Source organism: Flavobacterium sp. UGB4466, assembly GCF_903469665.1.
Taxonomy (GTDB): domain Bacteria; phylum Bacteroidota; class Bacteroidia; order Flavobacteriales; family Flavobacteriaceae; genus Flavobacterium; species Flavobacterium lipolyticum.
The window spans coordinates 1-41,263 of the sequence record NZ_CAGKLC010000038.1 but is presented as its reverse complement, the minus strand read 5'-3'; the positions used below and the strand labels follow the sequence as shown (position 1 = coordinate 41,263).

The 41,263-nt window shown below is 35.1% G+C and carries 23 protein-coding genes; 4 read left to right on the top strand and 19 right to left on the bottom strand.

What is annotated here, in order from left to right:
* Positions 1–29: 29 nt before the first annotated feature.
* Positions 30–299 carry a helix-turn-helix domain-containing protein gene (locus JO950_RS11325; RefSeq protein ID WP_202702743.1) on the bottom strand — a complete coding sequence of 90 codons (270 nt, stop codon included), beginning with the start codon at positions 297–299 and terminating at the stop codon, positions 30–32.
* Positions 300–342: 43 nt separating this feature from the next.
* Entirely contained in the window at positions 343–759 is a 417-nt protein-coding gene (locus tag JO950_RS11320) for a hypothetical protein (protein ID WP_202702742.1), read from the bottom strand.
* 379 nt (positions 760–1,138) lie between these two features.
* Here JO950_RS11320 and JO950_RS11315 point away from each other — a divergent pair, with 379 nt between their 5' ends.
* The 4 genes from JO950_RS11315 to JO950_RS11300 all read left to right on the top strand — a co-directional run bounded on the left by JO950_RS11315 (position 1,139) and on the right by JO950_RS11300 (position 6,812).
* A complete protein-coding gene (locus JO950_RS11315) occupies positions 1,139–1,426 on the top strand; it encodes a helix-turn-helix domain-containing protein (protein ID WP_202702741.1) in 288 nt (95 codons plus the stop codon).
* 452 nt (positions 1,427–1,878) lie between these two features.
* Positions 1,879–2,538 (top strand): HEPN domain-containing protein, encoded by a 660-nt coding sequence (locus tag JO950_RS11310; RefSeq protein WP_202702740.1) that lies wholly within the window; start codon positions 1,879–1,881, stop codon positions 2,536–2,538.
* A gap of 163 nt (positions 2,539–2,701) precedes the next feature.
* Positions 2,702–5,587 (top strand): AAA family ATPase, encoded by a 2,886-nt coding sequence (locus JO950_RS11305; RefSeq protein WP_202702739.1) that lies wholly within the window; start codon positions 2,702–2,704, stop codon positions 5,585–5,587.
* Between the two features lie 424 nt (positions 5,588–6,011).
* Positions 6,012–6,812, top strand: a complete 801-nt coding sequence (locus tag JO950_RS11300; protein ID WP_202702738.1) for a hypothetical protein — start codon at positions 6,012–6,014, stop codon at positions 6,810–6,812.
* 530 nt (positions 6,813–7,342) lie between these two features.
* On the opposite strand, the gene JO950_RS11295 is transcribed toward JO950_RS11300, so the two are convergent.
* The 17 genes from JO950_RS11295 to JO950_RS11215 form a co-directional block, all read right to left on the bottom strand.
* Entirely contained in the window at positions 7,343–8,002 is a 660-nt protein-coding gene (locus tag JO950_RS11295; RefSeq protein ID WP_202702737.1) for a GNAT family N-acetyltransferase, read from the bottom strand.
* 313 nt (positions 8,003–8,315) lie between these two features.
* Complete coding sequence (locus JO950_RS11290) at positions 8,316–8,462, bottom strand: hypothetical protein (RefSeq protein WP_202702736.1); 147 nt, start codon at positions 8,460–8,462, stop codon at positions 8,316–8,318.
* A 699-nt stretch (positions 8,463–9,161) separates the two neighbouring features.
* Positions 9,162–10,295, bottom strand: coding sequence for a nuclear transport factor 2 family protein (locus tag JO950_RS11285; RefSeq protein WP_202702735.1), 1,134 nt, complete (start codon positions 10,293–10,295; stop codon positions 9,162–9,164).
* A gap of 44 nt (positions 10,296–10,339) precedes the next feature.
* Positions 10,340–10,801, bottom strand: a complete 462-nt coding sequence (locus tag JO950_RS11280; protein WP_202702734.1) for a nuclear transport factor 2 family protein — start codon at positions 10,799–10,801, stop codon at positions 10,340–10,342.
* A gap of 104 nt (positions 10,802–10,905) precedes the next feature.
* A complete protein-coding gene (locus JO950_RS11275; protein ID WP_202702733.1) occupies positions 10,906–11,937 on the bottom strand; it encodes an AraC family transcriptional regulator in 1,032 nt (343 codons plus the stop codon).
* A 450-nt stretch (positions 11,938–12,387) separates the two neighbouring features.
* Positions 12,388–13,086: a 4'-phosphopantetheinyl transferase superfamily protein gene (locus JO950_RS11270; RefSeq protein ID WP_202702732.1), complete on the bottom strand. Its 699-nt coding sequence runs from the start codon at positions 13,084–13,086 to the stop codon at positions 12,388–12,390.
* Positions 13,087–13,389: 303 nt separating this feature from the next.
* Entirely contained in the window at positions 13,390–13,548 is a 159-nt protein-coding gene (locus JO950_RS11265; RefSeq protein ID WP_202702731.1) for a hypothetical protein, read from the bottom strand.
* A gap of 100 nt (positions 13,549–13,648) precedes the next feature.
* Positions 13,649–14,020 (bottom strand): hypothetical protein, encoded by a 372-nt coding sequence (locus tag JO950_RS11260; protein ID WP_202702730.1) that lies wholly within the window; start codon positions 14,018–14,020, stop codon positions 13,649–13,651.
* Positions 14,020–16,395 (bottom strand): penicillin acylase family protein, encoded by a 2,376-nt coding sequence (locus tag JO950_RS11255; protein WP_202702729.1) that lies wholly within the window; start codon positions 16,393–16,395, stop codon positions 14,020–14,022. Before JO950_RS11255 ends, JO950_RS11260 begins: the two co-directional genes overlap by 1 nt.
* Positions 16,396–16,559: 164 nt before the next feature.
* A complete protein-coding gene (locus JO950_RS11250; protein ID WP_202702728.1) occupies positions 16,560–18,212 on the bottom strand; it encodes a cyclic peptide export ABC transporter in 1,653 nt (550 codons plus the stop codon).
* A gap of 161 nt (positions 18,213–18,373) precedes the next feature.
* The gene (locus tag JO950_RS11245) at positions 18,374–19,096 is read right to left on the bottom strand and encodes a thioesterase II family protein (protein ID WP_202702727.1); all 723 of its coding nucleotides are present in this window, start codon (positions 19,094–19,096) and stop codon (positions 18,374–18,376) included.
* Between the two features lie 29 nt (positions 19,097–19,125).
* The gene (locus tag JO950_RS11240; RefSeq protein WP_202702726.1) at positions 19,126–21,459 is read right to left on the bottom strand and encodes a TonB-dependent receptor domain-containing protein; all 2,334 of its coding nucleotides are present in this window, start codon (positions 21,457–21,459) and stop codon (positions 19,126–19,128) included.
* A 123-nt stretch (positions 21,460–21,582) separates the two neighbouring features.
* Positions 21,583–23,208, bottom strand: coding sequence for an MBL fold metallo-hydrolase (locus JO950_RS11235; protein WP_202702725.1), 1,626 nt, complete (start codon positions 23,206–23,208; stop codon positions 21,583–21,585).
* Between the two features lie 186 nt (positions 23,209–23,394).
* Positions 23,395–29,367, bottom strand: a complete 5,973-nt coding sequence (locus JO950_RS11230) for a non-ribosomal peptide synthetase (protein ID WP_202702724.1) — start codon at positions 29,365–29,367, stop codon at positions 23,395–23,397.
* 100 nt (positions 29,368–29,467) lie between these two features.
* Positions 29,468–32,515 carry a type I polyketide synthase gene (locus tag JO950_RS11225; protein WP_202702723.1) on the bottom strand — a complete coding sequence of 1,016 codons (3,048 nt, stop codon included), beginning with the start codon at positions 32,513–32,515 and terminating at the stop codon, positions 29,468–29,470.
* Positions 32,516–32,535: 20 nt separating this feature from the next.
* Positions 32,536–39,105, bottom strand: a complete 6,570-nt coding sequence (locus JO950_RS11220; protein ID WP_202702722.1) for a non-ribosomal peptide synthetase — start codon at positions 39,103–39,105, stop codon at positions 32,536–32,538.
* A gap of 208 nt (positions 39,106–39,313) precedes the next feature.
* Positions 39,314–41,263, bottom strand: a 1,950-nt coding sequence (locus tag JO950_RS11215; RefSeq protein ID WP_237732339.1) for a condensation domain-containing protein, incomplete at its 5' end; no start/stop codon positions are given.

The window sequence follows — 41,263 nt, the reverse complement described above, 5'->3', positions numbered from 1 at the left end:
TTATTAAAAAGCCCCATTCAGACATTATTTTAATGAAGAATTTCTTCAATCTTTACACTGTCGTATAGAAATATATCTCCCAATTTTGTATACGGAAGAATCCCAGTCTGCCTGTATTTCATAATAGTATTATTAGATAATCCAAATATCTTTTTTAAATCCTCATTTCTGTAATAAGCAGGTCTCAAGGTTTTCCCTTTACTGATTTTTGAATCGATCACTTCCAGTTTTAACATTAAAGGATCTATATTGTTTTTAATCTCCATTATAAAAAACTGTCTCTTTTCTTTCTTTGTCATAATTGAATTGTTTGTTAATGTTATAATTTTTTTCATCCCCAGCTTACCAGTTCTCAAGTTTTCTTTTCCGCTCAATCAATATACTAATCAAGTCATCTAAAAATTTCATCTGTTTTTCTTTATAAGTATAACCTTTACACTCAGAAAACTGTCTGCTTATTCTAGTTATCCTTTTCTGAACTCCTTCATTATCTCTATATGTAAAATTTTCACTTATGAATTCCTGAAAATTGATTCGATTTTTTTTTATATCAGCCGAATCAAAAAATAACAGACCTTCATCCATCAGGATATAGAAAAGAATTGCAAGCTCACTTTTACTATAAGAGCTTTTGCATCTTTCAGACGATGATAGATTATTCTGAGATTCATTTAAAAGCAATAAGTTTTCTATCTTCTTTAATCTCTGATCGAGTTTAAAAAAATTATCGACAACCTTATATGTCTTAGCTTTTTTCATTAAAATAAGTTAGAATTTCGAATTGCTTACTTGATTGATGCCTTGTTCTAAAATCAAAAAAACCTTAGTGGTTAGCTTTTTAAAACCGATCTGATTTTAATATTGCTAAAATAGTTTTCGAATACGAAATTATATGTATCATTTGTCACAGTTCGCTCTTTTGGTTCTCTAATTTTTAAGTATTTATCCTAAAATTATATAAGTTCAAAAAAGAATAATGCTAACTGAGATGATCATTTCTGATGAGATTTGGTATCCCGAACAAGAACAACAAAAAAAGATAAAGGATAAATTGAATGTTATTTCAAACAAATAAGCCAATTTTGCATGAAATAACATTCATCAGCAACAGGAGTGATATTAATAATACATTGAAAACATGAACAGGAAGAAGCAAATCATTTATCCTAAATATAAGAAGGTGATGGAACAAATGGGTGAAAATATTAAACTAGCAAGAAAAAGACGTAAACTTACAACTACTCAATTAGCTGAACGTGCAGATATTGCAAGATCTACTTTATACCTTATAGAAAAAGGAAATGAAGGCGTAGCTATAGGTGCTTATTTTAATGTGCTTCGTGTCTTAGGTCTTCAGGAAGATTTTCTTAAACTTGCAGCTGATGATACTTTTGGACGAAAATTACAAGATTTAGAGTTGTTATAATTAGAAGAGATGGCACAGAACAAATTTGATATATGCTTACGCACATTGGATGGGTATGCAGAAACCTGAGTTAGAAGGCATACCGTTGGCAAATTTTGCCTTAAGCAAGAAATCTTCAGCTTTGAATATGACAAAAATTGGAATCTCAAGGTTAGAACAAAAATTAATGACCGGCACATTCATAATTTCTTAATAATAAAAAAGTAAATTTTCTATTTATATGCAAAAGCGTATAATTTACTGTATATAAAAAAAACAAAACTCATATACGGGAATCTATAAGAGCACTGTATCGAATCAATCTGATACAACTTAAGTATTTCTTTTTGCTCTAACACTAGCAGAAAATTGGCTGTATTAATTTATTACGCAAAATAACTGCGTACTTCTTAAGAACCTTTGAACGATTAATTAGTAAATACTTTTATACGATGGACAAATCAATTACATACATGGAAAAGCTGTTTGCTGGATCTTCGCTTATGGATCTTGGCTACCGTGATTATATAGCTGCCCGTTTTTTGCTTAAAAACCATTTTATAGTGCAGGGACTCACTCTTGCCAGCACCGCCGTAGAGAAATATTTGAAAGCGGTAATTGTTTATAATCTCCAGCAGAAAGAAAAATATCATTATCACCTGGACAAATTCAGGTTACTAAAAAATCTGCTCTCCAAAGTCCAAAATGATGTAACAGAGGATTTTGATCCGGTTTTTCTGGATATATTGGAAAACGCTTTTAAGATCAGGTACTACAATACAATTAAAAAACCAATTTTTATGGGTTTTTACATAAATCAATTTATCGGGGAACTGGACTGGACAATATACTATCTGGAAAAATTCATTTCTACTACTCAAACTGGCGGACAGTCAATATCTGCGTATAGTAAGGCAGTTAAAGAGAAGGGTTCACATCTTTATACAAATAACTTTATTGTAAGGAACGAGAATAAAAAAGAGTACATGGAAAAACCTGATGTTGGATTTTCAATATATATCAGTATAAATGCTCTAGTTCATCAGGAAAAAGTATTAAAAGGCGGAAGCATCAGAAATACTTATGAAGGTCAGATATCAGCCATTACAGAATTTACTGAAGACTACATGTAAGAAATTCAATCTGAGATAAAAAATTGAAAGCAGAATAGATAATGCACATATGAAATTAACAAAATGAACGACAGTTTTGTGTTTAAAATAAACTTTCAAATTCATGTCAGCTAGGCGCTGTAAACAAAGCAATTAATTAAGAATATTAAACAAAAAAAGCATAATGCCAAACTTAGAAGGATTAGGTCTGCAAAATTTTAGAACTTTTAAAAACAAGGAAGAATTGGAATTTGCACCAATTACATTACTTACTGGGGTAAACAACGCAGGGAAAAGCTCCGTTTTCAAAGCAATTCAATTCATGGTTGATAATTTTAAAGAAGGAATTGTTTCTGAAACCTTAGACTTTAAGAATATGAAACATGAACTTGGAAATCTTGAACGTATCTTTAACCGTCTGACATTTGAGGCCTTTAAAAGCTCAGGAGTCGAAAAAAAACAGCATATGTATTCGCGGCTTATGGATTTTCATAAAAAAGGAAATATGACCTCAAGCGACCTGCCAATTTTTGAGGACGATGAAGATTTAGTGTTTGCATTTCCTATAAAATTTGGATTTAGCAGGGAAATACACGCTACTTTGGAAATCAGATATGAGTTGAGACAAACTATAAATGGGACTACAAAAGATGTGGTTATTTCTCATGATATTAAAAGTATCGCCATTGTAAAGGATGGAGAATATCTGCATTGGTCAAATATATTCGGTCGCATCTATGATCGCGATGAAGGTATCTATTGGGAAATGTCAACAAGCATCAATCTGAAAAGAATCATAGAGCTAATTCTAGAAACACCTCTTGAAGAGACTATTGAAGGATTTGTACCAACTGAAAACACAGAAAAATATTCTACTATTGACCTTTTTAGTAGAATCGAAATTTATAAACACACTTCTTTTGACCTGCCTTTCTTTAGAAAGAAAAAAGACGGTTATGACAGTTTTACAGAAAAACTCGTCAAAGGAAAAAGCTTATTCTCTGATTATTCAGAATTAACAGAAGAAGAAAAAGCTCAGCTGCTGTCTATTCAACAAAATACTTTTACTGAACTTCTTAAAGGAAGAAACTATTATCAGCACAAAGTTTTAGACTGTTTCAATACTTCATTTTCAGGTTTTGAAGAGGGAATTGAAATAAAAGTTGCAAATGCTGAACTTGAAAAAGAAAGAGTCTGGCACGAGCAAGAAAGTGCCGAAGAAAAGGGTTTGCGTCCTTTTATACAGCCTATGTATCAAACAACCCCTAACAGCGAACTTCTTAAAAGTCTATTGAGCGCAATAGATTCAGATTTTTTTGATGCTGCCCAGAAAAAAATTGATAGTTTAAAAAAGGTTTATTTTCTGCCCACCTCAAGAGGCAAAAACAGGGAATGGTTTATTGACGAACAGAATGGTGAAGAAATTCAGATTATAAAAGATTTCTCGACAATCTATTTGGAAGGTAACCCGCAAATTGAAAATTTTGTAAACTTCTGGATTGGAAAAGGAGAGATTGAAGAGGTTGACCAGAATGGAAAAAAGAAACAGAAAGGTTTTAAAATTGGGAAAAAACTTTTCGTTTTTAGAGATGAAGACATTGGACTGACTAAAGTTTTTCTGGTCAATTTTGATGGAACAAAAACATCTCTGGCCGATTTGGGGTATGGAATATCACAATTGCTTCCAATCATTATGCAAATTGCTATAATTGCCCAAAAGCAAGAAATGAATCACGAATATAATCTTAATCCTGAAGATGGAGAGTATCATAGCCATGCTTTTTATTTTAGTCCCTCCACTTTGCTGATCGAAGAACCTGAAGCGAACCTGCATCCCTCCCTGCAGTCAAAAATGGCGGAGTTATTTATTGATGCAGCCTCAAGGTTCAATATTCAGTTCCTTATTGAAACCCATAGCGAATACCTTATCTATAAATTTCAGGAATATATAGGTCAAAATATAGTGAAGCTGAGTGATGTTAAAATGTATTACTTCAATGACCCCAATGATGTTAGAGATGGATTGAAAGAAAAATATATCAATGCTGTAGAAATAGAAAAAGACGGCAGTATTGATTACCAAAAATATTTTGGAGAAGGCTTTTTTGATGAGCAGACCAATCTTAAACTTAGCCTACTAAATATTCAGAGAAATCATTTTGTCGATGATTATGAAGTAATAAAAGCCAAACTGATAGCATCTGCTCAAAACATTAAAAACTATGATGATCAAATAGAGCAGCTCAATCAAGAACTAATAAACGCAGGTGAAGGAAAAACTACACTGGAGGAGCAGCTTGCACAAATTAAGCTGGATAAGGAAAATAAAGAATTAGAGCTACAGACCCTCCTTCAGGAACAGATGGATTTTATTGATGAATTTACATCTAAAACAGATTATTTGAACTACCTAGCTGATATCGGAACAATTATAGATATAACTAAAATTGACCGCACGAAAACGCTTCATTATTTAGCAACAGGTAAATATCTGCTGAAAAATTTAGATAATGGTGCTGATTTCGCTCCTGTTGTAATTCAATACGGCCGGGCTTTTGAATTTGAGCTGATAAAATGGGTAACTGATTTTGCAACTTTAATTACTCCTGTAGATAAAGCCTCATGGACAGCAGATGCTAATTATAATATTAAATTACTTGGTGTTTTGAGAACTTTAGGCATTGTCGTTCCAAGCTCAGGTACGATTGTTTTTCATCCGGGAACTGCTAATGAACGAAAAATTAATTTATATCATTTAAAAACTTTTACAGTCAATCCCGCTGCCCATAAAAAGTTGGGAGAACTGACTCAAATCCTTGAATTGCTTTACGAAATTTCTCCCGTCGGAGGTCTACCTGCCAGTTACAGCTCTGTTCCTTTAATAATGGAATTTGCAGATTATCTCAAAACTATTTTTGCAAATTATGTTGCGGCAGAAGCATTATTTACAAACTGTCGAAACATATTAGATATGAGAAATAATGCTGGGCATACTTACAGCTCAATCATTTCAAAGAGTGATGCTGAAGATTATGTTGCTAAAATAGAAGCTATTTTTAAACATTTGTAGAAGTATTATAAAAAAAACAGAGCAATAAAAGAGTTTCTAAGCATACCCTGTAATAGTTCCGCAAAGACCTTCTAGTAAAAAAGGTGTAAATATTTCTTACTTTACACCTTCTTTTATTTGCTCATCATAATCACTCCTACAATGAAATGGAAACCTTTTTGCCACATAAACTTGAAGCGTTTTTAACGATATTCCCCAGTCCAAAGTTTTGTGGCGTAATCGAGGCACAAGGCACTTTGAAGAATTAAAATTTCAGCAAAATAAACACCTAACAAGTTGAGGTTATAAACTGTATTTTGTTTTCTTTTTTAATTCTCTTGTTCCGAAGTTTTTAATTTAAAAACAGGTATTTATACTTAATAGTTTTAGTTTATAAAGATCTAATTTCAATTATTTTTCAATCCAATTTAAAAAATAACTAATTATGAAACAGTTAATTACCTTACTTCTCACTGTTGGTACAGCGTTCAGTTCTTTTGCTCAAACTCAAAAAGCTGAAGATGTTTTTAAGACAGCAAGCATGGTTACGTTTGATACAAACGTTAAACCGGAACAACTTATAGGAGCTCTTATATATTATAAGCCCGGGAAAAAAGATGAATTTGAGTATTTTCAAATATTATCTACCGAGCAGTTGAAAAAATATGAACCTGTTTATAATAATAGAATAATTTTTCAAAGCATGGTTACAAAAGAAACGGTAGCTTCCGCGAAATACCTTGCCTTTTTTTCAACCTCAGTGACTGTGACACATTTACTAGAAGTTGTTTTAGAGGATGTACTTGATTATCGTGTGCCTAATTTTGCAACAGAACCGAATGTAAAAACTCAAACTTTTATGTATGCCGAAAATTTAATAAGAAAAGGTTATCAGGTCGATTTTGTCGACAATGTTAATTATTGCTCGCTTACGACGAGATTATTCAATGAGGCAAAAATTTCAGCCAGCGGAAATTATTATATATCAGCTGATGCCAAAAATTATTCCAGTACCTCAGAATTCAGTACAAAGAGGCTAATTAGTCTTCATTCTATCAACCTTAATAATTTAATAACCATTGGAGGCGCTCTTGCTGGATCTACACTTGGAGGTAGTATTGCAAAACTTAATACAGCTGCACTTACCGAAAAATACACTAATAAACCTGCTACATCTGATAGTGGCTATTTTGTAGCAAAAACTTTAAAATTAGGTTCAATAAAGACTCTTACAGGAGAAAATTAGTTTAAGAATAAAACAAAGAAGCTGTCTCAGAAATGAGTCAGCTTTTTTTTTAGCAGCAATGTTTTTTGCAACAGAAAGTTAAGACAGTCAAACTGGTCGTTAACTGAATTGCCAATATAATTAGTTTTCTGGCAAAATCATGGCACAGGCTATTTTGCAAAACAAAGCAACTTTAAAATCAAGCGACAAAAGGTATAGGTTAGAATGTGGCGCTAAAAAATGTTTTGTTAGTGATGTCATAAAAATTTGTATTTTTGACATACAATTAATTAAGAATTATAAACGACTAACAAGCAAATAGTTACAACTTAAGATTCATAGTTTGAAATTTGTGGCGCATTCGTGGCACAGCAGAAAAAAATATAAAAAATGCAGTATAAAAACGGAATGCGGAGCTTAGGTTCGAATCCCTCTTTCTCCACAGAAGACAAAACTCTCAACAATGTTGAGGGTTTTGTTGTTTTATTTCCAAAGTGTTTTATTGTATTGTTTGATACTAGGGGCATCAAAACACAACCTCAAAATTTTACTTAATCTACGATCGTCGTATTCTGTTTCGGATCATAAAGCATTGCTGTACACAAACAATTTTTCCTTTCCTTGTTTATCAGTATTGGGCAGTTCACACAGGATTTACAATTTTCCCAAAACATTTCATCTGTAGTCAGTTCTGAGTAAGTAACGGGTTCAAAACCGAGTTCATGGTTCATTTTCATGACCGCAAGACCTGTGCTCAGACTGAATATACGGGCATTGGGGTATTTCTCACGGCTGAGTTCGAAAATTTTTGTTTTAATTCTTTTAGCAAGTCCGGTGTGCCTGAATTCAGGAGCGACGATTAATCCGGAATTAGAAACATACTCTCCATTTTCCCAGGAAGAGATAAAAGAAAAACCTGCCCACCTTCCGTCTGAGGCGAAGGCTATGACTGCCTCTCCTTTTTTCATTTTAGTTTCAAGAAACTCAGGAGAACGTCCTGAAATACCGGTTCCGCGAGCTATAGCAGACGAAAGTGTTACCTCACAAATCTGCTTTATCCAAAAGGTATGAACAGGTCTGGCTTTTTCAATACTAAAATCGGGAATTTCTACAGCTTCTTTAAGGTGTGAAGATGCTTGTTGTTTTTTTAAAAGGGTCGAAAACGTAAAATGTCTTTCAATAGGTTCTATTTTGTAGGTTATGGTTCTCATAATCGTTTCGTTTGGATTTTATTTGTTACTATCTTTATTCCTCAATAGGATGAAAATGTTAACCACTACATCCAACTTATATACCAATATTTTTTATAGTCTTTCCATTGCTATTAAAACCTTATATTCTTGCATATTATATCTAAAAAGTACTTTTTGTGCTTAAAAAAAACGTCTCAAAATGATAAAAACATATCATTTTGAGGCCACAACTGTAAAGATCTTTTTGAGCTGCATTCTATTTAAAAACAAAAAAAGTAAAACTCTCGATTACTGAAAATTTTACTCTTTCTATGTCCATATTCAATCGCACCTATACTATTTGTGAAATCATTAAAAGTGCAATAAAAAAAATCGTAGTAAATACCATTAAATTGATAACTCTGTCTTTTTGCCGAATCGCTTTATTTGATATACCTAATTTCTTTATTTTTTTCTTTCTTGTTTTATCTTCATTCATGGTTGCTCTAGTTTATATTGTTTTACACCTGTTCGTATCGGTATTCCGATTAACATTTTAGAAACAATTGATATGCCAAACCATTTTCAAAAAGAATAAAACACTGACTAACAAACAACTAAAACAAAAAAACATCTTTCTCAATTTACCAATACCTATCAAAATGATACGATCATCCATCCAAAATGGAAGGATTACATTGCTTTTCCAAAAAAAACTTCTCAACTAGAGCAAAATAAATCCCTAAACGATAAAAGTATCAAAGTTATGGAGCGGTAACATTTGTAATATTTGCTAGCCCATATTTTTTTTGTGAATCAGCACTCCATTCTTTATTACGGCCAAAGCCAAGCCCGGAATATTCTACTGCTTTTTAATTCCTACTATACAGGCATCATTTTTTTGGTCGCTTTTGACTTGTGCCTTTATATTTATTACCCAAAATGAACCTATAATTAGGGTCAATAAAAATTTGTTTATCATAGGATCTGATTGTTTTTAATTAATTTTTGAACCATTTTCGGAGACCTCATCTTTGTTATTACGTAATACTCCCACTAGTTGCAGTTTGCCCAAATAACGGTTTTCAGGATATTTCACTTTTTAATTTACCCCAATATATTTAATCGAAAAAATCCTGACTTTTTATTGGATTACCGTATTTGATCAAACTGCGGTTAGCGGATGTTTTTTTATGGTTTATTCTTTTTTAGGAATAGCTGTCCAACTGTAGCTTTTGTGTATTATTTTCCAGTTTCCTTCGTATTTAAGAATTAGAAAGTAATCTGTAAAAGTGCGCCAATTGGGTACTTTAATTTCTACTTTCGCAATTGCGGCATCTTTCTCCATATCAATGGCAAGAATACGTCCGATTCGGTTTAATTTTTCCCCTGTTTTTATGTTAGCGATATATTGTTTACCGGAACGTGTCCACAATGTATCATTGGCTACTGTATATAAGTTAAAATTGGGATGGAAGGCTTTTCTCAGTCTTTCGGGCTGTCCTTCTGCCGTACCTTCCATATAATCTAACAGAACTTCGGTGATTTGATCAAAGTCGCTTTTTACAGTATTATTTCCTGCCTCTTTATCGTTTTCCCTAATTAATCTTAGAACCTCATTTGCTACTTTTGTGCCTGAAGTAGGATCCTGCCCCGTTACAAACCTGCCATCTGTTATATAAAAAGCGTCTCTTCCTTTTTCTGAATAAACAAAATTACCTTTATTGTCAATGATTGCTTTATTCATCGAAAAGGGAAATGTTTTGTAATAGGCCATCTCTTTACTTTCAAATTCATCCGGAAAACCGGTGATTTTTCGTCCCGCATAGAGTGAAACTCCATTCTCGTTTTTCAAATAAGCAATTCCTGCTGTTCCGTGGCAAATCGTGGAGATAATTCCATTTTTTTTATAGATTGCTCCTGCTAATTTCTGAATGACCTGGTTCTCGGCTACCCCAAACATCGCGGCACCTCCGCCTGTATAGAATATTGCAGAATAATCATTAGCCGCAACTTCTTCAGGTTTTCTGGTCTGTTTCAATTTGCTCATAAACCAACTGTTGTATAAGTATGTTTTTTGGATACTGTCGGAAGCATTAATGTATCCAATAGGAATTGCTCCACCCTTCGGACTTATAAAATCTACCTTGTAGCCTGCCTTTGTAAATATGTCGTACGGAATTACTATTTCTTCAAAGTGATTGGATGTACTTATTTTGGTATTGCCATAAAAATCCTGATTTGAGGTGACAAACAATATATTTTTTTGTGCGTGAGTACTTTGAGGATACAGCCCTGTAAAAACTAGTGATAAAACGATTATTTTTAACATTTCTTTGGAGATTATCGGTTTTAGTTTGAACAAAAAGTACTGGACTATCCTTTTGGTTTTACTTCCGCATCAACGATTTTGTGAGGAGTACGGGTTGAAATTTTATCTACAATAAACCAGCCCTGATCTGTTTTCAGAAGATTGAAATAGTCTACAAATAATAGTTTTGCAGTGCTGATCTCTACTTTGGCACTTGCTGCATTATTGGTGAAATCAATAGAAACGATGCGGCCTGACCAATTATCAGGTTTAACATCTCGTTTTTTGTATCCTACCAGATACTTCGATTTGGGAACGACTACGAATTCTTTTTCTCTGAAACCTTTCAGCTGCCAGGAACTGTGAAATGCCTGACCTACTTTAACAGAGTCGCCAGTAGCCTGACCATCTATGTAGAGATTTAGTGTTTTTTGAATCAAACTCCAGTCATCAGTAGTATTTTGACTTTGGGCATTTGATTTAAAAAACAACAGACTTAATCCGATAAACAAAAACACTTTTTTCATTTTTAATTTTTTTAGGTTATTAATAATGAATACAAATGTCCGGTATCGTCTTAGTTTACAGGGTTTAGATTATAAAACTGAAGTCTCATTCTATAAATTAGAACTCATTTGGAGTACCGTTTTTGATATTCGGTAGGGGTTAATCCGGTTTGTTTCTTAAAGGCGGTGAAAAAAGTTGATTTAGAATTGAAGCCACTATCATAACCCAAACTTTCAATGGTATAGTTTTTTTCGGTTTCTAATAGCTCTTTCGCTTTCTCTATTCTGTATTCTTTAATAAGATTGGAGAAGGATTTGCCTACTACTTCATTTACATATTGGGATAAAATATGTTTGCTTACTTTTAATTCTTTTGCCGCTTCTTCCAAAGTGAAATTGGAATTCAGAAAAAGTTCTTTTTCTACTATAACAGAAAATTTTTGACTCATTAGATCTAATGTCTCTTTATCAATGCTTTTGTTTTTGTATCTCTCTTTTTCCTGAAAGAATGTAGTTTCCTGGCTATTTCCGTAAATTAAAAGTAAAATGATCAGGTATAAAATAAAGGTAAACGATAATGCTCCGACAATATAAGAAGTATAGGCTGCAAAAGTATAGGCAGTCCATACCAATGCAACTCCAAAATAGATGTTAAGAAACCATACTTCTAACTTTTTTAAGCTCTCCTTCTCTTTGATTTTCTGAAGAATTGGCTGAATATATTTAAAAGAGAAACCGATATAAACCAACCATTGAAGATATATGGCTTTTACAATCCACACACGCCAGATTTGAGGATGCTCGACATAAGAATAAAGACTTCCCAGAATTGCCATGATCACCAAATAAGGTATTGTATGTGTAATCCAAACTGATTTGGAATAGGGACTGTAAGATCTGAGATATAAAAAAAGAAAAGGGCCAATAAGAATGCAGGCCGAAAGTCCGATTTGAATAAAAGTATTCGATAAGTGAGGATTAAAATAAAAGAAAACCGATTTTATAATTCTGATGCTTAATACCAGTAACAGCAAGGATAAAAAATAGTTTGCAAAAATTTTCTTTTTGGCATTTACCGCAAAATATAAAGAAAGCAGGAAACCATTAAAAGCCCCTAAGGCACTAAAAAAGAATAACAATTCATGTGATGATAACATTCTTATCTGTTTTTTGGTACGGTTTATTGTTTTGTAATCTCTGCTTCTAATGCATCCCTTTAGGCTCGGTTATCAGCCGGATTTACAGAAGAAACAGCCTCTATTTTCTCTGCCAAGATAAAGTTTTTTTGTGAAGAAAAATTACAATTGCAGTAAAAACCGACAATTTAAAAGAGACACTATTTTTTGAATATTATGTCTTTTGAATGTTTTTGAAAACTCTTTTTCTGTTCTAAACAATTATTGTTGCTGTAATCGCTTCCGAATAAAACAAATTGCATCCAAAAGTCGTTACTGCACATAAAAAAACCTCCCGAACCATAAGATCCCGGAGGTTTCGTTGAATTAAGTATTCGTTTAAAAGTTAAATCTGATTTCTTATAATGCTCCATAGGTACAATTATGAAGCAAGGCTGATCACAACAGCAAACAGATGTTATTTACAGACTATTAAAATATAACCTGCATTTCCTGAGCTTTTATCTGATCGTACTTTGTGGTAATCGAGCAATATTTGTTATCAATTTTAAAACTTTTAGTGTACCAGGTATCATTTTCATAGGTTGTGTAGCCTGTATTGATTTCGATTTCTGTAAGCGGAATGGACATCCCCTTTCCTATCGCTTTAATGACAGATTCTTTTCTAGTCCAGAATTCGTAAAATTTATCCAATCCGTCACGATTGATTTCTGCAAATTCCTGAGCAGAAAAAACATTTTCAAACAACGAATAATCGATGTCGTTGATCTCTTCAATGTCAACACCTATTTCCTGTTTGCTAAAGACACATACTACCATATTTCCACTATGCGAGATATTAAAATTAAAGTTACTGCCTAACATGTAGGGTTTTCCATAATTGTCTTTAACCATTTTCTCGAATTCAAACGAGTGATTTCCTAATATATGAGATCCCATACGCACCATTAGTTTTCCAAACAAACAGTTGTATCTGTCATCCCATTTTCTATATTTAAGTACTTCCTGTCTAAATTTCTGAGGTAAAAATTCCAAATAATAATCCAGAATACTTTGATCAGGATTGCAATCACCTGAATGCTGAAATAGGTAGTATTCATCTTCTTTCAAATCAATTTTAGGGATAGATTCAAAATCACGAAAGGCTAAGTAATGTGTCGAATTTTGCATAATACTATTAACGTATATAAAAAATGTACAATGAGTTTTTCATTATATATTTTGCATTAGACTTTACCAATATTTTATATTTTTTTGATTTCAATAATACAATTAGGTATGATTGAATAATTTTCTCAGTACTTATTATTGATGTCATTATGTATAACAATGACACTATTTTTTCGACTGTTTCATATCCTCGGGGAATATTTACGGATCTTATTTCAATCAGGCTATTCATAAATCTATAGAAGACCTCTTATAGCTGATTTATTCACTTTGAATTACATTCTTCGGGACTTCTATTACCGCTTACGAAGCATTACTCAACACTGCCGCCTTTAGAGGACAAATGGCCTTATTTTTTATCGCACTGTCTGATGCCGATACTCCTTGTTTGATTAAACTTAATTTAAGTGCACACATTACTCCGCTTTTAGCACAGCTGCATTTTGACTTACGATCTTTCATCTTTTTTGTGTTTAGAAATTGATAGTGTTTTTTTAAGATTAAGAGGATTGCTTTGACTGTACGTTTTTTTGATCCTCTTCAGACAAGTTTCTTTGTAGGTCTATATCTGGCTGGTTCTCGCAAGTCTTCTTTCTAAAACCAACGTACCCGTTTTATAACCAAAAAAGAAAAGAATTGCAGTGTTTAAAGCATTAAACAACGGGAAAAAAACATAAATAAAAAGACTTGATAGTCCAAGATTTACCAGAAGATCTTTTACATATGCCACTCTCGATTCATAGATAAGGAATACGGTAGTTGCTACCACCAACCCAATTATAAAACACTTTAAGAAAACTCTTTTTCGCTCTATTTTAAAAGCAGCAATAAAGCCTGTTAAAATGGTAAAGAGCAATATTACGGTATAGTTGTTTATTAAAAATTGTGCTAGTAATACAACTATAAAGGGCAGGTAATTTAGTATATTTTTCATTAGTTAAATTTTATCGTGGTTACAATTTTTTTAAGTTTAGCAGGATTATTAACAAATTGGCTTTTCTTGTACTGGCCTTTACTCCAGGATTCTATTTGATCTTTATAATGTGCTGAATTTATCAAACCGCTCTGACCTCCAGCCAAAATGGTATGTGCCTGTATGCTTCCGTCTTTTACTTCATATACCGCACGGAAGACTGGATGAAACTTTTCTGTATTGATGTTGATGGTGTTGATATTACCTCCCGCATTGTCAATTTTTTCTCCCAGTCCCGGAATGAAAAGCATATTGTTGATATTAAACTTAGACATCTTTTTGTAGCTCACTTTTTTCCATTGATCGCCGTAAGTTTGTGTCAAAGTATCCAGTGTTTTTTCAAAAATAGCATCTACCACTTTTTGTTTGTTATCACCACCCGGAAGGGTATACTTTTTATCATTCAGGTATTTTAAGAAGTTTTGTAACGATGGTTCTTGTTTTACCTGCAGTTTGGTCTTTGCAAATTGCTTCGCTTCTTTTATAGAGACTTTTCGCAACATTTCAAAAACCAATCCCTGATTTCCGTCACCGTTCATGTTTCCGTCCCAGTTTTTTAGTTCTTTTACAATGCTATTGTATTTTTCTTTTTGCGGATAGTTGTTTATTAATGTTTTAAAATCTTTAAGGGAAATATCAACAACATCACTTTGCATTTTCTGAATTTCCGGAACTGACCAGTCTTGCTTTTCTTCTAATACAGAATAAATACGTTTGGCTCTGTAATCGTCTTTTGAACCATGTGCTCCAAAGTAAACATTGTTCTGAATAGGCTGTTGATTGGCAGAAAACAAAAATCCTTTATCCGGATTATAAGCCGACCAAAAAGCATCTAAAGCTTTTACAGGAACATACTTTTTGCTACCGTCTAATACCTGACCAATATAATCGCTGCTTCTTGCCGGCAATTCACCCGCACACACAATCCCAATATTATTGTTTACATCGCTGTAAGCAAAATTTTGAGGAGGATAGCTATAATCTTTTAATGCTGTTGAAAAACCATCCCAATTCTGACTCTTCATCACTTCGTACATTGCTTTTACAGAGTTACTTTTTTCAGCAGCGTACCAATGCTGTGCGTAATACTGTCCATTTTCTTCTTTTATAACTTTTCCTTGTACCGTACTTCTGTACTTTTCTATGTAGTCAGGTTTTCCTTTTACTTTAATGGTATAATTTTTAACTTGGAAAGGAATCCATTTCCCTTCATATAGGTACAGACTGTCATTTTTTACCTGAAGTTTGTATCTGTCTACCAGATCCCATTCTCCATTGGTAATTCCCCATGAAATTTTATCATTATGACCGCTTACTATCACTGGAACACCAGGAATCGTAAAACCGTATGTTTTAAAACTTCCGGTTACAATGTGAGCTTCATAAAAAGCTTCCGGAAGTGTCAAATACAGGTGCGGGTCATTTGCCAGAATATTATTTTTACTTTTTGTTTTGGTGTTGTTTACCACCCAGTTGTTACTTCCTACACCTTGATAGAACTTATGATTGGTCATTAATTTAGCTCCTAAATCAAATAATGATGATTCTTCTGGAATGTTATCTACTGAAGCTGTCCCCAAAGTATGAGCTCCTATGTTAGGCAGGTTAACAGTGGAAGGTAGTAAACCGGAAGGCAAAATGGTATTTATTCCTTTCGGCTGTAAAGGGTAAAAATAAGTAATCTCCTGTCCCGGCAGCTTCTCTAAAATTTCCTGTTGGTCGATATGATGATCAAAATAAGTCAGCGTATAGCTCATATACCAGGTGAATAACAGCGAATATTCCGTTTTCCATTTTCTGGGTGTTGTTCCTAATGCTTTATATAAGGGATCTGTATTTTCGTTATTGTTTAAGTAAGCATTTACCCCATCAGAATAAGCCTGCAGATAAGCATAAAATTCCGGGTTATCTTTTTTATAGCTCGCCAGTATCTCTTCTGATTTTCTTTCAAACTCATACGGTTTCCAGAATTTATCTGATTTTAGGGTTCCTAACGGTACAAATTCTGATAGTCTTCCCTGAACAATCCTTGAGATCATCTCCATCTGGAAGTACCTGTCTTTTGCATGCATGTATCCCAGTCCGTAAGCTGCTGCACTTTTGGTACCACTATAGATGTGGGGAATTCCAACATTATCTACAAAAATATCTAATTTTTGATCGCTGTGAATTTTTTGCGTTCCATCGCTTTGTAAAGGCACAGACAACAAGCCTGTTTTATAGGTTGTTAATTTTCCCAGGGAACCAAATGGTCCTAAATTAAAGGTTGTGATAAATATCCAGCCCAGGGACAATACCACAAAAAGTGCTGTTTTAATTATTTTACTTCTTTTCATTTTCTTGAGATTATATCTTTAAATAATAAATTTTATAAGGTTAAGTAGTTTTCTATTCTAATTCTTCGATTTTATAAAGCACATAAAGTCCCTTTCTTTTTACCGGGAAGTAAAAAGAAGTCTGTACGAGGCTAATAAAAAGTATCCGGAAATTCTAAACCGTCCTAAAAGATTTCGGCAAGTTCAGAAATGTTTGTTTTTTCTAATTTACCATATTCCATTTTCAGCAAGGTATCCGCAGTATTGTAATATCGGTCGTCGTGTGTGATGGCAATGATTGTTTTATCTTCATCCCGAACTATGGTCGCGATAATTTCGGTGTAAAATTTATGTCTGAAATACGGATCCTGATCTGCTGCCCATTCGTCGAGTACAATAATAGGCCTGTCTTCTAATAAAACATTGATTAGTGCCATTCTTTTTCGCTGTCCTGTAGACAGGTTTGTTGTTGAAAAATACCCGTCTTTTATTTGTACTTTTCCTTCTAACTCAAATAATTTCAGGTATTTATTTACTTTATCATAATCAACATCTGCTATTCCGTAAAAGGCATCGAAGAGATAAAAGTCACTAAAAACGGGAGCGAATAGATTTTTTATCTTTTCCAATTCTTTTAACGGTACTAATTTTCCATCGATATATGCTTCTCCATTATCCAAATTGTAAAGGTTTAGAATCGTATTGATGAAGGTCGTTTTTCCTTCTCCGTTACCTCCATATATAAAAACAACTTCATTTCTTTTAATGTCAAAATTTATTGGCCCCACAGAAAATTGATTTTCGCCAAAGGAAAATGCATAGTTGCGTATTTTTAAATCTGAAAAATCTTTGTATTGTCCTTTGTGACTAACGTTCTGCGGTTTTTCAATTTTGGCAAGATCTTCTTTTAGTTTGTTCATTTTTTTAAGTGACACTGTCGCCCTATTCATCACCGGAATGATTGTCATAACACTTACGATGGGCCCCATCAGATATAATAAAACAAAAGTAAAACTCACTTTAGTCGCTATTGGAGTTTGAAATACAGTCCCCGAAAATACCAGGATAAATGTAATAAGCCCATAGAACAATATCTGACTTATAATCTCACTATTAAGATATTTCAGGAGAGCGGTTACATATTTAGTTTCTCCGGTTGTAGCAACTTTCATTAATCTCTGATCATAAATCTGAGTTCCTTTGTCGGCATTAATATTGATTTCTTTTGCCCCGTTAAGAATACTATTAAAAATTGTAATGAATGTTTTTTCTAGTTCTCGTACTTCTTTTATTTGCTTATTACTGGACTTTGATCGGAGTGCATATATGAGTACTCCAAGTGCTATAACAACAGTGCTGACTCCTAACAGTTTTAACGATAAAAAGGCCATATACACCAAGCAAGCCGCTATAAGAATGATCGAAGAAAAAAAAGTAATAACCATCAGCGATGCATTTGAAACATGGTTTACATCTGTAGTTAGTGTGGCATAAACTTCTTCTTTATATTCCTGAAGTTTTCTGTAGGGGGCTTTAAGAATAAGCTTTATTACGTCTTTTCTAATGTCCCAGTATATTTTCTGAGACAGCTTAATTACACCACCAGCCAGCCATCTTCGGGAAACAAAAAAGATAACAATTGTACCTGCAAACATATAGAGATAGTTTTGCATTGGCTGTGTTTCTGTAGCAGTAATAGAGTTACTTATAATTTTATTAATAATCGTTATAAATGCAAATCCTGACAATCCCGAAATTATAGCCAGCAAAGAATATCCTATTAAGGGTTTTAAAGGGATCAATTGAGAATTGCTGTTCTCTGATACATTATTTTTCATGTCTTTTTTTTAAAAATTATAAATGATCCCCAACCCCACGACGCAGGGGATGTCTATTTACTTTATGCTATTTTAGTGGGAAAATAACGCTTTAGCGAACTTGTCATCAGACGACTGTGTTATAGCGGTAAGAAGAGCCGATGCAACCTCAGCTTTTAATTTTATACCCCTACTAACGAATCTGCAGCACATTCCTTAATAATTTTTGCGAGTGTTTTTACTTGTCTGTGAATAAAGAAATGGTTGCCTGGAACTACTTTGTAGTCAAATTGTCTGTTTGTATAAGTTTTCCAGTTTTCAATTTCCGAAACTGTTTTTTCCTCATCGCCCATGATCGCAAAAATGGGCGTATTCAAAATAAGACCTGCTTCAAAATGTTTGTCCTTTTCCAGAATTTGAAAATCAGCTCTCATGATTGGACTGAAATAATTGTAGAGATCTTCGTCTTCCAATATTTGTTCCGGAACACCTCCTAAAGACCTCAATTCTTTTTTAAACTCGGTATCGTTTAGGGTGTGTCTTTCAATATCATTAACATAAACACCGGGGCCGGCATTACCGGAAACCAATAACATGGTAGGTGAATCTGCCTCTTCTTCCATTTTTTTTGTTACGGAAAGCCCTAAAGTGGCTCCCATACTATGACCATAAATCAGGTAGGGCAGATTGCTTTTTCTGAGTCTTTTTATTTGGGAAACATAATCATGAACCGCGTCTTCTTTCTTAAAAAGATGCGACTCCTGATTTCTTCTGCCTCTTCCGGGAAGTTCTAAAGCATGACATTCGAAATTATTCTGAATATCATTTTTTAGAAAATCAAAAGAGTAACAGCTTCCCCCTGCAAAATGCAGCAAAAATAGTTGCGTTTTTTGGTTGAGATACATAGCTTTTTTCTTTTAATCCAACATATTTTTTAATTCCTGTTACTTTGATGTTCTTTCCTGTTTTTCCCCTTATTGAATTTATAATTAAAACTTAGAGTCCATCGGGCTGCATTAAAGTTGGTCATTTCATGCACTACAAAGTCTGAACCTACCGTGGTCTCTCTTATTTTTCGGGTATTGAAAATATTACTTGCCGCCAACGATAATGACCCATTATTTTTAAACAATGATTTTCCAAAAGCAACATTCAGGTAATAATAAGATTTCGTTCTGGTCTGAGCATCACTAACAGCAGCCTGATAATCTAACTTACTTTGAAATGTAAAGTTTTTTGGTAACTTAATCTGAGTTAATAAGGTTGCTTTCCAGGTCTCGTTTGAAATGTCCAGATTAACATTGTCTGCACTTCCTTCTTTAGTAAAACCATAAGCATTAATCTCTGCATTAAGAGACAACCATTTCAAAGGAGCATACTGAGCCGAAATTTCGATCCCATATCGGGTTTCACTGTCCAGATTAATTAAAACGGTTTCAAAAACGCCTTCGTCATTTTGTGAGGTGAAGTATTGAAACGCATTTTTAGTTCTTGAATAATAAATTGAAGGGTTCAGCACTAATCCTTTTACTTTGCTTAAAATTCCTAATTCTACACCATTGGTCAAAGAAGGCAAAAGGTTAATGTTTCCGAAAATACGAGAATTAAAATCTAAAAGTTCCGGAAAAGGGTTTAACTGATCCAGGTTGGGTCTGTTGATTCTCTGACTGTAATTTAACTGAGCCGTTGTTTTTTTGGTCAGAGCATAACTTAGATTTGCAGATGGAAATAATCTTGTATAGGTACTGTCTCTTAAAATTCCTCCGGTATTCTGGTTTTTAATCTGAATATAAGTGTACTCTGTTCTTAGTCCCAATAAAAAGCTGAATTTGTTTATCTTATTGCCATACTGTGCATATGCTCCCACAATCTGTTCTTTATAGTCCAGACCATTATTGAATCCTTCTATTGGTGTAACCGTTCCGTTGTTGTTTTCATCTGCGGCAAATCCTGTAGATACTACTCTGTTTTCAAGCTTAGCTCCTACTTCAAAATTAGCGGTCTCACTTAAGGGAGTTACATAATCTGACTGTATCACAACATCATCACTTGCGCGTTTTGATTTTGTGTTTATAACAGATTTGTCTCCTGTATTAGGAACAAGGGTACTTCTTTCGATATTAAAATCTTTTGTACTGTCCCAAAAATCATACTGGAAGTCTACTGTAAATTTTCTGTCCGGTTTCTTGAACGTTTTGGTATAATTGAACTCCAATTGATTATAACTTCTGTTTTCTCTGGAGTCTCCTATAGTTTGAATCTGCTGATTCTGTGAATTTTCTCCCGAGATGTTATAATCCAGCGTATTCTTATCACGGTCTTTTGTATCATTGCGATAAAATGCAGAGGTGATACTGTTGTTGTCATTTATAAAATAATCCAACCCCATGTAAAGCAGCCCTCCAGAATCATGTCTCTTCTGATCTTCACGCTGATTTAAATAAACTGCATTTCCGTTTGCTGTAGTGACCTGATCTCTGGTATTAAGTCCAACATAATCTGAGTAACGAATTCCAAAATTGGAAAACAGATTAAATTTTCCTTTTTTATAATTAATACCTCCCATTAGTCTGTTCTCATTGGGAATTCCTCCCACCACTGTCATACTGCCGCTCAAATCCTGTTTGCTATTCTTTTTAAGAACAATGTTGATAATACCGGCAGAGCCTGCTGCATCATAACGTGATGACGGATTGGTAATCACTTCGACGGATTTTATCGATTCTGCCGGAATCTGTTCCAACCCCTGAAGTGAAGTCAATCCTGATTTTCTTCCATTAATAAGGATAAGCACGTTGCTATTGCCTCTCAGACTCACACTACCGGAAGGATCAACCCTTACTGCCGGAACATTATCCAATACCTGTGTTGCAGACCCTCCTTTAGAGATTAGATCTTTTCCAACATCAAAAACCTTTTTATCCAATTTTAAAGAGATTTGAGAGGTTTCTGCTGTAACAACAACTTCATTAAGTGAGGTAACATTTGTTTTTAAAGCAATGTTTCCCATATTGATATTGGTGTTTGTCCCCTCTATCGTTAGAGGCATGACAACATCCTCAAAGCCTACAAATTGGAATCCAATAGTATATTTCCCTGATTTAACACCTTCGATCTTAAATTCTCCTTTATCATTTGTTATGACAGTTTCTACAATTAGTGCGTCCTGTTTCAGAATGACAGAGGCATAGGCTAATTTTTCGTTTGGATTCTCTGCTGAAAGTATTCCTGATATTTGAGTCTGTGACTGGGCGTATAGCGTAGACATACATAACAATACTAATGCATATATGAATGTTGATTTTACCATGATATCTTTATTAATTATTTACAATGATTATTTTTTGGGCATTATCTTTTCACAATAATACCCTGAGTTCTTGCCCTTTGTCTAGTACAGAACAAGATCTCTTTTATATTCTACGATTTTCTCTCCGTAAAGTCTTTCCGGCTCAATATTATTGGCGATACAATACTCTAAAAGTTTGTTTGACTCTACAATTGGAATAGATTCATCTGTGTATTTGATGGAGCTTATGTATTTTAACCAAGGTTCCATTCCCATCGCATATACAAAGACTTCACTAGGTTTGAAAACATCCACGAGAGCTTTAGCCTGTTCAAAATTACATCCGGCCAATCGTCTGGATTCGTCTTTATCCCTGGCTAAGTTTTCGGGCATTAAAGGACCGTATAACCAGGTTAGTGGTGCTCCTTCGCATTCCATTCCTAAGAAAATAATGTCTATATCGCCCATTACTTTATGAATGCGTTCGTATAATTTTGGAGATACATTACAAGAATCTGCGGCAAACAGAACTTTTAACCCGTCTTTATATGCTACGTGGTGGCATAATTTACTTCTCACATCCAGATCACAATGTTCCCCTACAAACGGTAATCCTGTTATAGAGCAATCATCAAAATGAATGGTTTCCATCTCTCCCAGTTCGATAATGTTTTTGAATCCAATTCTTTCAAACATTAATTTTAGATTTGGATCCTGAAGAAAACCTCCGTTGCTTTTAGGAACGATGATGTTTTTGATCTTGCGTCTTAGTCGCAATAATGTTTCAAAAAGAATATGATCCTGATGATTGTGTGTTACCAGTACATAATCTATAGATTCTGGTAAATCGTCATAAGAGTATCTTGATATATCTGACTCATAACCATAACTCACTAAAGGATCTGCCAATATTGTTGTGCTTTTGGTTTCCGTAAGAATACAGGCATGGCCAAAATATCTTGTCAGTACACCATCTCCTGTATATCGTTCGTATTTTTTAGCCTTTTCTTTTGTAAAAAAAGATTTAAATAAAGGAATGTCTTCCGGTTCGATCTCAAATATTTCTGAGATTTCTTTAAATGTTTTCGGATGATCTTCCATCTCAAACAACAGATCAATTTTTTCACTTTTAAAAGGTAAGTTTACTCGTAAAATATCCTCTCCCGGCAGTTTTGGCGTACTAAGCACAAAGGATCTTGAATCATCATCATGTACTAAAAACAAATTGAAACTTTGAAGTGATTCTTTGTAAAATTCCGTTTCGTACAATAAGGATTCAAAAAAACGGAACGATGGATTGTTATTAATATCATACACTAATTCTACAAGTCCTTGCAGGCTTTCCGGTACTTTGTTGTATAATTCAGTCAGAGCATATCCTTTAGCTTCCTTTTTTAGCATGTCGTTAAGGGCAAATACATCTTCTCTAAATGCTAAAAGATCAGCGCACTGCTCTTTGGTATTATCAATCAGTCCTTTGATTTCATCAACTCTTTTCCCATCATAGTCAATAAAAGGGCCTCCTAACATTTTAGGTGTTTTTACTGCTGCAGCATGGATCATAGGATTTTGAACATAGGATGACATAATTTTCAAATGTCTGTCTTTAATATTCATTGCAGCAGTTGCAGGTGATATCAGGTGAGGCCAGGCATACCAGTTGTCTACTAAAGGCTCAATTGCTAAATTACGCTTGATATATACAAGATCTTCGTTTTCTATTTCCATGATATTATTGTTTATTAAATTAATTAATTGTTAAAATTTGGAATGTTATTATGTTAAGTCTGGACAAAATCTATCCTTTAGAAGTCTACAGCATACAACTGTTTTTGGATAAAACAGTTGATCTCTAAACTTCCAAACTACTTAGATTCAATAAAATTATTAGTGAAAATGTGCTCTTAAAAAGAGTTACTCCAAGAGAGGATGCAAACAGTATTTAAGGAAAAAATCCAGTTCAAAAGATTTTTCAGAAGCAGCTTTATAACTCACGGGGTATGTTAAATCTAAAAGAATTCCATTTTCATAAAGCAAGCATTTAAGATCTAAACCTGTATTGAAATTGTTCTTGTTGTAACTTGTAGTGATTACTTCTCCCGAAACAGAATCTTCTATTGTTTTATGATCAACTACGCGATAATTAAATGTCCCTCCTATTGCTCCTTCTATATCAACTGTTGTCATTTCTTTGTAATCGTTTCGAATGATTTCGTAAGGAATGGTTTGATAAAGACGAGACTGAAGATAATCAGCATACACCGCAAGGATAAAGTCTTTATGAGATGAATAAGCTGAAGAATCTAAAACCCCCACGGGTAAAAAATTATTAAGTACACCCAGAATTTTATTGATTTCAATTTCTTTGGTAAATTCTTCTCTTCCGTTGACAATGGTTAATTGCAAATGCTTATCATTTTTCTTTACCTGATGTAGCAACTTTTGATGTGCTGCAATACAAATTGCTGTTATTGGCAAATTCATTTTATCTGCTTTTTGTATCAGTTTTTGGAAGTTTTCTCCTTTAACGATTATCTTTTGTGTCACACAGTCGATAAAATTATTATGAACCTGATTTTGATTTACCATGTCAAAACCTTTCAGATATTCTTTCCAGTAATCGCGCTGTTCACAGGCTGTTTCTGATTTTAGAAATTGCTGTTGCCAGGCTATGAATTCATAATTCGATTTATACTTATTTTCGATTGGCTTACCGGCAAAAAAGTTTTGCAGATTTTGATGTACAATCGAATTGGTGTACATATCGGTAACCGCATGATGAATGCTTACAAAAAGGTAGGTCTTGTCTGTGGTATCAGCGATCAAAAACAATCTAATCAGGGAGCTGTTATCATACAGATCGTACGGTGATGTAAAAAAAGCCTCCAATGCTGTCTCTGCTTTTTCTCTTTCCGTTTCCTTATAATCATCGACGATTTTTATTTCTAAATTCACTTCCTGATTGGAAATGTATTTTTGGGAAATAGCCCCATCACTCTCTTTTTTGAATTTCACATTCAAGAAAGGGAAAAGTCCTAAAAATTCTCTGAACTTATTTTCAAATGAGTCTTTGGAAAAATCGGAAATAACGATTGGCCCAAATCTTCCGTGCGATTGTGGGAATTGCAAAATTCTTCTCTGATTCTCAGATATCGCCACCCAATCCTCCTGAATTTGTATTTGCTCCGTGATGTCTTTTTGATCGTCAATGGTTATTGGTTTGTTCTGTTCTTTTTCTGTTCTAACCAAATCATCAATGGTTTGCTCCAGTTTTGCCTGATATGTTTTTACAAGACGTTGAATTGTTGCTGTCTTAAACGTTTCAGAGGAATATGCGACAGTAATCATTAATTGACCGGAAGAAATAATCCCGTTTATACTTAGTTTAGCATCACTACCGTTTTTCTCACTAAAAGGGGCTCCGATTGATTCGGTTGAAAAGTCAAAAGAGGAGGTTTCGTTCGTCCCTACTTTGCTGCCAAAATCACCCAAATAATTAAACTCGATACAAGTTTCTCTTTCCAGATTTGATTCTTTATTCAAAAAATTAAGAATGCCATACCCAATGCCTTTTTTAGGAATTCTGCTTAGGTCTTTTTTAATTTTAAGAATGTTCTCGATAGTATCTGAGGAGGCTATTTCTAAAACAAAAGGAAAAACAGAAGTAAACCAGCCAATAGTCCTACTGATATCGGTTGCAGGTAAAATGTCTTCTCTGCCGTGGCCCTCCATTTTGAGCACCGTTCTTTTTACCTGAAAAACTTCAGCTAATGCAAGACCTAAACCGCTAATCAAAGTCTCATTAATCTCGATCGTATATTGTTTCGAAATCTGAGTCTGCAATTTATTGGTGTATTCTTTATCCAGTAAAAAAGTCTCTTTTCGGTCGTGGTAATATACCTCAGCAGGCTCGAAATCAGCAGGCAGCTGCGGAATGTCTAAGGAACAATGCTCTTCCCAAAATAACCTTTCTTTTTCTAATGTTAGACCGGAGGCATATTGATGCAAGCCCTTAGCCCAATATTGATACGAATCTGTCTTTAGTGGCAATTCGTATTGTTCGCCTCTTTGATGGTGTGCGTAGGCTTCCGACAAATCCTGTAACAATATGCGCCATGATACCCCGTCGATGATTAAATGATGTACAAAGAGAGCCAGTCTATCTCCATCTTTTAGTTTAAAAACGACTGCTCTTATCAGTCTTTCATTTTGCAGATTAAAACCGGACTGAATTTCCTCACCTATTATTTTCATGGCAGAAAGCGCATCGTCTTCATCTCTTAAATCATACAATTCAATATCAAAATTAAAGACCGTACTATTTAAATTGCGCTGTTTCCAGACTTCATTTTCTTTTTCAAAATGAATGCGCAGGGCATCATGATGGTTGACAATTTGTGTTAATGCCTTTATTAGACTTACTGAACTAATGGTTTCTTTTGCTTTTAAAAGAACCGATTGATTGTAATGCTGTTTTTCTTTAATGGCCGAATTAGCAAAGAAATAATGTTGAATTGGCGTTAGTAAAATTTCACCTGTAACTTCTGACTGGTCAATATTTCTTGTATTTAAAGTCATTAATTTTGTCAAATCTTCGAGTATAGGATTTCTCAGAATATGATCTACTTTTAGTACAAATCCCTTTTGCTTTAAGCTTGCAATTAACATAACCGCTTTGATGGATTCTCCTCCCAAACTGAAGAAGTCGTCTTTTATACCGATGTTCTTTTTATCGAGAACTTTTTCGCAAACCTCAACCAGAATCTTTTCTTCGGCAGTGGTTGGTGCCACATATTCTACTTCACTGTACAATTCAACCCCTACTGTTTTTACGAGTGCTTTTCTGTCTACTTTACCGTTTAGCGTTAATGGTATTTTGTCTAAAAAGATAAAACTGGTCGGGATCATGTAGTCCGGAAGAATTTTTGATAAAAAAGCTCTTAATTCTTCTATGCTTACCGGAGCAGTCATGACAATGTAAGCTACGAGTTCTTTATTTTCTCTACCGTCATTTTGTACGATTACAACAGCTTCGTCTATTTTTTCATGCGACAATAACTGATGTTCAATAGCACTTAATTCTACACGGTATCCTCTTATTTTTACCTGCTCGTCATTACGTCCAATGTAAATAATGCTCCCCTCTTTAGTCCATTTTCCTAAATCTCCCGTTTTGTAAAGTCTTTCATTGTGATGGAACTGACTTTTGATAAATTTATTTTTTGTGAGTTCTTCTCTATTGAGATACCCTCTTCCAACACCTGTTCCGCCGATACATATTTCTCCAGCTACACCAACAGGAACCAGTTGGTGATGCTCGTCAAGGATATGGATTTTAGCGTTCGCTATTGGTTTTCCGATAGGGATACTGTCATAATCCGGCTGGCTGTTTTTGGGCATTTTAAATATGGTGCCACAAATACTCGCTTCTGTAGGACCATAGGCATTATAATAGTTACCATAGGCTAAAAATGGTTTGATAATTTCGTAATCCGGTGCTTCTCCTGCGGTAATTAAATGTTCGACCTGCTGCAAATCCTCAATGTTCATCAAAGCCAGATAGGAAGGTGGTAAGGTAACAATAGTGATTTTATTTTCTTTTATGTATTGAGTGAGTACGCTGACATCTTTACGCTGCTCCTCTCCAATAATGTAGAGACTTCCTCCTGATAAAAGAATCATAAAAATTTCCCATACAGAAGCATCAAAAGAAAAGGGAGCGAATTGTAAACCTCTGCTGTTTTGGTCTAATTTGAAATAATCAATTTGAGAGAGGATGGTATTTACAATCTGCCCCTGTTCGATCATCACGCCTTTTGGCAGCCCCGTTGATCCGGAAGTAAATATAATATAGGCAAGATCTGAAGTTCCTACTTCAATCGTCGTTGTTTCGCAATCGCTGGCATCAAAACCGGTATCTACTTTCATAATAGCTCCAGTATAAAAATCCAGATCAGACGAGTATGAAGTTGTAGTAATCAGTAGGTTCAATTGCGTATCCGAAATGATGTGCTCTTTGATATGAACTGGCATATCGGGAGCGATTGGAACGTAAGCACAGCCTGATTTTAGAATACCAAGCATTGAGATAATGCTCCATTCGTCACGGTCCAGCTGTATGCCAATCAGGTTTCCTTTTGTGACCTGATAATGTTTTCGAATGTAATGGGCAAAGTCTGTTGAGATTTTGTCTAAGGCCTCATAGGTAAATTTCTTTCCGCCCGCCACCAGGGCAATGGTATCAGGAGATCGCTGTACCTGTTTATCAAACCCTGACAACAAGGTTTCTTTAGGGTCATATTCCAATACTATATCATTAAAATCAAACAGTAACTGTTCTTTTTCTTTTACAGATAAATAATCAAGCTCCTCAATTGCAGTATTGGGATTTAAAACAATGGTTTCGACTAATTGTCTAAAATGTATTAGGAGATTTGTAACATATTCTGCTTCAAAAACATCTGTATTGTATGCTAAATGACACGATAAGTAGTCTCCTTCTTCAAGAAAATTGATATCAAGATCTGTTAGTGCCGAGGTTTTTCCTAATTCTCTTATAGCACCTATTTGGTTTTCCTCTAACGTAATATTACTATGATCCACTGCATTTTGCAATAAAAGCATTACATCAAATAAAGGAGATCTTGATCGCTCTCTGTTATAGTTTATCAGTTTTACCAAGCGTTCAAATGGGTAAAATTGTCCGTTTAAAGCATCAAGCGTATTCTCTTTTACGCTATTAAAAAATGCGTTAAAAGTTTGCCCGGGATCTATTGTATTTCGAAGGGGCAATGAATTGATGTAACAGCCTACCTGTTCCTTCAAATCAGCATGGTCTCTTCCTGCTACTGCTGTACCTATAATAATATCCTTGCTGTTGGTATATTTGTAAAATAGCACGTTCCATACGGCCAATAATCCCATAAAGACACTTCCTCCGTTATGTGTACAAAGTGCTCTGAACGCTGTCGTAGTTTCTTTCGAAAGATAGGACTTAAGAGCAAATCCGTTGATGGTTCTCTCGGCGGGTCTGGTTTTATTATTGGCAAAATTAAGCACCGGAATTTCTCCTGAAAATGTTGCTTTAAAATAGTCTTCCTGTTTCTTAAAAAGACCTTTCTCCAATTGTTTGTTTTGCCAGGCCGCATAATCTTTGTACTGAATATTCAGCGCTGGCAACTTGTGTTCTACGCCCGATTCAAGAGCAGAGTAAAATTCAAAAATATCTTTAAATAAAACATCCAGCGACCAGGAATCACTTATAACGTGATGAATATTGCAATACAGGATGAATTCACTATCTGCTAATTGAAATAAACAAATGCGTAACAAAGGCCCGTGTTCTATATCAAACGGTTTTTCTTTGTCGTTCTTCGTAATGTTTTTTATTTGTTTTTCCTTATCTTCCTGTGTTCTGAAATCCTGAAAGTCAATTTTAAAATTTATGTCTTCTTTTTGGAGAACGTATTGTCGGATTTGCCCCTCTTCGTTAATTTTAAATACGGTACGTAAAGATTCATGTCGGTCTATCGTATTGTAGACTGCCTGCTTAAAATGGCTGACATTTATTTTTTGCTGAAAACGAACCAAGTTAGGAATTGAATAGTTATATCCTTTGACACCCGTATCAATTAATATAGAAGACAACATACGAAGCTGACTGGAAGAGACTTCATAACTTTCGCCCGCTTCTACTTTCGTAATCCTGTTTTCTTTATTCAGCAGGGTGTATTTACTTAAATAAGATATTATTTCCTGTTTGTTATCTCTTATTTTAGTGATAAGCACCTCATCCATCACCTCATCTTTAAAACCAAGTTTAAGATTTTCGCCGTCTAGAGACAGTGTTATATTGTTCTGATGTATTTCATTTAATAAATCAACCATGATATTGTGTTTTTAGAAGCCAAAGTGTTTTGCCTTCAAATAGTTAATAAAAATATTGTGGTGTGGTTTTGTGTTTAGAATGAAAAAAAATCTATTCTTTTTAGATCGTAATTACCATTTTACTGCTGATCTCTTCTTCCTGAATGATCACAAACTTTAAGGCCAGATCGATTTCGGCCGCAAGCCCTTTTATGGTTGATTTTTTATAAAAATCTTTAATTTTAATATCGATCTCGAATGTTTTCTGAATCAGTTTTAGCATGGTGACTCCTTTTAAAGAGTTACCTCCCAGCGCAAAAAAGTCATCCAGAATTCCAATTTTATTAATACTGAAGAAGTCCTGCCAAATTTCTACTAATTGTTTTTCTGTATCAGTTGAGGGTTCCTTGTAGGGGGTATTCATTAACTCCCTATCCGCATCTTCTTTGTACATTTCTTCGTCTTCGTTAAAATTATCCTCTACTTCATATTCAAAGGTATTGAAAGCGTTACCATTCAAATTGTCAAGAGGATTAACACGTGCCAGGAATTTGGTTTGGTGAAAAACATAAGCAGGAGCCGAAATTTTATTGGGCAAATAATCGCCATAATAGGATTCCCAATTAATATCGATACCCTGAAACCACAGTTCTCCTAATTGCTGTAGAAAAAACTGAGTATCATTTATTTCCTGACTTGGATGTCTCAGCATGTTAAGTGCTATATGGTCGTGTATATTTTCTTTACTGTGCTGCTTAAATACACTTGTTAGTGCATTTCCTGGCCCAATTTCTAAAAATGCCAAATTCTTAATGGTTAACAATTGCTGTAGTCCTTTTGAAAACTGAACGGTGTTTCTTAAATGATTGACCCAATAGGTTACCGAAGTGGCTTCTTCTTTAGTCAGTATTTCTCCGGTATAGTTGGACAATACTGGAATTGTTGGTTCAGACAGGGTGATATTGCGGAATGCTTCTTCAAATTCTTTTAAAATAGAATCCAGCAAAAAAGAATGTCCTGCAAGTGAAACTCGGATTCTTGAACAAGCAATATCTTTTTCTTCCAAAATGGCTTTGAGTGCATCAATACCCTCAATGGTTCCTGACACTACACAAGATTCGGGCGAATTGATTACCGCAAGACCTACATCACTGTTTAGATAGGCGGTTATTTTTTCTTTAGACAAACTTACACTTAGCATGCTTCCCTTAGGAGCTGCTGACATCAATTCCCCTCTTTTAATCAATAAGGATAAGGCGGCTTCAAAAGTAAAGATCCCACTTAAACAAGCCGCTACGTACTCACCTGTACTATGTCCGATCAAATAATTGGGATTAATCCCTAAATGCATCAAGGTTTTGGCTACAGCATACTCAAAAACAAAAACCAAAGGTTGTGTATGTATGTTATCATTTATATTGTTCGTTTGTTGTGCCGACTGCTCGTTCGGGAACAGGATGGCTCCATAATCGATTCCGGTTTCTCTTTCTAAGTACGCAAAACCTTTGTCGATATATTCTTTGAAGTACGGACTGTCATGATACAAGTCTTTCCCCATATTTAAGTATTGAGAACCCGATCCCGAGCACATAAATGCTACTTTACCAGTATTCTTTAATTTTCCGGAAAATAAACCGTCCTGATCTTCGCTCTCTAGTATTTTAAGGGCCTCCTCTTTGCTTTTGCATACCAAAAACCTATTGTATTTAAACTGGTCTCTTCCGGTTTGCAGTGTATAGGCTAAATCGGCTAGTTTTGTGTCCTTTTTTGTGGCTAAAAAGGTTTTCAAATTTTCCTGAAACTTATCCAGTGACCACTGTGATTTAGCAGAGTAACGCAGTAGATAATAAGGATTATTGGTTTCAGATGCCGCTCTTTCAGGTGCTTCTTCTAATATGACATGAACGTTGTTCCCACCTATACCAAAAGCACTTACTCCTGCACGCAATGGACTATGATTGTTCCAAGCTGTTTGTTTTGTGTTGACGTAAAAAGGGCCTTTTTTAAAATTGATCTGTGGGTTTGGAATTTTAAAATGTAACGATTCAGGTATGCTTTTTTGATTGATTACCATTGTCGCTTTAATTAAACCCGCAATTCCGGCAGCAGAATCCAAATGACCAATATTGGTTTTAACAGATCCGATGGCACAGGAATGATTGGTATCATAATTAAAAGCTTTGTTTAGGGCTTCTATCTCTATCGGATCTCCTAATTTCGTAGCCGTTCCGTGTGTTTCAATATATCCTATCGATTCTGGTGTTACATCAGCCATTCTGTGTGCCAGATTGATACATTCGTATTGTCCCTGAACACTTGGTGCCGTATAGCCTACTTTTCGGTTACCGTCATTATTAAGTGCTGTTCCACGAATTACCGAATAAATATTGTCACGATCTCTTAAGGCATCTTCTAGTCTTTTTAGCACTACAATACCTATACCTTCTCCGTTGACTATACCCGATGACGATTCATCAAATGCCCTGCAATGACCATCCTTAGAATAGATCATTCCTTCTTCGTAATTGTAGCCTGTTTCTTTTCGGGTTAGTATTTTCACTCCTCCGGTAACGGCAATCGAACATTCTTTTAATAATAAATTTCTACAAGCCATATGCACGGCCGCCAAAGAACTTGAACAGGCGGTATCTACAATAAGGCTTGGCCCCTTCAAATTAAGCTTATAAGAAATTAAAGTATTGGCAAAACTCCTGTTGGAGAGCTGATTGGCGTAAAAAGGATTTACTTTATTGTTATTGGATACTTTAGCATGTAACCTCCAATTAAAGTTATCATTTACGGCAGTGTACAAACCAATTTTACCACCGTAATGCGTTGTTTTGGTGCCCGAATCCTCAAGGGCCAGCCAGATGTGTTCGTGCAGCAGTCTGGTTTGCGGATCCATGATTTCGGCTTCATCTTTAGTGTAACCAAAAAACTGGTAATCAAAACATTCTGCATCATCGATTCTTGAGGTGACACCGACAAAGTTTGGATCTTTTTCTTTGCTGTTAATTCCTAACTCTTTAAGTTCCAATTCAGAATAGAAATGAATCATCTCCTGGCCTTCCTGCAAATTTTTCCAGAATTGCTCAATATTTTTCGACTGTGGAAATTTTCCGGACATCCCTATGATGGCAATGTCCTTTTTTATTGAAGTATTTTTCATGATTAAAAGAGTATTACTATTTACATTAAATCAATTATTTCATCTAAGACGCCGGACAGGTCTTCTTCCTCTTCTTTTGAAGTTTTTTCAGGGTTTTGATGGGCTTTGATGTATTCATTTAGCTGATCTATGTTAGCATATTCAAATAGTGTTACGACTGTTATTTCTATTCCGAATACTTCACTTAATTCTCCTGCAATTGTCATTAAGCGTATAGAAGTTGCCCCTATGTCAAAGAACTGATCGAATACGCCAATACTTTCTGTATTTTTTCCCAATTGCTGTGCTAAAACCTGAGCTATTTTTTCCTCATTTTCATCTCTTGGCGCCACATATTCTTCTCCTGCAACAATTGTAGAAAGGTCGAAAGTTTCTAAATCTTTCTTATCAACCTTACCGTTAGAGGTGAGTTTAAACTGATCGACCTGAATAAAATAGGACGGAATCATGTAGTCCGGTAGATATGCTTTTAGAGAGGCTCTTAGTTGAGAAGTTTTTTGTTTGTTTGTAGCCGCGATAAAAGCAATCAGATCGTTCTCACCAGTAGTACTTTTTCTGATCTGAACTACTGTGTTTTCGATTTCTTCAAGATTTAAGATCGCGTGTTCTATCTCTCCCAGTTCTATTCGGTATCCTCTGATTTTTACCTGTTCATCCTTTCTGCCAATAAACTCTATTTTACCATCTGGCAATCGTCTTGCTAAATCTCCTGATTTGTATAATTTTTCATTACTGTTGTAAGGATTGGTAACGAATTTTTCATTGGTTAAAATTGGGTTGTTTAAATAGCCTCTCGATAGTCCGACTCCTCCGATGTGCAATTCCCCTATCATCCCTTTTGGAACCAATTTGCCATTTGTATCTAAAATGATGACAGAGGCGTTGTCTATCGGATTTCCAATAGGAGCAAAAATATTTTTGTTCTGCTTTTTGAGCTGATAACTAAGACAGGTTACGGTAGTTTCCGTAGGTCCATAATGGTTGAAAACCTCAAAATTATTTTTGTTCGCATCTTCAATTTTTTCACCTCCAACGATCAGCATTCTTAGGGTAGTGTTTTTGCATTTGGTAAATTCCTGTAACATTACGGAAGGAAGAACCAGTACCGACATATTGTTGTCGATCAAATATTCATTTAAGCGGGGAATATTGGTCAAACAATCTTCAGGAATAAAGTTTAATGTGGCTCCGGATAAAAGTGTCGGGTAAATTTCTTCTGCCGAAGCATCGAAAGCAAAATTTAAGTACTTAGCGACATTATCCCCCTCAGAAAATTTATAGTTTTTGATACTCCATCTGGCATGGTTAAGAATGGACTTGTGCTCAATCATAACTCCTTTTGGCTGACCTGTAGTTCCGGAAGTATAGATGACATTAATCAATTGTTCCGGACTGATTTTATTCGCAAAATCAGCAGTCGATACCTCCTGAATTTCAGGTAATAAAACATCCAGGTATATTACACTCTTTTCGGTTTCAAAAGCATGGAATAATGAGGAGAATTTCTTTTTCGTAACTATTATTTTTGCGTTGGTGTCTTCTATAATAAAATCGATTCGTTTTTTAGGGTAGTTAGGATCGATAGGAACGTAAGCTCCACCTGCTTTTAGTATTCCTAATAAACCAATGATTACTTCTACAGACCTGTCCATACAAATCGGTACGAGCGTGTCTCTTTCTACGCCGCAACTCATCAGATGTAAAGCAAACTGCGTTGATTTTTCGGCTAACTCTTTATAAGTCAAACGCTCATTATTAGCAATTACAGCAATGGCTTCCGGTCTCCTTTGGACCTGACTATTGAATAAATCCAATACGGTTTCTCCAGACGGATACTCGGCTTTAGTATCATTATACGTATAAAGCAATTCTGTTTCTTCTTCTTCTGATAAATAAGAAATAGAAGCAAGTGCCAATTTTGAAGACTTTAAGATGTTTTTTACCAATTGTTTGTAATGCCCCATCAAATCAGAGATCATCTCTGTGTCGTAAACATCATTGTTGAATGAGATTTCATAAGACAGGTAGCTGTTAAATTCTTTACAATTGATATCCAGGTCAAATTTTGTTATAGTCTGCCCCAAATTCAAAATACGATCTATATTAGAAGCGTTGATGCTGGTATTATCTTCTCTCGACTGCTGTGCGTTTTGCAAAATCAGCATGATATCAAATACAACGCTTCTGCTGCTGTTCTTTTTAACTTTCAGGTCTTCAACCAAACGATCGAAAGGGTAGTTTTGATGTTCGAATGCCAGAAGAGTTGACTCGGTTACTTCTTTATAAAATCGGTCGAAACTATAATCAGGCTGTATCTGATTCCTCAATGCCAGAGTATTTACAAAAAAGCCTATCTGATCTGATAAATCGGAATGATTTCGTCCTGCAATTGGAGTTCCCATAACAATATCCCCGGTTGCTGTATAATTGTACAACATAATATTCCAGGTCGTCAGTAAAAAGGTAAACAAACTACCGCCATTCGTTTGTGTATAAGCTTTAATCTGCTTTACTTCTTTTTCTCCCAGATGTGCCAGTAACTTTGTTCCGTTATAGCTCTTTTTGTTAGGTCTGACTTTTGAAGAAGGCAAATCCAAAACAGGCAACTCCCCCTGGAGTTTATTCATCCAAAATATTTTGTCTGCATGGTCTGTAGTACGCTCTAAAGCTTCTAACTGCCAGTTTGCATAATCTTTGTACTGAATTCTTAAAGCCGGCAAAGTATCATTGCGCTTGTTTCGGATACTTTCATAATAGAACAAAAAGTCTTTTTTCAAAACGTTCATCGACCATCCATCGCTGATAATATGATGCATATTAAAATACAAAACATATATTTCGTCTTCCGTCTGGAGTACACTTACTCTTAACAACGGGCCTTTCTCCAGATCATATACTTTAAAAGAATCTTGTTTTATATAAGCTGTTGCTTCAACTGTACTAAGGGTTTGAAAATCTACTTTGAATCCCAACTCTTTCGGGCTTAAGATATGCTGTAAAACTTCTCCATTAGAATGAACTTTAAAAACGGTACGCAATATTTCGTGTCGCTCGATCACCAAATTAATGGCTTTTTCGATGTCATCTATATTATGTTTTCCTTTCAAAGTAACCTGTGCAGGCATATTGTATGCCACAGAACCTTCCGGAAACTGACTTAACAGCCACAATCTTTTTTGAGCGTCGGATACCGGATATGCTTCGCGTTCTGCAATTTTAGGAATACTTGTAAAAGCAGAAAATTGTGATGATGCAATTAATAATGCTTGAGTTTCTATGGTCGGGTTTTTATACAATTGTTTTAAGCCCAGCCTAATGTTGAATACTTTATTAAATTCGTTAACGAGTCGCATCAAATGCAGGCTGTGTCCTCCAATTCTAAAGAAGTTGTCGTGTACTCCGATTGTTTCAATTTCCAATACTTTTTTCCAAATTTTCTGTACTTTTTCTTCTGTTTCACTTTTTGGTGCAACAAAAATATCTTGTGGTACAACATCTTCGGTATTTAAAAATTTTAAGGCTTTTTTGTCTAGTTTTCCATTATTTGTTATTGGAATTTTTTCGATCTGAAGTATTTGCGCTGGTACCATATATTCGGGAAGCTTATCGTACAAATACTCTTTTATGCTTGTTGCTTCCTGCTTTTTTTGAGATACTACATAGGCTATTAGCTGCTTGTCACCAGCTTCCGTTTCATTAACCAGTACGACGGCTTTTACTATACCTTCTATTTCTTGTAACTGATGTTCTATTTCTCCCAATTCTATTCGATAACCTCTAATTTTAACCTGTGCGTCCGATCGTCCAATGTATTCTATACTTCCGTCTGCCAGCCATCTTGCTTTATCTCCTGTTTTATACAACCTTCCAGAATGGAATGGGTTGGCGATAAATTTATCTTCGTTAAGGTCAGGACGATTCAAATAACCTCTTGCTACCTGAACTCCGCCAATGCACAATTCCCCTATTACGCCTACAGGAACTAATTTCATCTCCTGATCTACAATAATGATTTGCGTGTTTGCTACAGGTTTTCCGATTACTACATTATCATTGTTTTTAAATCCTGACGGGGCTATCCAGCTCGTCACATCAATTGCGGCCTCAGTTGGACCGTATAAATTACTTAAACACGTAGTAGGCAGTTTCTTTTGAAATTCTATTACCTGGCTGGTTTTTAATGCCTCTCCACTGCAAACTACATTTTTTAAATCGATAGCGGCTTCCGCGTCTATATCAAGCAAAAACATGCTTAACATAGACGGAACGAAATGTATCATGCTTACATGATATTCTTTGATTAACTGAATTAAATAATCGCTGTCTTTGTGTCCTCCCGGTTTTGCAATTATTAACTGACATCCTACTTGCAAAGGCAGCAACAATTCCCAAACGGAAACATCAAAACTGAAAGTAGTTTTTTGTATTAAAACATCATTCTCGTTCAGCTTATAATAATCTCTTGCCCAGAACAATCTGTTTACCACTCCCAAATGTTCGTTCATAACCCCTTTAGGCTGTCCGGTGGAGCCTGAAGTGTAGATAACATAAGCTAAATTTGACGGCGTCAGTTTGGTCGCTGTATTTTCTCCGGAATAGCCTGCAAATAAGGAGTCCCATTGCTCCAGATTTACAACTGATTTACCTTTGAACTGCTCGATTAATGCTTCAGTAGAATTTCCAACCAGCACTAAAGGTGTATGAGTATCTTCCAGAATATAATCAACACGACTTTCCGGATATTCGGGATCTATTGGCACATAAGCTCCTCCTGATTTTAAAATTCCTAGTATTCCGATTAACATTTCAAAAGATCGATCGATACAAATGCCCACCAAGGTGTCAGGCTGCACCCCTTTTTCGATTAAATAATTGGCTAATTGATTAGCCTTGAAATTGAGCTCTGAATACGTCATTTTTTGTCCCTCAAAAACTAAAGCGGTTGCATTTGGAGTTTTTGCAACTTGTTTTTCAAAAACATCTACCAATGTCACGTCTCTAGGATATTCTACAGCCGTATCGTTAAAGTCGTTTAATAATATCGTCTGCTCCTTTGCCGAAAGAATATTTAGAGATGAAATGGTGCTTTTTCCTTCCAACAGCTGATCTAATAAAGTTTTGATGTGGGTGCACATCATTTTTATGTACTGTTCCTCTATCAAATCACTATTGTAGGAAAAGAACATGCCAAGTGTCTCTTTTAAAACAAGGTGAATAGTTATTAAATAATTTGTATTACCATTAGAACTCTGATCCTCAACGCTTAACTCTTTACTTTCAGCGTCTGATTGTTCGGTAACCGGGAAATTGTTAAAGACCCATAATGAATCGAATAGTTCTTCTTTGATCGAATTGAGTTCTTTAATGGTGTTGATGGCTGTATGCTGAAAATTTCTTATCGCTGCGTTTTCCTGCTGTATTCTTCGAAAAAAATCGCCAATATTTTCATCGTTTTCCAGTTTACAACGCAACGGAAGCGTGTTGATAAAAAGCCCCAACTTATTATCATAGTCCAAATCAGCCGGACGCCCTGAAACTGTTACGCCAAAAATAATGTCTTGCAGATTGGTGTATTTTGACAAAACGATTGCCCAAACCCCCTGCATTAGTGTATTGGTGGTTACCTGAAATGATTTTGAAAGCGCAACTACTTTTTGAGTGTACTCTTTATCTAAAACAAGTTTTTCTCTACTGTACGCTCCTTTTCCTTTATTTCTTTCCAACAATTCCGAAGTAAAAGGCATTAGGGAGGACTGTTCAAACCCGTTAAAATACTCTTTCCAAAAAGCTCTTTCTTTATAAGAATCGATCGCTTTAAGGTATTTTATGTGATCTTCAAAAAGATCTTCCTTTTGGACTACAGGCTCTATACCTTTTACAATTTGAGTATAAAACGTTAAAAGTTCTTTAAGTAAAATTTGAGTAGACCAGCCGTCTAATAAAATATGATGCCTTGTCCAGATCATTGTATATCGGGCTTCATTAAATTTTATCAAAGTAATGCGCATCAAAGGAGGGTTTGTAAAAGAAAATCCATCTTTAGCGTCATTGATACGATATGCCTCAAATTTTTCATTTGCCTCTTCCTGAGAAAATTGGCTGTAATCAAAAAACAGAAAAGGGACTTCTACTTTTTTATTTACAAACTGGACAGGTATTTTTACTGCATCGGTAATAAAACCTGTTCTAAGTGTAGTGTGATTTTCAATGACGTTTTGCCAGGCTTTTTTAAAGATTTCTACATTAATTTCTGAGGTGAATTCCATTGAATTTTGGGTCAGATTGGTCGCATAATCTTCCTCACCCATACTAGATAAGTATAAACTATGAAAAAGAATTCCTTCCTGTGCAGGACAGAGTTCATAAATTGAAGCTACGTTCTCTCTTTGAAGTTTAAAACTGTTTTTATTTAAAAAGTCGAACAGCTCTTTTTTATTGTCTTTTATAAAAGAAATGATGTTACCATGACGATTCACTTTTTCCAGGTCAGAAGCCGTTAAGTTGCCCTCTTTGCCTACAAGCAGCAGATCTTTACCATTGATTTTAAGGTATAAATCGAGTTCTTTTAATTCTTGAATAAACTTTTCCATAATTTTAAAATATCTTTTCCGGCGGTGGTGAATTCACTCCCTCCAATTGATGATGTACTTTTTTGCTTTGGTTATAAATTAGATACCGTAATACTTGTTTGTGTGTAAGTATTTGAAAGTTATAGAACTGTATCAGGAGTTTTTACAATTTATCAAACTGATACAGTGCTATAAAATTAACAACAGGGATTCTAAGGCCAGATCGGTTTTAAAATCTCAAGACTACTTCATTTTCAGCATTTTCATGCAATTCTGTTTCAAACAACTCGTCCAATTCTTTAAAATCCAATACGTCACTTAACCCAAAATCGGATGGTGTTACTTCCCTGCCTTCTTTATCGATACAGTGTTTGATTAACTGAATTAAATTGACTATAAATTGATCTGCCAGTTTTTTGACTGTTTCAGGACGATAATGCTCTGTAGAATAGTCCCAGGCAATTTTAAGCTCATTGTTAACAATAATTGCTTTTATGATAAACTTTTCTTCTAGTATTGCAGCAGGACTGATGTCGGCTCCGGAATATTCTGAGGCCGCTGTGAAGATTCCTTTTGGGTTGATTACATTATCGATCTGCCCCAGATAATTAAATACAACATCCCATCGGCAGTCTTTTAACGAATTGCGTGTTTCCTCAGAAGAGTGTAAATAACGCAAACACCCATACCCCATTCCTTTTGTTGGAATTTTACGCAATATTTCTTTTACCGATTTGATCGTATCGCCTTCTGTTGTCACTCCATCTCGGGACAAAATCACAGGGTATTTATTGGTAAACCAACCTGTAGTTCCCGAAAGATCAATGTTCGAAAATAGATTTTCTCTTCCGTACTCTTCAAATCCCAACGCCAGTCGCTGTATCTGGAATACCTCTTCAAAAGTCATTTGTAAAGCACTTAACATTAAATCGTTAATCTCAGTATTGTACGCCTCATTAACTTCTTTCAACAAACTGCCTGTATATTCCTGATTCAGCATTACATCATGCGTTTTCGTGGTCGCTCGTGTTGGTTTATTTGTTGAAAAGTCGGTTGGAATCGGCGTGTAATTATTATTAACTTGCTGCCAATATGATAACTGCGATTCTATTTCTTCTGTCTCTGCAAAATCTTTCAATTTATATACCCAATCTCTGAACGAATTGTTTTTATTGGCCAAATAAAGCGTTTCATTTATCGTTTCTTCTTTTAATAAGGTTTCGAAATTATCAATGATAAACCTCCATGACCCCCTATCTACAGCAAGGTGATGAGCTACCATAAAGAATCTGTTGCTAACCTCAGCCTCCGGTGTTTCAATCAAAACAAATCGTACGATATCTCCTTTTTCAATATCCAGAGATTCCTGATGTTTTACACAAATTGCGGTAATGGCTTCGCTAGTGTTTTTACTTTCCTCAAGAGTTTCAGTTTGGAAGACATTTGTAAATTCCCCATAAAACTGCTTCCATTCCTCTTTTTGTTTGGTATATCTAAAGCGAAGCGAATCATGACGTTTGGCAATTAGATTTACGATTTGTTCTAATTTTTCTTTGGTCACCTCTTTGCTTATACTTAAAAGGAAGGCCTGATTGAAATGTGAAAGTGCTTCCTGGTGTTGCTCAAAAAACCACTGTTGACTTGGCGACAAAGGCACTTCACCCTCTAAAAGTCCTTGTTCAGCTGTGCTCTGACTTTGACTGTTTTGCTCTACAGCCACAGCCAAATCTGCTATGGTTTGGTAATCAAACAAGTCTTGCACCTGAATTTCATATCCTTTTTTCTTTGCTCTGCTGACTACCTGAATGACAATAATAGAATCACCGCCCAGTTCGAAGAAATTATCGGTAACACCAACTTGCTCTACTTTGAGTAAATCCTGCCAGATCGCAGTCAAATCTTTTTCGGTTTCGGTTTCAGGTGCTACATACACACGCCCTTCTGTAACAGTAGGATCCGGTAATGCTTTTCTGTCGATCTTTCCGTTTGAAGTTAATGGCATCTGATCTAAAACCACAAACACCTGAGGAACCATATAATCCGGAACCAATCCTAAAAGATACGATTTCAAATCAGACTCTGAAAATCCTTCTTCGGCAACTAGATAACTCACCAGACGTTTAGTTCCTGTACCGTCTTCTTTAAACAGAACCTCACTCTGAACAATTCCGGAATACCC

Excerpts from the sequence above, each read along its gene's own strand:
- JO950_RS11325 (WP_202702743.1), bottom strand. The coding sequence starts at position 299 with ATGACAAAGAAAGAAAAGAGACAGTTTTTTATAATGGAGATTAAAAAC.
- JO950_RS11320 (WP_202702742.1), bottom strand. The coding sequence starts at position 759 with ATGAAAAAAGCTAAGACATATAAGGTTGTCGATAATTTTTTTAAACTC.
- JO950_RS11315 (WP_202702741.1), top strand. The coding sequence starts at position 1,139 with ATGAACAGGAAGAAGCAAATCATTTATCCTAAATATAAGAAGGTGATG.
- JO950_RS11310 (WP_202702740.1), top strand. The coding sequence starts at position 1,879 with ATGGAAAAGCTGTTTGCTGGATCTTCGCTTATGGATCTTGGCTACCGT.
- JO950_RS11305 (WP_202702739.1), top strand. The coding sequence starts at position 2,702 with ATGCCAAACTTAGAAGGATTAGGTCTGCAAAATTTTAGAACTTTTAAA.
- JO950_RS11300 (WP_202702738.1), top strand. The coding sequence starts at position 6,012 with ATGAAACAGTTAATTACCTTACTTCTCACTGTTGGTACAGCGTTCAGT.
- JO950_RS11295 (WP_202702737.1), bottom strand. The coding sequence starts at position 8,002 with ATGAGAACCATAACCTACAAAATAGAACCTATTGAAAGACATTTTACG.
- JO950_RS11290 (WP_202702736.1), bottom strand. The coding sequence starts at position 8,462 with ATGAATGAAGATAAAACAAGAAAGAAAAAAATAAAGAAATTAGGTATA.
- JO950_RS11285 (WP_202702735.1), bottom strand. The coding sequence starts at position 10,295 with ATGTTAAAAATAATCGTTTTATCACTAGTTTTTACAGGGCTGTATCCT.
- JO950_RS11280 (WP_202702734.1), bottom strand. The coding sequence starts at position 10,801 with ATGAAAAAAGTGTTTTTGTTTATCGGATTAAGTCTGTTGTTTTTTAAA.
- JO950_RS11275 (WP_202702733.1), bottom strand. The coding sequence starts at position 11,937 with ATGTTATCATCACATGAATTGTTATTCTTTTTTAGTGCCTTAGGGGCT.
- JO950_RS11270 (WP_202702732.1), bottom strand. The coding sequence starts at position 13,086 with ATGCAAAATTCGACACATTACTTAGCCTTTCGTGATTTTGAATCTATC.
- JO950_RS11265 (WP_202702731.1), bottom strand. The coding sequence starts at position 13,548 with ATGAAAGATCGTAAGTCAAAATGCAGCTGTGCTAAAAGCGGAGTAATG.
- JO950_RS11260 (WP_202702730.1), bottom strand. The coding sequence starts at position 14,020 with ATGAAAAATATACTAAATTACCTGCCCTTTATAGTTGTATTACTAGCA.
- JO950_RS11255 (WP_202702729.1), bottom strand. The coding sequence starts at position 16,395 with ATGAAAAGAAGTAAAATAATTAAAACAGCACTTTTTGTGGTATTGTCC.
- JO950_RS11250 (WP_202702728.1), bottom strand. The coding sequence starts at position 18,212 with ATGAAAAATAATGTATCAGAGAACAGCAATTCTCAATTGATCCCTTTA.
- JO950_RS11245 (WP_202702727.1), bottom strand. The coding sequence starts at position 19,096 with ATGTATCTCAACCAAAAAACGCAACTATTTTTGCTGCATTTTGCAGGG.
- JO950_RS11240 (WP_202702726.1), bottom strand. The coding sequence starts at position 21,459 with ATGTCTACGCTATACGCCCAGTCACAGACTCAAATATCAGGAATACTT.
- JO950_RS11235 (WP_202702725.1), bottom strand. The coding sequence starts at position 23,208 with ATGGAAATAGAAAACGAAGATCTTGTATATATCAAGCGTAATTTAGCA.
- JO950_RS11230 (WP_202702724.1), bottom strand. The coding sequence starts at position 29,367 with ATGGTTGATTTATTAAATGAAATACATCAGAACAATATAACACTGTCT.
- JO950_RS11225 (WP_202702723.1), bottom strand. The coding sequence starts at position 32,515 with ATGAAAAATACTTCAATAAAAAAGGACATTGCCATCATAGGGATGTCC.
- JO950_RS11220 (WP_202702722.1), bottom strand. The coding sequence starts at position 39,105 with ATGGAAAAGTTTATTCAAGAATTAAAAGAACTCGATTTATACCTTAAA.